The 55,134-nt window shown below is 65.6% G+C and carries 58 protein-coding genes (1 of these 58 running past the window's edge); 34 read left to right on the forward strand and 24 right to left on the reverse strand.

Going from position 1 to position 55,134, the window contains the following annotated elements; translation table 11 throughout:
• Positions 1 to 59: 59 nt before the first annotated feature.
• A complete protein-coding gene (locus QA635_RS06810) occupies positions 60 to 320 on the reverse strand; it encodes a hypothetical protein (RefSeq protein ID WP_137479000.1) in 261 nt (86 codons plus the stop codon).
• 60 nt (positions 321 to 380) lie between these two features.
• The gene (locus QA635_RS06815; protein ID WP_057019035.1) at positions 381 to 851 is read right to left on the reverse strand and encodes a nuclear transport factor 2 family protein; all 471 of its coding nucleotides are present in this window, start codon (positions 849 to 851) and stop codon (positions 381 to 383) included.
• A gap of 312 nt (positions 852 to 1,163) precedes the next feature.
• Here QA635_RS06815 and QA635_RS06820 point away from each other — a divergent pair, with 312 nt between their 5' ends.
• The 4 genes from QA635_RS06820 (at position 1,164) to QA635_RS06835 (ending at position 4,221) form a co-directional block, all read left to right on the forward strand.
• Positions 1,164 to 2,282 carry an alpha/beta fold hydrolase gene (locus QA635_RS06820; protein WP_283068066.1) on the forward strand — a complete coding sequence of 373 codons (1,119 nt, stop codon included), beginning with the start codon at positions 1,164 to 1,166 and terminating at the stop codon, positions 2,280 to 2,282.
• A gap of 411 nt (positions 2,283 to 2,693) precedes the next feature.
• Positions 2,694 to 2,927 carry a hypothetical protein gene (locus QA635_RS06825; protein WP_283068067.1) on the forward strand — a complete coding sequence of 78 codons (234 nt, stop codon included), beginning with the start codon at positions 2,694 to 2,696 and terminating at the stop codon, positions 2,925 to 2,927.
• Between the two features lie 113 nt (positions 2,928 to 3,040).
• On the forward strand, positions 3,041 to 3,235 hold the full coding sequence (locus QA635_RS06830; protein WP_038387371.1) for a hypothetical protein: 195 nt from the start codon (positions 3,041 to 3,043) through the stop codon (positions 3,233 to 3,235).
• A 485-nt stretch (positions 3,236 to 3,720) separates the two neighbouring features.
• Positions 3,721 to 4,221, forward strand: a complete 501-nt coding sequence (locus QA635_RS06835) for a GNAT family N-acetyltransferase (RefSeq protein WP_283068070.1) — start codon at positions 3,721 to 3,723, stop codon at positions 4,219 to 4,221.
• A 27-nt stretch (positions 4,222 to 4,248) separates the two neighbouring features.
• Here the strand turns inward: QA635_RS06835 and QA635_RS06840 are convergent, their stop codons facing one another.
• From QA635_RS06840 to QA635_RS06865, 6 genes are all read right to left on the reverse strand, one after another.
• The gene (locus tag QA635_RS06840; RefSeq protein WP_283068073.1) at positions 4,249 to 4,665 is read right to left on the reverse strand and encodes a pyridoxamine 5'-phosphate oxidase family protein; all 417 of its coding nucleotides are present in this window, start codon (positions 4,663 to 4,665) and stop codon (positions 4,249 to 4,251) included.
• Positions 4,666 to 4,668: 3 nt separating this feature from the next.
• Positions 4,669 to 7,581 (reverse strand): excinuclease ABC subunit UvrB, encoded by a 2,913-nt coding sequence (gene uvrB / locus QA635_RS06845; protein ID WP_283068076.1) that lies wholly within the window; start codon positions 7,579 to 7,581, stop codon positions 4,669 to 4,671.
• A 113-nt stretch (positions 7,582 to 7,694) separates the two neighbouring features.
• The gene (locus tag QA635_RS06850; protein ID WP_425249136.1) at positions 7,695 to 7,898 is read right to left on the reverse strand and encodes a hypothetical protein; all 204 of its coding nucleotides are present in this window, start codon (positions 7,896 to 7,898) and stop codon (positions 7,695 to 7,697) included.
• Positions 7,895 to 8,182 carry a hypothetical protein gene (locus tag QA635_RS06855; protein WP_253606860.1) on the reverse strand — a complete coding sequence of 96 codons (288 nt, stop codon included), beginning with the start codon at positions 8,180 to 8,182 and terminating at the stop codon, positions 7,895 to 7,897. The genes QA635_RS06850 and QA635_RS06855 overlap by 4 nt, the downstream gene beginning before the upstream one ends.
• A gap of 57 nt (positions 8,183 to 8,239) precedes the next feature.
• On the reverse strand, positions 8,240 to 9,460 hold the full coding sequence (locus QA635_RS06860) for an NAD(P)-binding domain-containing protein (protein ID WP_283068078.1): 1,221 nt from the start codon (positions 9,458 to 9,460) through the stop codon (positions 8,240 to 8,242).
• A complete protein-coding gene (locus tag QA635_RS06865; protein ID WP_283068079.1) occupies positions 9,453 to 10,355 on the reverse strand; it encodes a LysR substrate-binding domain-containing protein in 903 nt (300 codons plus the stop codon). Before QA635_RS06865 ends, QA635_RS06860 begins: the two co-directional genes overlap by 8 nt.
• A gap of 112 nt (positions 10,356 to 10,467) precedes the next feature.
• Between QA635_RS06865 and QA635_RS06870 the strand changes: the two genes are divergently transcribed.
• Positions 10,468 to 10,701, forward strand: coding sequence for a hypothetical protein (locus QA635_RS06870; RefSeq protein WP_225164666.1), 234 nt, complete (start codon positions 10,468 to 10,470; stop codon positions 10,699 to 10,701).
• Positions 10,702 to 10,783: 82 nt separating this feature from the next.
• Here the strand turns inward: QA635_RS06870 and QA635_RS06875 are convergent, their stop codons facing one another.
• From QA635_RS06875 to QA635_RS06885, 3 genes are read right to left on the reverse strand one after another with little or no spacing between them, the layout of a single operon-like run.
• Positions 10,784 to 11,461 (reverse strand): SCO family protein, encoded by a 678-nt coding sequence (locus QA635_RS06875; RefSeq protein WP_283068080.1) that lies wholly within the window; start codon positions 11,459 to 11,461, stop codon positions 10,784 to 10,786.
• Entirely contained in the window at positions 11,458 to 12,573 is a 1,116-nt protein-coding gene (locus QA635_RS06880) for an MBL fold metallo-hydrolase (RefSeq protein ID WP_283068081.1), read from the reverse strand. Before QA635_RS06880 ends, QA635_RS06875 begins: the two co-directional genes overlap by 4 nt.
• 48 nt (positions 12,574 to 12,621) lie before the next feature.
• Positions 12,622 to 12,801 carry a hypothetical protein gene (locus QA635_RS06885; protein WP_283068082.1) on the reverse strand — a complete coding sequence of 60 codons (180 nt, stop codon included), beginning with the start codon at positions 12,799 to 12,801 and terminating at the stop codon, positions 12,622 to 12,624.
• Here QA635_RS06885 and QA635_RS06890 point away from each other — a divergent pair.
• Positions 12,800 to 13,507, forward strand: a complete 708-nt coding sequence (locus tag QA635_RS06890; protein WP_092085122.1) for a glutathione binding-like protein — start codon at positions 12,800 to 12,802, stop codon at positions 13,505 to 13,507. The genes QA635_RS06885 and QA635_RS06890 overlap by 2 nt on opposite strands.
• A 117-nt stretch (positions 13,508 to 13,624) precedes the next feature.
• Here QA635_RS06890 and QA635_RS06895 read toward each other — a convergent pair whose 3' ends face one another.
• Complete coding sequence (locus QA635_RS06895) at positions 13,625 to 14,416, reverse strand: crotonase/enoyl-CoA hydratase family protein (RefSeq protein ID WP_283068083.1); 792 nt, start codon at positions 14,414 to 14,416, stop codon at positions 13,625 to 13,627.
• A 93-nt stretch (positions 14,417 to 14,509) separates the two neighbouring features.
• On the opposite strand from QA635_RS06895, the gene QA635_RS06900 reads away from it, so the two are divergent.
• Complete coding sequence (locus QA635_RS06900; RefSeq protein WP_283068084.1) at positions 14,510 to 15,106, forward strand: TetR/AcrR family transcriptional regulator; 597 nt, start codon at positions 14,510 to 14,512, stop codon at positions 15,104 to 15,106.
• 332 nt (positions 15,107 to 15,438) lie between these two features.
• Here QA635_RS06900 and QA635_RS06905 read toward each other — a convergent pair whose 3' ends face one another.
• Entirely contained in the window at positions 15,439 to 16,113 is a 675-nt protein-coding gene (locus QA635_RS06905) for an HAD family hydrolase (protein WP_283068085.1), read from the reverse strand.
• 315 nt (positions 16,114 to 16,428) lie between these two features.
• On the opposite strand from QA635_RS06905, the gene QA635_RS06915 reads away from it, so the two are divergent.
• Complete coding sequence (locus tag QA635_RS06915; protein WP_283068087.1) at positions 16,429 to 18,012, forward strand: DUF1800 domain-containing protein; 1,584 nt, start codon at positions 16,429 to 16,431, stop codon at positions 18,010 to 18,012.
• The gene (locus QA635_RS06920; protein ID WP_283068088.1) at positions 18,009 to 19,238 is read left to right on the forward strand and encodes a DUF1501 domain-containing protein; all 1,230 of its coding nucleotides are present in this window, start codon (positions 18,009 to 18,011) and stop codon (positions 19,236 to 19,238) included. Before QA635_RS06915 ends, QA635_RS06920 begins: the two co-directional genes overlap by 4 nt.
• A 149-nt stretch (positions 19,239 to 19,387) precedes the next feature.
• Here the strand turns inward: QA635_RS06920 and QA635_RS06925 are convergent, their stop codons facing one another.
• From QA635_RS06925 to QA635_RS06935, 3 genes are all read right to left on the reverse strand, one after another.
• Positions 19,388 to 20,347 (reverse strand): aldo/keto reductase, encoded by a 960-nt coding sequence (locus QA635_RS06925; protein ID WP_283068089.1) that lies wholly within the window; start codon positions 20,345 to 20,347, stop codon positions 19,388 to 19,390.
• Positions 20,348 to 20,618: 271 nt separating this feature from the next.
• On the reverse strand, positions 20,619 to 21,080 hold the full coding sequence (locus QA635_RS06930) for a GNAT family N-acetyltransferase (RefSeq protein ID WP_283068090.1): 462 nt from the start codon (positions 21,078 to 21,080) through the stop codon (positions 20,619 to 20,621).
• Positions 21,081 to 21,183: 103 nt separating this feature from the next.
• The gene (locus tag QA635_RS06935; protein ID WP_076829885.1) at positions 21,184 to 21,999 is read right to left on the reverse strand and encodes a PAS domain-containing protein; all 816 of its coding nucleotides are present in this window, start codon (positions 21,997 to 21,999) and stop codon (positions 21,184 to 21,186) included.
• A gap of 212 nt (positions 22,000 to 22,211) precedes the next feature.
• Here QA635_RS06935 and QA635_RS06940 point away from each other — a divergent pair, with 212 nt between their 5' ends.
• Entirely contained in the window at positions 22,212 to 22,565 is a 354-nt protein-coding gene (locus QA635_RS06940) for a DMT family protein (protein WP_076829887.1), read from the forward strand.
• Between the two features lie 190 nt (positions 22,566 to 22,755).
• Here QA635_RS06940 and QA635_RS06945 read toward each other — a convergent pair whose 3' ends face one another.
• The 3 genes from QA635_RS06945 to QA635_RS06955 all read right to left on the reverse strand — a co-directional run bounded on the left by QA635_RS06945 (position 22,756) and on the right by QA635_RS06955 (position 23,983).
• Positions 22,756 to 22,911 carry a hypothetical protein gene (locus tag QA635_RS06945; RefSeq protein ID WP_168859260.1) on the reverse strand — a complete coding sequence of 52 codons (156 nt, stop codon included), beginning with the start codon at positions 22,909 to 22,911 and terminating at the stop codon, positions 22,756 to 22,758.
• A 61-nt stretch (positions 22,912 to 22,972) separates the two neighbouring features.
• Positions 22,973 to 23,149, reverse strand: a complete 177-nt coding sequence (locus QA635_RS06950) for a hypothetical protein (RefSeq protein WP_168859259.1) — start codon at positions 23,147 to 23,149, stop codon at positions 22,973 to 22,975.
• Between the two features lie 180 nt (positions 23,150 to 23,329).
• Complete coding sequence (locus QA635_RS06955) at positions 23,330 to 23,983, reverse strand: glutathione S-transferase family protein (RefSeq protein WP_057015955.1); 654 nt, start codon at positions 23,981 to 23,983, stop codon at positions 23,330 to 23,332.
• A gap of 93 nt (positions 23,984 to 24,076) precedes the next feature.
• Between QA635_RS06955 and QA635_RS06960 the strand changes: the two genes are divergently transcribed.
• The 4 genes from QA635_RS06960 (at position 24,077) to QA635_RS06975 (ending at position 27,319) form a co-directional block, all read left to right on the forward strand.
• Complete coding sequence (locus QA635_RS06960) at positions 24,077 to 24,268, forward strand: hypothetical protein (protein ID WP_283068091.1); 192 nt, start codon at positions 24,077 to 24,079, stop codon at positions 24,266 to 24,268.
• Between the two features lie 343 nt (positions 24,269 to 24,611).
• Entirely contained in the window at positions 24,612 to 25,814 is a 1,203-nt protein-coding gene (locus tag QA635_RS06965) for a pyridoxal phosphate-dependent aminotransferase (protein ID WP_028340563.1), read from the forward strand.
• 243 nt (positions 25,815 to 26,057) lie between these two features.
• A complete protein-coding gene (locus QA635_RS06970) occupies positions 26,058 to 26,579 on the forward strand; it encodes a DUF992 domain-containing protein (protein ID WP_057015953.1) in 522 nt (173 codons plus the stop codon).
• A 257-nt stretch (positions 26,580 to 26,836) separates the two neighbouring features.
• Positions 26,837 to 27,319, forward strand: a complete 483-nt coding sequence (locus QA635_RS06975; RefSeq protein WP_283068092.1) for a DUF992 domain-containing protein — start codon at positions 26,837 to 26,839, stop codon at positions 27,317 to 27,319.
• Here the strand turns inward: QA635_RS06975 and QA635_RS06980 are convergent.
• Positions 27,316 to 28,248, reverse strand: a complete 933-nt coding sequence (locus QA635_RS06980) for an alpha/beta fold hydrolase (RefSeq protein ID WP_283068093.1) — start codon at positions 28,246 to 28,248, stop codon at positions 27,316 to 27,318. The two genes, QA635_RS06975 and QA635_RS06980, sit on opposite strands and share 4 nt — an antisense overlap.
• A gap of 124 nt (positions 28,249 to 28,372) precedes the next feature.
• On the opposite strand from QA635_RS06980, the gene QA635_RS06985 reads away from it, so the two are divergent.
• The 6 genes from QA635_RS06985 to QA635_RS07010 all read left to right on the forward strand — a co-directional run bounded on the left by QA635_RS06985 (position 28,373) and on the right by QA635_RS07010 (position 34,716).
• Positions 28,373 to 29,287, forward strand: coding sequence for a LysR substrate-binding domain-containing protein (locus tag QA635_RS06985; protein WP_283068094.1), 915 nt, complete (start codon positions 28,373 to 28,375; stop codon positions 29,285 to 29,287).
• Positions 29,288 to 29,446: 159 nt separating this feature from the next.
• Positions 29,447 to 31,495 carry an elongation factor G gene (locus tag QA635_RS06990; RefSeq protein ID WP_283068095.1) on the forward strand — a complete coding sequence of 683 codons (2,049 nt, stop codon included), beginning with the start codon at positions 29,447 to 29,449 and terminating at the stop codon, positions 31,493 to 31,495.
• Positions 31,496 to 31,636: 141 nt separating this feature from the next.
• Complete coding sequence (locus QA635_RS06995; RefSeq protein ID WP_283068096.1) at positions 31,637 to 32,278, forward strand: YoaK family protein; 642 nt, start codon at positions 31,637 to 31,639, stop codon at positions 32,276 to 32,278.
• Between the two features lie 31 nt (positions 32,279 to 32,309).
• Complete coding sequence (locus QA635_RS07000) at positions 32,310 to 33,152, forward strand: shikimate dehydrogenase (RefSeq protein WP_283068097.1); 843 nt, start codon at positions 32,310 to 32,312, stop codon at positions 33,150 to 33,152.
• 116 nt (positions 33,153 to 33,268) lie between these two features.
• Complete coding sequence (locus QA635_RS07005) at positions 33,269 to 33,847, forward strand: hypothetical protein (RefSeq protein WP_283071490.1); 579 nt, start codon at positions 33,269 to 33,271, stop codon at positions 33,845 to 33,847.
• Positions 33,848 to 34,107: 260 nt separating this feature from the next.
• Positions 34,108 to 34,716 (forward strand): single stranded DNA-binding domain-containing protein, encoded by a 609-nt coding sequence (locus QA635_RS07010; RefSeq protein ID WP_283068098.1) that lies wholly within the window; start codon positions 34,108 to 34,110, stop codon positions 34,714 to 34,716.
• Positions 34,717 to 34,889: 173 nt separating this feature from the next.
• Here QA635_RS07010 and QA635_RS07015 read toward each other — a convergent pair whose 3' ends face one another.
• Complete coding sequence (locus QA635_RS07015; protein WP_028340554.1) at positions 34,890 to 36,026, reverse strand: alpha-hydroxy acid oxidase; 1,137 nt, start codon at positions 36,024 to 36,026, stop codon at positions 34,890 to 34,892.
• A gap of 141 nt (positions 36,027 to 36,167) precedes the next feature.
• On the opposite strand from QA635_RS07015, the gene QA635_RS07020 reads away from it, so the two are divergent.
• From QA635_RS07020 to QA635_RS07070, 11 genes are all read left to right on the forward strand, one after another.
• Positions 36,168 to 36,347 carry a hypothetical protein gene (locus QA635_RS07020; RefSeq protein ID WP_253606882.1) on the forward strand — a complete coding sequence of 60 codons (180 nt, stop codon included), beginning with the start codon at positions 36,168 to 36,170 and terminating at the stop codon, positions 36,345 to 36,347.
• A 216-nt stretch (positions 36,348 to 36,563) separates the two neighbouring features.
• Positions 36,564 to 37,910 carry a phosphoglucosamine mutase gene (gene glmM, locus QA635_RS07025; RefSeq protein WP_016846677.1) on the forward strand — a complete coding sequence of 449 codons (1,347 nt, stop codon included), beginning with the start codon at positions 36,564 to 36,566 and terminating at the stop codon, positions 37,908 to 37,910.
• A gap of 312 nt (positions 37,911 to 38,222) precedes the next feature.
• Entirely contained in the window at positions 38,223 to 39,473 is a 1,251-nt protein-coding gene (locus QA635_RS07030) for an MFS transporter (protein ID WP_283068099.1), read from the forward strand.
• A gap of 301 nt (positions 39,474 to 39,774) precedes the next feature.
• Positions 39,775 to 40,623 carry an outer membrane protein gene (locus QA635_RS07035; RefSeq protein ID WP_283068100.1) on the forward strand — a complete coding sequence of 283 codons (849 nt, stop codon included), beginning with the start codon at positions 39,775 to 39,777 and terminating at the stop codon, positions 40,621 to 40,623.
• Between the two features lie 201 nt (positions 40,624 to 40,824).
• On the forward strand, positions 40,825 to 41,709 hold the full coding sequence (locus QA635_RS07040; RefSeq protein ID WP_229190707.1) for an outer membrane protein: 885 nt from the start codon (positions 40,825 to 40,827) through the stop codon (positions 41,707 to 41,709).
• A gap of 81 nt (positions 41,710 to 41,790) precedes the next feature.
• Positions 41,791 to 42,381, forward strand: coding sequence for a glutathione S-transferase family protein (locus QA635_RS07045; RefSeq protein ID WP_283068101.1), 591 nt, complete (start codon positions 41,791 to 41,793; stop codon positions 42,379 to 42,381).
• A gap of 18 nt (positions 42,382 to 42,399) precedes the next feature.
• On the forward strand, positions 42,400 to 42,870 hold the full coding sequence (locus QA635_RS07050) for a GNAT family N-acetyltransferase (protein WP_283068102.1): 471 nt from the start codon (positions 42,400 to 42,402) through the stop codon (positions 42,868 to 42,870).
• A gap of 168 nt (positions 42,871 to 43,038) precedes the next feature.
• On the forward strand, positions 43,039 to 43,251 hold the full coding sequence (locus QA635_RS07055; protein WP_283068103.1) for a hypothetical protein: 213 nt from the start codon (positions 43,039 to 43,041) through the stop codon (positions 43,249 to 43,251).
• 78 nt (positions 43,252 to 43,329) lie between these two features.
• Complete coding sequence (locus QA635_RS07060; protein ID WP_283068104.1) at positions 43,330 to 44,502, forward strand: phosphoserine transaminase; 1,173 nt, start codon at positions 43,330 to 43,332, stop codon at positions 44,500 to 44,502.
• A 209-nt stretch (positions 44,503 to 44,711) separates the two neighbouring features.
• Entirely contained in the window at positions 44,712 to 46,301 is a 1,590-nt protein-coding gene (gene serA, locus QA635_RS07065) for a phosphoglycerate dehydrogenase (protein WP_050382772.1), read from the forward strand.
• 275 nt (positions 46,302 to 46,576) lie between these two features.
• Positions 46,577 to 47,749 carry a thiolase family protein gene (locus QA635_RS07070; RefSeq protein WP_057017940.1) on the forward strand — a complete coding sequence of 391 codons (1,173 nt, stop codon included), beginning with the start codon at positions 46,577 to 46,579 and terminating at the stop codon, positions 47,747 to 47,749.
• Between the two features lie 73 nt (positions 47,750 to 47,822).
• Here the strand turns inward: QA635_RS07070 and QA635_RS07075 are convergent, their stop codons facing one another.
• Positions 47,823 to 48,281 (reverse strand): MarR family winged helix-turn-helix transcriptional regulator, encoded by a 459-nt coding sequence (locus QA635_RS07075; protein WP_283068105.1) that lies wholly within the window; start codon positions 48,279 to 48,281, stop codon positions 47,823 to 47,825.
• Positions 48,282 to 48,363: 82 nt separating this feature from the next.
• On the opposite strand from QA635_RS07075, the gene QA635_RS07080 reads away from it, so the two are divergent.
• The 3 genes from QA635_RS07080 to QA635_RS07090 all read left to right on the forward strand — a co-directional run bounded on the left by QA635_RS07080 (position 48,364) and on the right by QA635_RS07090 (position 52,655).
• Entirely contained in the window at positions 48,364 to 49,797 is a 1,434-nt protein-coding gene (locus QA635_RS07080) for an MFS transporter (protein ID WP_283068106.1), read from the forward strand.
• Positions 49,798 to 49,975: 178 nt separating this feature from the next.
• Positions 49,976 to 51,649, forward strand: coding sequence for a mucoidy inhibitor MuiA family protein (locus QA635_RS07085; protein WP_283068107.1), 1,674 nt, complete (start codon positions 49,976 to 49,978; stop codon positions 51,647 to 51,649).
• 169 nt (positions 51,650 to 51,818) lie between these two features.
• Entirely contained in the window at positions 51,819 to 52,655 is an 837-nt protein-coding gene (locus QA635_RS07090) for an enoyl-CoA hydratase-related protein (protein ID WP_253606887.1), read from the forward strand.
• Between the two features lie 378 nt (positions 52,656 to 53,033).
• Here QA635_RS07090 and QA635_RS07095 read toward each other — a convergent pair whose 3' ends face one another.
• On the reverse strand, positions 53,034 to 54,386 hold the full coding sequence (locus QA635_RS07095) for an esterase-like activity of phytase family protein (RefSeq protein ID WP_283068108.1): 1,353 nt from the start codon (positions 54,384 to 54,386) through the stop codon (positions 53,034 to 53,036).
• A gap of 108 nt (positions 54,387 to 54,494) precedes the next feature.
• Positions 54,495 to 55,134, reverse strand: the 3' portion of a protein-coding gene (locus QA635_RS07100) for a heme ABC transporter ATP-binding protein (protein WP_283068109.1). The gene runs 164 nt beyond the window's last position; the window shows 640 of its 804 coding nt (coding positions 165-804); the start codon falls outside the window, past its right edge; its stop codon occupies positions 54,495 to 54,497.

Raw genomic sequence — 55,134 nt, forward strand, 5'->3', positions numbered from 1 at the left:
CCACCTCGCACCACGTGGGGAGAGCAGGCCTCGCGCGAAAACGCTCCGGTCGCCGCAATTCAGCGGTCGCGCTGCCGCACCGGTTGCCGCTCGATCACGATCTCGGCGTCGCGGATCGCCACCACCGCGAACAGCAGCGCGCCGCCGATGCCGCCGATCGCGGCGCCGAGCGGCATGAAGGTGAAAAACACCAGCGTTCCGCTGTCGATACCAGAGGTTCTGGCCAATCCGATCCAGCTAAGCCCGGCTCCGATGCCGAAGGCGGCGCCGCCAAGGGCGCCCAGCGCCAGGCCAAGCACAGCGAGCAATGCGACTTTCATGGTGATTTCAGCCCCGACCGCAACAAGCCCGGTAATAAGTCAGCGCCGGACCGTCGAGGTTCAACGCCGGCGTTGCGAATTTGCCTGCACGATGTCGTCGTGCCCGGTCAGCGCCGCCGCGACGTCGCGCTCCAGCACCTGCTGGACGAGGTCGAAGGTGTCGATGATCTCGCGGATCTCGGTGATCTTGCCGTCGCGCAGCGTGTAGAACACCGCGACGTCGAACTGCACCACGCGGGCGTTGTTGCGCTTGCGGAAGAACACGCGCAGCTGCGCGGCGACCCTGTCGCCCTGGGTCACCACGATCGGCGCCTCGTAGCGCATGTCCGAATAGCGCTCGTGGATCGTGGTCCACATCTGGCGCAGCGCGGCCTTGCCGCGGTGCTGGCCCATATGCGGGAGAATGTCGATCGGGGCGTTGGCGAGAAACGCGACGTCGTCGCTGCAGCGATCGAGCGCGCCCTCGATGCCGCCGGCATAATAAACGTCGAGGAAGTTCAAGACGCGCTGCCGGTTCAAATCCTCGCCCATGATCGACTCCGCCGGTCCGACTCGCTCTGGCCCGGCATTGTGAACCGGAGCATTCCACAATCAAACAACATATGTTTGACGCGCGAGACGCGATTAGGTTCGGCAACCAGCGCGTGCATTGTGGCACAAAATGCATGCGGCGCGCCGGTTCGCGCGATGCGACGACGGGCGGCTGTCGCGGTGCAGGCGGCGGTTTATTCCGCGCCTGCGCCGTTTAAATCTTCGCGCCCGCGGCCTTGCCGCGGCGCCGCCGGCCCGTATGCTTCGCGGCGGAAGGCGGCCGAACAGAGCCGCCCCGATGGGGAGAGACCAATGAAGCGCATCACCCACTTCGCCGCGATCCTGTCGCTGCTGGCATGCCCGGCGATCCCGCCCGCCTTCGCACACACGCCGCAGCAGCCTGCCCACCAGCTCTACAACGAAGGCGACCTGAAGCTCGAGAGCGGCGAGGCGATCAAGGATTTCTCGATCTCCTACGTCACCCACGGCACGCTGAACGCGAAGAAGTCGAACGCCATCCTGATGGTGACCGCGATCTCGGGCAATCATCACCGGCTTGATTTCATGATCGGCCCCGGCAAGGCACTCGACCCCGACAAGTATTTCATCGTCTGCACCGATGCGATCGGCAACGGACTGACCACGTCGCCGAGCAATTCGAAGGCGCAGCCGCGGATGCTGTTCCCGAAATTCGCGATCCGCGACATGGTGGAATCGCAGTACCGGCTGATGAAGGAGAAGCTCGGCATCGACCATGTCGTCGCCGTGGTCGGCCCCTCGATGGGCGGCATGCAGGCGCTGCAATGGGGCGTCAGCCATCCGGACTTCATGGACGCGCTGGTTGCGATGGTGCCGCTCGCGAAGACGCCGGCCTGGTCGGTCGCGGTGATGGAGGCCTCGCGCAAGGCGATCATGAACGATCCGGCGTGGAAGGACGGCAATTACGAGGCGCCGCCGGAGAAGGGCCTCAAGCTGTTCCGCGATATCGTCGCGCTGCTCGCGGCGCGCACGCCCGATATGTATGCGGCGCAGTTCAAGTCCGGCCCCGACGTGCTGCCCTGGATGGCCGAGCAGGAGACCGCGCTGTGGAAGCTGTTCGACGCCAACGACTGGATCTACCAGAGCTGGGCCTATGACCGGCACGATGTCGGCACCACGGCCGGGTTCGGCGGCGACACAGCGAAGGCGCTGGCGTCGATCAAGGCGAAGACGCTGATCCTCACCGGCACCAAGGACCTGCTCAACCCCGAATTCGAGCCAAACCAGATGGGCCAGAACATCGGAGGCGTGACCATCAAGACGATCAGCCCGGGCACCGTGACCGGCCACGCCTCGGCCGGCGGTTTCTTCCCGGCGGATGTCGAGTTTCTCAACCGCGAAACTGGCGTGTTCCTCGACGGCGTGACCGACGGCGGCAAGAAACTGAACTGATCGGCTGAGCCGGCCGCGCCTCGCAGCCGTGCGGCGGCAGCTGTCCGCGAGTTAATGAAACCTCCGCCCGCGCGCCCGGTTGGTTCGGCGTGGGCGACGCATCCGCGATCAGGAGTTCCTTATGAGAAACACCATGCCGCTTGCCGTCGCCGCCCTGGTTGTCTCCAAATAGATCATGCGAGCGCGCACCGCGCGACGGTGAGCCGGCGTCGACATCGGCCACGAGGCCTTGAGCTCCTCCGGGGCCGGCCGGTGAAATCGCGCCGGCTCGCTGTCGCGGTGCGTTCGACAACAGCCAATCCGACGACGCCGCCTTGCCGGCGGAGGGGTCGATGGTGAACCGCTTCGTCTTCCCGGAACTGGCCGTGCCGCTTCGCCGTTGATGCGGCAGCATTGCATTGGAGCCGTATCATGAAATCGATTGTTCTCGCGTCCGTCATTGCCGTCAGCGGGTTTGCCTTGGCGTCACCTGCCGACGCCAAGGGTTGCATCAAGGGTGCGATCGTCGGCGGCGTCGCCGGTCATTATGCCGGCCATCACGGCATGCTCGGCGCCGCCGCCGGGTGCCTCTACGGCCGCCATCATGCCAAACAGCAGCGCCAGCAGCAGCCGCAGTCACAGCCCGCGCCGCAGGAGAAGCTGTAGGGTCGGTTGTGAAGCCACGTTCCGGGAACGTGAAAGCCACGTTCCTGGAACGAAGTCTCGTTCCGGGAACGCCGCCCGCACCGGCCGCGTTGTCTCCATGCGTAACGGAGACGATGATGACGAAACCAAAGACAAAGACCATCCAGCCCGTTCCCGACGACAACAAGAGCCACAAGGGCCCCGGCAGCACCCCCAGCGTTCCCATCGACACCACCAAGGGCCATCGCGACGACGAGAAGCACAACATCCGCGAGCAGGCCGCGCACGGCAATCTGATCCAGAACACCAGCAACAAGCGGTCGGGGTAGGGCGGCCACACTCTCGGTGTCGTCCTGGCGAAAGCCAGGACCCATTACCCCAAATGCGAATTGTTGCGCGACACTGGGGCCGCGGTCCTGCCGACAACCAAAGCCGGTGGTAATGGGTCCTGGCTTTCGCCAGGACGACGGTGAGGGTGGTTCTCGATTCAAGATGTCAAACAGCGCCGAGTCATCACCCGTATACGGGTGATCCAGTATTCTAGAGACATCCGTGCGTGAGCCGAGAGGCCGCGGCGCCTTCCGGACGTCGTCCCTGCGAAAGCAGGGACCCATACCCCTCAGTAACTGTAGTGAACGGGACTCGTCGTTCCACCGTCGTTCACGATAATCGTCCGTGGTTATGGGTCCCTCGCAGGGACGACAGCGAATATGTGGTTCGGCCGGTGCGTCATACCTCCGCATTCTCGCGACATGATCTGCCCGAGCTTTGCGCTTCCCTTGCGCGCCGTTGCCGATCGGTCTTATCTGCGAGCATGCAGATCAGGGACGAACGCCCCGAAGACGCCGCCGCGATCAGCCGCATCACGGCGGCCGCCTTCGCGACAGCGCCGCACAGCAGCGGCACCGAGGCCCGCATCGTCGAGGCGCTGCGCCAGGCTGACGCGCTGACGATTTCTCTGGTCGCTGTATCCGACGACGGCAGCATCTTCGGCCACGTCGCGTTCTCGCCGGTCCGGATCGAAGGTGTAGTAGGACGTTGGTATGGCCTTGGCCCGGTCTCGGTCGCACCCGACCTGCAACGGCAGGGCACCGGCGGCGCGCTGATCCGCGCGGGACTTGCTCGCCTCGCGGCGATGAATGTCGACGGCTGCGTCTTGCTCGGCGATCCCGCCTATTACGGACGCTTCGGCTTCGTGAGCGATCCCGCGCTGACCTATGGCGGCGAGCCCAGCCCGTACTTTCAGCGGCTGGTGTTGAAGGGTCAGCCGCCGAAGGGGGATGTGAAGTACCATGCGGTTTTCGATGTGACGTGATCAGGTACCGCCTCAAGACGACGTGACTTACGGCAGCATCATTTCCTCGATCCGCACCGGGACCGCGCCGAAATCGCTGAACCGGGCCCAGTTCGGCCGTATCCGCACATAGCCGATGTTCGGCCATGTCTCGCGCTCCAGCCCGTCGGGCCACGCCGCGAAATACACCTGCTTGCAGGCGATGAGCTCCGCGCCGCTCGGGAAGTCCGCGACGCCCTCGACCTGCGCGGTCTGCTCGGCGTCCCAGCCGATCACCAGCGCCGCGCGCGGATCGGCGCGGAGGTTCTGGTATTTGCGCGAGGTGGTCAGCGTGTCGAAGATGATCTCAAGATTGTCGCTGACCGCGATCCCGACGACCGCCGCCTGGGGCGCGCCGTTGTGAACCGTGCTGACCACCGCGAGCCGATGCATCCGCAGGAAGGCGAGCAGCTCGGCGCCCGTCATGATCTACCTCTTCTTCCACCCGCCGCGCTTGCCCGGCGCACCACCGCTCGAGCGCGGCGACGGGCCGAACTCCGGACCCGACTGCCGCGAGTCGGTCGGCTGGATGATGCGGCTGGTGGTGCCGAACGGTTTTGCCGGCAGCGCGCCGCTGGGGCGGAAGGGCAGCGATTCCGGGCCGTGCATCTCGTCGAGATCGGGCTTGTGGATGCGTGAGCCGGACTTGCCGCCGCGGCTTGCCTTGAGCGAGGTCTGCGCCGACTTGTTCTTCAATGCGCTGGCCGGCAGGTTGGCGGCATCGCCGTATTTTCGGGTGCCGGCATAGGCGCCGGCCTGCTTCTGCACGTTGCGCTGCTTGGCGGTGGGGTCGTCGACCACGGCCATCTCGGTGGCGCGCAGCCGTTTGACCTCGTCACGCAGGCGGGCGGCTTCCTCGAAGTTCAAATCGGCCGCGGCCTCGCGCATCCGTGTTTCGAGGTCGCTCAGCACGGCCTCGAAATTATGCCCGATCGAGATCACCTCGTCGGCCATGCCGCCGTCGCCGATCTCCACCAGCACGTGGTCGCGCTCGTAGACGGAGTTGAGGATGTCGCCGATCGACTTCTTCACGCTCTCCGGCGTGATGCCGTTGGCCTCGTTGTACTCGACCTGCTTCTCGCGGCGCCGCGTGGTCTCGGCCATCGCGCGCTCCATCGAGCCGGTCATGCTGTCGGCATAGAGGATCACCTTGCCGTCGACGTTGCGCGCGGCGCGGCCGATGGTCTGGATCAGCGAGGTCTCGCTGCGCAGAAAGCCTTCCTTGTCGGCATCGAGGATCGCGACCAGCGCGCATTCGGGAATGTCGAGGCCCTCGCGCAACAGGTTGATGCCGACCAGCGCGTCGAACGCGCCGAGGCGGAGATCGCGGATGATCTCAATGCGCTCGATGGTGTCGATGTCCGAGTGCATGTAGCGGACGCGGATGCCCTGCTCATGCAGATATTCGGTGAGGTCCTCCGCCATGCGCTTGGTGAGCACCGTGATCAGCGAGCGATAGCCGGCTGCCGCCGTCGCGCGCACCTCGCCGACGAGATCGTCGACCTGGGTGCGGGCAGGGCGGATGTCGACTGGCGGATCAATCAGCCCGGTCGGACGGATCACCTGCTCGACGAACACGCCGCCGCTTTCGTTCAGCTCCCAGCCGCTCGGCGTCGCCGACACCGCCACCGTCTGCGGTCGCATCATGTCCCACTCCTCGAAGCGGAGCGGCCGGTTGTCCATGCAGGAGGGCAGGCGGAAGCCGTATTCGGCGAGCGTCGCCTTGCGGCGGAAGTCGCCGCGGAACATGGCGCCGATCTGCGGCACGGTGACGTGGCTCTCGTCGGCGAAGATCAGCGCGTTGTCCGGTACATATTCGAACAGCGTCGGCGGCGGTTCGCCGGGGCGGCGCCCGGTGAGATAGCGCGAATAGTTCTCGATGCCGGCGCAGCTTCCGGTCGCCTCCATCATCTCGAGATCGAAGGTGGTGCGCTGCTCGAGTCGCTGTGCCTCCAAGAGGCGGCCCTGGTCGTTGAGCTGGTTGAGGCGCATCTTCAATTCTGATTTGATCGACTTGATCGCCTGCACCAGCGTCGGGCGCGGCGTCACATAGTGCGAGTTGGCGTACATCTTGATGAATTCGAGCTCGTCCTGCTTGTGGCCGGTGAGCGGATCGAACTCCTCGATGGTTTCGATGGTGTCGCCGAACAGGTTCACCCGCCAGGCGCGGTCCTCATAGTGCGCCGGGAAGATGTCGATGACGTCGCCGCGGACGCGAAAGGTGCCGCGGGTGAAGTCGGCCTGGGTGCGCTTGTACTGGAGAGCAACGAGGTCGGCGATGAGCTGCCGCTGATCGATGCGCTCGCCCTTCTTCAAGGCGAAGGTCATCGCGGTGTAGGTCTCGACCGAGCCGATACCGTAGATGCAGGACACGGAAGCGACGATGATGACGTCGTCGCGCTCGAGCAGCGCGCGCGTTGCCGAGTGGCGCATGCGGTCGATCTGCTCGTTGATCGAGGAATCCTTCTCGATATAGGTGTCGGTGCGCGGGACGTAGGCTTCCGGCTGGTAGTAGTCGTAATAGCTGACGAAATATTCGACGGCGTTGTCGGGGAAGAAGTTCTTGAACTCGCCATAGAGCTGGGCGGCCAGCGTCTTGTTCGGCGCCAGGATCAACGCGGGGCGCTGCGTCGCCTCGATCACCTTGGCCATGGTGTAGGTCTTGCCCGACCCGGTGACGCCGAGCAGCACCTGGGTGCGGTCGTTGCGGTCGATGCCCTCGACCAGCTCGGCGATCGCGGTCGGCTGGTCGCCCTTCGGTTGGTAGTCGGACTTGATCTCGAAGCGCACGCCGCCTTCGGATTTCTCAGGGCGCGGTGGGCGGTGCGGGGTCCACACCCGCATCGAGCCGTCGTCCTTGCGGAATTCCGGGCGGCCGTCGCGGATCAGGTTCTCCAGCGCGTCGGCGGTCGCCTTGACGCCGAGCGCCTCCATCTTGCTGCGCGGCGGCCGTGCCAGGGCCTCCTCGTCATCCTCGGCGGTCGGCAGGCCGAGCTGCCGCGCCAGTTCCGGATCGAGCGTCGGAATGGTGGCCGAGGTGCCGTAATTGGCCTGCGGGGCCTCCTCGAGCCCGGAAGCATCGCGCTTCGCGACGCCGTCGCTGGTCTCGCGCGTCGACGCCCGCGCGCGATGCGCGGCGGCCTCGCCGCCGGCGCGGCGGTCCCAGGAATTGTCCGGCGGCGGCTGCAGGCCGGTGCCCGAACCCATGCCGGCATCGCCGCGGTTGATCGCCGGATTGAGCAATTCGGCAAGCGCGGGCCCGATCGGGAGGACCTCGGGCCGGTGTGCTTTGGATTTGGGGGTTTTGCCGGGCTTTTTCGGAGTGTTCGGTGTCTTCGCCATGCCCCGAATATGGGACGAGTCCGGCAGCGAGAAAAGGGTAAACGGCGGCCGGATAGCTGCGCGGGCGAGGTTGCTGACAGCAGGGTGTCAGCAGGGGCGCGCGGTCGCGGAGTTCAGGCCCGCGGCAGGTCGACGATGTCGAGATGGATCCCGCCGCAGCCGTCGCAGCGCATGGTCCAGTATTCGGCGGCGCGGCCGGGGATCACGCGCAGCAGCGAAAGCGATGCGGCGCATTCCGGGCAGCTGGTGCGGACCTGCGCCGGCCAGACCGGATCCGGCTCGCATTGCGGGACGGCAACCACGACGTTGCCGGTCACGCCGACGCTTCGGCCGCCGGCATTGTCATGCCATAGCGTTGCGGGAACCGGTCGATAGCCCGCTTCGCGTCGGCGATCGCCGCATCCGGATCGGACCACGCAAAGCCGATGTCGAGCGTCGGAAACAGCATGCCATCGATGACGACCGGCCTTTGATCGACCCGTTGAACCCTGGCGTGCCATTGCCCCTTCCCCACTTCGAACGACTTGATCTCAAAACCGCTGTAAATCATGTGCGACCTCGAAACGCCCTTCTCATAGGAAGCACGAGCGCGTTGCGCCAAATGTGAAGCAGTTCACAACTCGCCGGGTTTATTTCCGCGCAGCAAAGGAACCCGGAGCTAGCGGCGGCTCGCGATGTGGTCGGCGAGCACGGCGGCATCGTCGCCGACGCCCGACAGGAACGAGGATTTCATCTTCGACAGCCATTGCAGGCCGAGGAAATAGAGGCCCGGCACGTCGGAGACGCCGTGGCGATGTCGCGGGGCCCCGTCGGCATCCAGCAGCGGTATGTCGATCCAGTTCAGATCGAGGCCGTAGCCGGTGGCCCAGATCACGCTCCTGATCCGCGCGGCGCGCAGGTCGATCGCATTGAGCGGCGCGGTGAGGCACGGCGGATCGGGCAGGCGGAGGCGCGCCAAGGGATCTTCGGGATGATCGAGGCCGCGCGCCGCGACGAAGTCGTCGACGATCCCGAGGAACGTCGCGTAATAGGCGTCGCCATTGGCGATGTTGGCGGCGAGATCGGGCGCGATCTCGAGCACGCCGTCGCGCGCCGCCGTCACGCGGCCGAGCAGGGTCACGCCGCCGGCGGCGAAGCGGCGGAAATCGACAGTGTGGCCGCCATGGGCGCCGGAAATCACCGGCAGCAGCCGCGACGGGCCGCGCTGCTCGACCGGCGTCCGGTCGATGCCCATTTCGGCCAGCCACCAGATCAGGTCGCGGCCGCGATAGCGGCGCGGCAGGCGGTTGTGACGTCCGATCGAGAGGAAGACATCGCGGCCGGCGAGCATCAGCTCTTCGGCTATCTGCGCGCCCGAGGCGCCGGCACCGACCACCAGCACCGCGCCGTCAGGCAATTGCGCCGGATTTTTGTAGCCGGCGGCATCGACCTGGAACAGGCCGGGGTGATCGCGCAGCAGGTCCGGCCGCAGCGGCCGTTGGTAGGGGCCCGTGGCCATGACAACACTGCGGGCGACGATGCTGCCGCCGGCAAATTCGGCGAGGAAACCGCCGGCGTCGCGGCGCAGCTTCGTGACCGCGACACCGCAGCGGATCGGCGGCGCGACGAACGCGGCGTAGTTCTCAATGAAGGCGATGATGGCAGCGGTGTCCGAGAAGCCGTCGGGATCGCTGTGCGGAAACGCGAAATCCGGTAGCCGCACCGACCAGTTCGGAAACTGGAACATGAGGCCGTCCCAGCGTTCGCTGCGCCAGCGCTCGGCGATGCGCCCCCGCTCCAGCACCAAATGGGCGATGCCGCGCTGCTTCAGCCGGTGACTCATGGTGAGCCCGGCCTGGCCGCCGCCGATCACCAGCGTATCGACGGTCTCGTCAGGCACTGCGCGATCCCTTGCGGCGGGTGGCAGGCTCCGCCGCGGCGCGGATGATCCAGCGCCGGAACGCGGCGAAATCGCGCTGCTCGGCGTGGAAGCCGCGATAGACCAGATACCAGCGCATGCCCTTGGGCACGCTGAGCGCAAACGGCGCCACCAGCCGGCCGGCAGCGAGATCGTCGTCGATATAGGGCCGAATGCCCATCGCGATACCGAGCCCGTCGCTAGCTGCCTGCAGCGCCTGGCCGTAGAACTGGAATTCCGGCCCGCGCGCGGTCAGGCGCGGCACGCCCGCCGCCTTCAGCCAGGACGGCCAGTCGTCGGGCGAATGCGCGACGCGGATCAGGCTCGGGCCCTTGAGGTCGGCGGGGCGCTTCAGGGTGTTGGCGAGCCGCGCCGTGCACACCGGCATCAGGTCGGCGGCAAACAGCGGCTCGGCGACGAGGCCTGGCCACTGGCCGTCGCCGAGCTGGATGCCGCAGCTCCAGTCGTCGGCGAACGGCACCGCCATGCCGCCGGTCGTGATCCGCACCTCGATGTCGGGCTCCGCTTTGCGGAACTCGGCAAGGTGCGGGATCATCCATTTCAGCGCAAAGGTCGGTCCGACGCCGACGGTCAGCACCCGCGCGCTCGCGGATGCCGTGACCTGCGCGGTGAGGCTCGCCAGCGCGTCGAAGATCGGCGTCAGCCCGCCCTGATAGGCGCGGCCCGCCGGCGTGGTGACGAGGCGGTTGGCCTTGCGCTCGAAAAGCGCGACGCCGAGCCGCTCCTCCAAAAGGTGCACCATCCGGCTGATCGCGGCGGCCGAGACATTGAGCTCGCTGCCCGCCGCCGCGAAGCTGCCGGTCCGCGCCGCGGCTTCGAACGCCTTGATGCCGTTGAGAAAGAGCAGCCGCCGCATGAACCCTCAGGAAAACTGATGCAAGGTCAAGATAACTCAGTTTGCCGGAAGAGGCCAAGCGGCGCAGAAATACCGGAGACAGTGAATCCCTGCTGACCCCGGCGAGGACCACATGACAGAGACCACAGACGCCCTGGTGCTCGATCTCGTGGAATGGGTGGCGCGCGAGCCGCGGCCTTATGCCGAGGTGCTCGAGGTCTGGCGCACCTCATGCCCGCGGCTGACGATCTGGGAGGACGCCGTCGATCGCGGCTACGTCGCGCGCCGTCCCTCGGTCGAGGGCATACGGGTAATGGTGACGGAAAGCGGCGAGACATTCTTGCGCGCGCACGGGCGGATGCATTGAGGCCGACCGCTGCCGTCATTGTCACCTCTCCCATCGGGGAGAGGTGCACCGATCGCGTTGCTGGAATTGCCAATCGCTGATGTCAGCGTCCCGGTTCGGCGAGCCGTGGCCGGATGATCTCGATCATCCGGTCGGCCGACGTCCCCGGCGGAAAGAAGCCGAGATAATTGCCCTCGCGGTCCATCAAATAGATGTAGGCGGTGTGATCGACGGTGTAGTCGCCGGCATCCTTCAGCGGCACCCGCGCGAAGTAGACCTTGTAGGCGTCAGCGAGCTTGCGGATCGCATCCAGCTTGCCGGTCAGTCCGATCAGGCGCGGGTGGAACATCGGCACGTAGTCTGCGAGATGCGCCGCGGTGTCGCGCTCGGGATCGACCGTGATGAAGATCGGTTGCACCTGGTCGCCGTCGCGGCCGAGCTTGTCGAGCGCCAGGGCGATCGCCTGCAGATCGGTAGGGCAGATGTCGGGGCAGGTGGTGAAGCCGAAATAGATCAGCATCAGCTTGCCGCGAAACTCCTTGTCGGTGCGTTCATGGCCGGCCTGATCGGTCAGCGCGAACGGGCCGCCGACCGGCTCCCTGTTCCACATCAGGATGTCCATGATCTCGGCGGCCGAGCGCGCCGATTGCGGCGGCGCATCGGCGGCCAGCACCGGCGCCAGCGTCAGCCACAGGCCGACGCCGGCGAATGCCAGGCCCGCGCCAGCGAATGCCAGGCCCGCGCCAGCGAATGCAATGACGCGCGGGATCGGCGCGATCATATGCCGAAGGAGAGGCGGCTGCCCGTCGTCGTGACCAGCACCTTGTCGCCCATCTGCGCGGTCGCCTCCTGCACGAAGTTGAGCCCGGAGCAATGCATCGGGATCAGCACGTCGGGGTCGAGCTTCTTGATCTCGGCGACCACCTCGGTGAGGTAATCCTTCGGCGCCGGCCCGAGATGGAAGCCGCCGACGATGGCGTGAACCTTCTGGATGCCGGAGACCTCCTGTGCCTGCTTCACCGAATTGACGATGCCGACATGGCCGCAGGACGAGATCACGACGAGGCCGAAATCCCGCACGTTGAAGCAGGTGGCGTGCTCATGGATGTGCTCGTCGGGCACGATCTTGCCGTCCATCTCGGCCGGCAGATAGTGACTGGCATTGCAGCCGAGCCCGTCCTTGATGCCGAACTCGACCCAGGTCTGCGGCAGCACACGCTCGATGCTGCGGCGGGTGATCTTGCCGGTGGTGAAGGCATGGCCCGCGATCACGGTCGGGGTCTCGCACAGCACCGTGGTGACGCGCTGCGCGGCGAGCTGGCGGCGATCGAGCGTGCCGAAATCGTTGAACTGGCCCTTGGTCGGTGTTGCGCTGACGCGGTGGCAGAAATTGTCCTCGCCGCCGGCATAGAGCTTCACGTCGGCCGGTAGCTTGTCGCGGAACTTGTCGAGGAAGCCGTTGAGGCCGCCGAAATGATCGTAATGCCCGTGGCTCACGATCAGGCCGTCGAGCATCGCTGGATCGACGCCGACCAGCGCCATGTTGTTGAGCAGCACCTCCGGCGTGTAGCCGTAGTCGAGCATCAGCGTGCGCTGCGCGCCCTTGGCCTCCGACTCCAGCCACAGCGACAGGCCCCATTCATTGTGCAGCGACTTCTGGTAGTCGGCGGAGCGCGGCGGCGGCGCGATGGTGACGCCGCCCGACTGCTTCGGCTTGAAGAACAAATCGAAGCTGGAATCGACCAGCACGCGGATCGAGAGCTTGTCGACGGTCGGCACCTCGATCGGTGCGGCGCTCGCGATCTCGACGCAGGAGAAGGCGCCCGCGGCTGCGGCGCCGGCGAGCGCCGCCGAACCTTTCAGGAAATCACGTCGTGCCAAATCCCGTGTCATCGCAATCCCCCGTGTTTTGAAAACCTTTCAATACCAAACACGTTGAGCCTAGGAGCAATCGGGACGCGGCTCAATCGGGTACTTGCGCTGCTTGCAGATCACATTCGCGCGCGGTGCAATGCGCGCGCCATTGACTTGGCTGCGGTTATGCGTCCAACTCCATGCATTCGCATCTTTCTCGCCGATGCGCGGCATCGGCGGTCCCTGGCAATGCAGGATCACGCCCATGATCGATCTCCACTACTGGTCCACGCCGAACGGTCACAAGGTAACGATGTTCCTTGAGGAGACCGGATTGGAGTACAGGATTTTCCCGGTGAACATCGGCAAAGGCGATCAGTTCAAGCCGGATTTTTTGCAGATCGCGCCGAACAACCGCATCCCCGCAATTCTCGATCACGCGCCGAAGGGCGGCGGCAAGCCGCTACAGCTGTTCGAGTCCGGCGCGATCCTGCTCTATCTCGCCGAGAAGACCGGACAATTCCTGCCGGCCGATATCCATGGCCGCTATGACGCGATCCAGTGGACGTTCTGGCAGATGGGCGGGCTCGGGCCGATGGCGGGGCAGAACCACCATTTCCGCAACTACGCCGTCGAGAAGCTGCCTTACGCGATCGACCGCTATGTCAACGAGACCAACCGGCTCTACGGCGTGCTCAACAAGCGGCTCGCCGACCGCGAATTCGTCGCCGGCGACTATTCGATCGCCGACATGGCGAGCTATCCGTGGGTCGTGCCCTACAAGAACCAGGGCCAGGAGATCGACGATTTCCCGCATTTGAAGCGCTGGTTGGAGACGATCGGCAAGCGCCCGGCGACCGAGCGCGCCTATGCCAAGGCGAAGGAGGTCAATCCGAATTTCGGCCAGCCCGCGATCCGCACCGAGGAAGAGCGCAAGCTGCTGTTCGGGCAGACCGCGGCGGTGGTGCGGTAGGGCGAACTCCTCCGTCATTGCGAGGAGCGAAGCGACGAAGCAATCCATCTTTCCGCGTATGCGGGTCGATGGATTGCTTCGTTCGCTCGCAATGACGGATGTAGCACTTGCGGGTTTTCAAGCCCCGACATACCTCGCCGGCCGCCGTTCCTTCCACGCCGCGAGCCCCTCGGCGAGATCGCGGCCCGGCACCAGCGCGGCGAACTGCTCGCTCTCGACCAAAAGGCCCTCGGCAATCGGCATGTTGAGCCCGCGCGTCACCGCGGTGATGGTGCCGGCGACGGATCCGGGCGAATGCCTGGTGATCCGGCCGGCGAGTTCGCGCGTGGCGGTCAGCAGCTGATCGTGCGGCACGACCTGATTGACCAGCCCGATCTCGCGCGCATGCTCGGGCGGGAACGGATCGCCCGTCAGCAGCAATTCAAGTCCGCGCTTGCGTCCCGCCAGCCGTGGCAGTCGCTGCGTGCCGCCGAAGGTCGGCGGCATGCCGAGCTTGATCTCGGGCTTTGCAAATTGCGCGCGGTCGCTGGCGACAGCGAGATGCACCGCCTCGGTGATCTCGCAGCCGCCGCCGAAGGCGAGCCCGTTGATCGCGGCGATCACGGGCTTCTTGAATGCCTCCAGCCGCGCGGTCATGGCCTGGCCGCGGCGGACGAAGTCGCGCACCGCGACGGCGGAGCCCTGCTTCACGCTCTCGGAAAACTCCTTGATGTCGGCGCCGGCCGAGAAGGCGCGCTCGCCGGCCCCGGTCAGGATCACGGCGCGCACCTCAGCGTCGCCCTCGATGCGGTCGAGCGCGGCCATCAGCTGATCGATCAGCGCGTAGTTCAGCGCGTTGAGCTGCTCCGGACGGTTCAGGGTGATCAGGGCGATCCCGTCGGTGATCTCGAGCAGGATGGGGGCGGGCATGATGCAGTCTCCGACATGGCTGTTTCGTGTCAGCGCTGAATGTAGGGCCAGCTGCAATTTGTGTATATTCACTGGTTAGTATACATACGCAGAATGCCCAGACCTTCCGAGCCCACCCGCGAGCGCATCGTCCAGGCGGCGAGCGCGCTGTTCTACAATGAAGGCATCCGCCGCGTCAGCGTCGACGAGGTTGCGGCCAAGGCCGGCCTCACCAAGCGCACGCTGTACTATCACTTCAAGAGCAAGGACGATCTGGTCGCTGCCTATCTCGCCGCGCGCGACCAGCCCAATCTCGCGCTGTTCCGAAGGTGGTTCGCGGAGGCCGAGGGTGGCCTGGCGGTGAAGGTCGAGGCGATCTTCAAGAACCTCGCGCGCTCGGCGCGACATCCGAAGTGGAAGGGCTGCGGCTTCCTGCGCACCTCCGCCGAACTCGCCAACATGCCCGGGCATCCCGCGATCAGGATCGGCGCCGCGCACAAGAAGAAGTTCGAGGACTGGCTGCGCGCGACCTTCGCGGACGAGGGGATCGCCGATCCGTTCAAGCTGGCGCGGCAGATCCTCTTGCTACTGGATGGATCGTTCGCCGTGGTGCTGCTGCACCGTGACGCCAGCTATATGGAAACGGCCGGCGAGGCCGCGCGCACGCTGATTGCGACGGCGCTGGCGAGACCGCGGCGTAAGCGGGGTTAGGACATGACGAGAGTAGGTGGAATGGTAGTCGCGAAGGCGATGCGCTCCCTCTCCCGCTTGCGGGCAGGGCAATCGCATATGGCCGTTTGAGGCGATCGGAGTTCCCACAAACTCGTCATGCCGGGACAAGCCCGGCCATGACGGCGCGGAAGAATCGGTTCATTCCATATGCGATAGCCCTACGCTTGCGGGGGAGGGCTGGGGTGGGGCTCTCTCCACGAGTCACATCGTGGAGAGAGCCCCCACCCGTATCGCATCTTCGATGCGATACGACCTCCCCCGCAAGCGGGAGAGGTGCAGCAGCCTGCGGCGAGACCTTCTCGCAATGACGATTAAAGCGCGCCGCGCTCCTGCAGCAGCGCCAGCACCGCGTTGAGGTCCGGCAGCACGGCCGCGCATTTTGCACGGGTCGCTTCGGTCGGCGGCGCCATGTCCGGCACCATCAGCGTGATGGCGCCGGCGGCGTGGGCGGCGGCGACGCCGTGGTTGGAATCCTCCACCGCGATGCAGGCTGCCGGCGTCACGCCAAGTCGCGCGGCGGCCTTGAGATAGAGCGCCGGGTCCGGCTTGCCGTGTGTCACGTCGTCAAGCGTCAGCAGCGTCTCGAAGCGGTCGCGGATGCCGGCAAGCGTCAGGTTGCGTTCAGCAGAGCGGCGCGACGACGAGGTGACGATCGCCATCGGGCGCTCCGCGGCGGCGATGGCGTCGAGCAGATCGAGCGTGCCTGATTTGAGCGGCAGGCCCGGCCGCATCATCCGATCGCGATGTTCGAGAAACGCTTGGTTGACGTCCGCGAGCGGAAACGCCGCGCCGTAATGGTCGCGCAGCATCGCCTCGCAGACCGGGCCGGGAAGGCCGACCATGGAATGGCACAGCGCGACGACGTCGTCGGTGTAGCCGCACGCGTTCAGCGCCGCGACCAGGCTGTCGAAGTAGACCTTCTCGGTGTCGAGCAGCGTGCCGTCCATGTCGAGCAGGACGGCGTCGACGGTCCAGCGTGCCTTCACGTTGCGCTCACCGCTGCTTGCTGTTCCGCGAGCTTCCGCAAGCATGCGGGGCACAGGCAGTCGCCGCCGTCGGTCGGCATCGGCAGGCGGAAGCTCTCGTCGGAACACCAGCACGACCCCGTGAGCGAGCAGGAAAATTCGCTGCCGCATGCCGTGCAGGCAAGCCGGCGCGGAGATACTGGTTGGGAACGATCGTGTGACGAGAGGTCCATTCTAACCGCGATTTAATGCGCGAATTAATCTCGGGTTCATCCCGGACCGCGCTATGATGCCAGGCAACTGATATAGCCGGGATAGGCCGTTAAGGGAATTCTGATGGCCCGTGATTCGCAAGCCGCGCTGGTTGCCCTCAACCGGTTTGGATTCGGCGCCCGCGGCGGGGCGTCCGGCGACTTCATCAACGCGGCCTCCGATCCGCGCGGTTTCGTGCTGGCGGAACTGGCGCGTCCGAACGGCGCGCTGCTCGAAGTGCCGGGCCTGCTCTCGACACCCGAACTCGGCAAGCAGGTGTTCGATTATCAGTTCGAGATCGAGCAGGCGCGCGATGCTGCGAAGGCCGCGCAGCAGGGCGCGAGCGAGACATCGCCGCAGGGGCCGAACACGAAGTCGCCGCAGCGGCGCAATCTGTCGCTGTCCACTGCCGCCAAGGAGATCGCCGGAAAAGATCCGACAATGCAGGCGCAGGGCGCCGATGGCGCCAACGCGGCGATGACGCCGTCGGCTCCGATGCAGCCTCCGACGATCCAGACGGTGGCTGGTCCGCCCAAGCCGCCGGCGCAACCACTCAACATCATCCAGAAGACATTCCGTGCCGAGGCGCTGGCGCGCCTGCAGCGCGGCGTGGTCGCCGATTGCGGCTTCGTCGAGCGGCTCGTGGTGTTCTGGTCCAACCACTTCTGCATCTCCGCCAACAAGGGCGCGCTGGCGCGGATGTGGGCCGGCTCGTTCGAGCGCGAGGCGATCCGTCCGCATGTGCTCGGCCGTTTCCCGGACATGCTGAAGGCCGTCGAGCAGCATCCGGCGATGCTGTTCTTTCTCGACAACCAGCAATCGCTCGGCCCGGAGTCGCGCGCCGGCATCAACCGCAATCGCGGCCTGAACGAGAACCTCGCGCGCGAGATCATGGAGCTGCATACGCTCGGCGTTGGCGGCGGCTACACCCAGGACGACGTGACCTCGCTGGCGCGCGTCATCACCGGCTGGACCTTTGCCGGCCGTCGTGGCCAGCTCGGCACGCCCGGCAGCTTCGTGTTCAACGCCAATGCGCACCAGCCCGGACCGCAGCGGGTGCTCGGCAAGACCTACGCGCAAGCGGGCGTCGCACAGGGCGAGGCGGTGCTGTCGGACATCGCGCGGCACCCCTCGACCGCAAAATTCATCGCGACCAAGTTCGCGCGCCACTTCGTCGCTGACGATCCGCCGCCGGCGCTGGTGGCGAGGCTGCAGGATACGTTCACGAAAACAGACGGCGATCTCAGGGCGCTGGCCACCGCGCTGGTTCAGTCCAGCGAGGCCTGGCAGGCGCCGCTGACAAAGATGCGTTCGCCTTACGAATTCCTGGTCGCCTCCGGCCGCCTGCTGGCGCGCAATCCCGAGGATCCGGGCCGCTATCTCAACGGCCTCAATGTGCTCGGCCAGCCGCTGTGGTCGCCGGCCGGGCCGAACGGATTTCCGGACACCGCCGCGGCCTGGGCCGCACCTGAAGGCGTCAAGCTCAGGCTCGACATTTCGGCGCAGCTTGCCGCCCAGCTCGCCGACCGGTTCGACCCGCGCGACCTGCTCGAACTCATTGCCGCCGATGCGGCCTCGCCCGAGACGCGGCGCACCATCGAGCGTGCGGAATCGCGGCAGCAGGCGCTGGCGCTGCTGTTGATGTCGCCCGAGTTCCAGAGGAGATGACGATGGAATGCTCCGAGAGCCTGATGCGGCAGGCGACGTCGCGGCGCGCGCTGCTGCTCGGCGGCGCCTCCTTTGCGGCCTGGGCCTATTTGCCGAAATTCGCGCGCGCCGCCGATGGCCGCGATCCGCGCTTCGTCACCATCATCCTGCGCGGCGCGCTCGACGGCCTTGCCACGGTCGCCCCGGTCGGCGACCCTGATTATGCCGGCCTGCATGGCGCGATCGCGCTGCGCCCCGATGGCCCGAACGCGGCGGTGATGCTGGATCAGTTCTTCGGCCTGCATCCGGCGATGCCGGAATTTTCGCGGATGTATCGCGCCAAGCAGGCTGCGGTGGTTCATGCGGTCGCGACCTCCTATCGCGATCGCTCGCATTTCGATGGCCAGGACGTGCTGGAAAGCGGCTTCCCCGGTCCGGGCCGCGTGCAGTCCGGCTGGCTCAACCGCGCGCTCGAAGCCTTGCCGAAAGGCGAGCGGGTGACGAGCGCGCTTGCGGTCGGCCCGACCACGCCGCTGGTGCTGCGCGGCGCCGCGCCGACCGTCGGCTGGGCCCCGACCGCGCTGCCGCAAGCCGCCGACGACACCGCGATGCGGCTGCTCGATCTCTATCAGCACCGCGATCCGGCGTTGGCGAGCGCGCTGACGCAAGGCTTGCAGCTCGAGAAGCAGGCGCAGGGCGATGAGATGAAGCCGAAGCCCGGGGCGGGCGGCGTGGCGGCAATGCGCCTCGTGGCGCGCGGCGCCGCGAAACTGATGGCGGCCGATGACGGCCCGCGGATCGGCGCGCTCGCCTTCGACGGCTGGGACACCCACGCCAATGAAGGCGGGCCGGTCGGCCGCCTCGCGCAGCTGCTCGGCGGCCTCGACGGCGCGCTGGCGGAATTCCAGAGCGGCCTCGGCGCGCGCTGGCGCGACACCGTGATCGTGGTCGCCACCGAGTTCGGCCGCACCGCGCGCATCAACGGCACCGAGGGCACCGACCACGGCACCGGCACCATCGCGCTGCTCGCCGGCGGCGCGGTGAATGGCGGCCGCATGATCACCGACTGGCCCGGCCTCAAGCCCGCCAATCTCTATCAGGCCCGCGACCTCGCCCCGACCACCGACCTGCGCGCCGTGATCAAGGGCGTGCTGCACGACCAGTTCGGCCTCGGCGAGCGCGTGCTGGCCGATGCCGTGTTTCCGGACAGCGCCCCGGTAAAGCCGATGAAGGGGCTGGTGGCTTGACGGCCAGCCTCAATCACGCTGTCGTCCCGGCGAAGGCCGGGACCCATTACCACTGCTGGTGATTGTTGGGGCGCGCTGGAGCCACAGCGTGGCGTAACCACGCGCATTTGTGGTTATGGGTCCCGGCTTTCGCCGGGACGACGCTGTGGTTACACGACCGCAAGTGTCACCCCCTTCGTGATCCCATCGATCTCCGCCATCTCCTCCGCGGAGAGCTTCCAGCTGATCGCCTTGACGTTCTGCTCGATCTGCTCGGGACGCGTCGCCCCGGCAATGACGCTTGCGACTTGCGGGCGGGCGGCGAGCCAGGAGAAGGCGAGCTCGAGCATGGAGTGGCCGCGCTCCCTGGCAAACGCCTGCAGCTTCTCGACGATGTCCTCGTTACGCGGCGTGACGTAGCGATCCTTCAACGCCGGCGCCTTGGCGAAGCGGGTATCGGCGGGTGCAGCGGCGCCGCGCTGGTACTTGCCGGTCAACAGGCCGCTGGCGAGCGGGAAGAACGGCAAGAGGCCAAGATTGTATGCTTGCGCCGCCGGCAGCAGATCCTCTTCGATGCCGCGCACCAGGAGGCTGTATTCGTCCTGGCAGGACACGAAGCGGTTCACGTTCATCTGGCGCGCGACGTACTCGGCTTCGGCGATCCGCCAGGCGGGGAAGTTGGAGTTGCCGATGTAGCGCACCTTGCCCTGGCGGACGAGATCGTCGAGCGCGCGCAGCGTCTCGTCGATCGGGGTGAGCGGATCGTAGTCGTGCTGCTGGTAGAGATCGATGTAGTCGGTCTTCAGGCGGCTGAGGCTCGCTTCGACCGCCGACATGAGGTAGCGCCGCGAGGCGCCCTGCTTGGTGCCGTCGGTCGCCATCGGCTTGGAGAATTTGGTGGCGAGCACGATGTCCTTGCGGCGGTCGCCCAGCACGGTGCCGAGTACGGTCTCCGAGCCGCCCATGCCGGCATAGATGTCGGCGGTGTCGAACAGCGTGATGCCGAGATCGATCGCCTTGTGGATCACCTTGCGCGAGGTCTCGAGGTCGGTGCGCTGGCCGAAATTGTTGCAGCCGAGGCCGACCGCGGACACGCGCAGCCCGGAGCCGCCGAGATTACGAATTTCCATGAGACAATCCTGTGGGATAGGCGAGGGGTGCCGCGTATTGTGACAAGCACACTAGGGCCCGGCAAGGTGCCGTCCTACCGCCGATCACGCATGACGATGTCGCAAAATGAGATGCCGCAAAAAAAGCGGTCCCGGTCAGACGCGGCGACTGACGGGGACCGCTTGGCGAAGATCTGAGACGGGGGGCCTGATCTGCGCGAGCGGAAGCCTAGCCGGGCTTTGTAACGTGCCGGTGACACCTCTGTTCAATCCACAGGCCGCGAAGATTCGCTCAGACAATCTTGCGATAGATGACGAAGCCCGGCTTGTCCGCGACCTTGTCATAAAGCTGCATCGCGGTGTGGTTGGTCTCATGCGTCTGCCAGTAGACGCGCGGCGATCCCGCGAGCCTGGCCTGCGCGTAAACCCCGTTGATCAACGCGCGGCCAACGCCCTTGCCGCGTGCGGCTTCGCTGGTGAACAGATCCTGCAAATAGCAGGTTGGCGCGATCGCCGTGGTCGAGCGGTGAAACAGGTAATGCGTCAGCCCGAGCAATCTGCCGCCGGCGTCGGCGACCAGCGCGTGCACCGGCTCATAGGCATCGAAGAAGCGTTCCCACGTCATCGCGGTGATCTCGGGCGCGAGCGCGGTCGGCCCGGATCGCTCATAGAAGGCATTGTAGCCGTCCCACAGAGGAAGCCACTGGGCGTAGTCGTTGCGGGTGACGAAGCGGATGGTGACGTCGTCGGCCATGGAGGATTCCTGGATGGTCCTGCGTTGCGGGCGATGTCTCCGCACCGCTCGCAAGGTTCTACCGTCGCTATCTCGCAGGATCAATTGCGGACGAGGTCGCGCCTCACTCGGCGGCGCGCAGCAGCCGCGCCAGACGGCGCTCGCGCCCGGCGCGCTGGGCCCGATATTCATCGGCCTTCGCGGGATCGTCGGTGTGCCGCACGAGGTCGGTGACCGGCGTGTAGCTCAGCATGCGGCCGCCGTCCGGCAGTGCGGTGCAGCTGAAGCGCAGCACCTGGCCGTCGGCGAGGTTGAGATTGATCGGCGTGGAGTCGCCGGCGCGCATCATCGCGATGCGCTCGGCGATGAATGCGCTCAGCTCGTCTTCCGGCAGTTCATAGGCGCCGGTGTCGCGGCCGTGATACATCAGCGCGACGAAGGGCGGCTTGCTCTCGGCCTGCGCATCCGACAGCGCGAAATAGTCGCGGAAGGCGCGGTTGATGAATTCGGCGCGGGTGTCGGCGTCGAGCAGCACGATGCCGATGTCGACCTGGTCGAGCGCGGCGGCGAGCCGCTCCGCGGTGGCGTGATGCTGCTGGTCCGCGGCAAAGGCGTCGATCCATTTCTGCCGCAGCATTCCGGTGATCACGGCGGTGCCGGCCGCGGTCGCCGCCAGCATCAGCATCCGCGCGACGTCGGCGGTGTCGTAACCGGGCAGCGCGCGATGATTGAGGAAGAACAGCGCCGAGGCGGCCACCGCGATCGCGGCGGAGATCAGCCCGGAGGTGATGCCGCTGATCGAGCTCGCAAGCGCCACGATGCAGACGAACAGCGGCGCGGGATTGGGGACGGCGACAACGAGGCGATCGAGCAGGAAGGCGGCGGATGCCGTGATCGCCGTCAGGGCCGGACCTGAAATTGCACGCCAGTCGAACCGCATGCGCGTTCTCGCTATCTATCAAACGAACGATAAAGCCGCAGTTTGACGACAGGGCCGCAACCGCGCCGGCATTTCCGTCCCGACCGTTAAGCGGGCGTTGCGGGGGCCGAACCAGCTTTCGCTGCTTTCAAATCAAATGATATGCAGATCGGCACGGAACCCGGTTCCGTGCCTGCGGGTTACCGCGTGCTTTGCTTGCAAGAGGACATTCGATGCCCGCCATTTCGCCGTCGCTGCTGCCGATCCTGATGCTGTTCGCCTCGAACGTCTTCATGACCTTCGCCTGGTACGGCCATCTCAAGTTCAAGGATCACTCGCTCCCCATCGTCATCATGGTGAGCTGGGGCATCGCCTTCTTCGAGTACTGGCTGGCAGTGCCGGCCAATCGCTGGGGCAGCGCGGTCTACTCGGCGGCGCAGCTCAAGACCATGCAGGAGGTGATCACGCTGGTCGTGTTCGCCGCCTTCTCGGTGTTGTACCTCAAGGAGCCGCTGGGCTGGAATCACGCGCTCGGATTTGCCTTCATCGCCGCCGGCGCGTTTCTGATCTTCCACAAATGGGGCTAATGCTTCACCTCGCCCCGCGTGCGGGGAGAGGTCGGAACGCATCGTTAGATGCGTTCCGGGTGAGGGGGACTCTCCGCAAATGCAGCTATCTCCGAATACGCGGAAAGAGCCCCTCACCCCAACCCTCTCCCCGTAAGAACGGGGCGAGGGAGCACACTGCCGCCGCGGTTCGACCTGATCTCATCGCGCTTTAGTGGTGCGGGGCCGGCTTGGCGGTCGGCGTCGTGACATGCGCGGGGCGTGCGCGGTCTTCGCCTTGCGTGCCGGTCACGATCAGGAGCGATGCCGCCAGCAGGATCGCCGCCGACAGCGTCACGGTCACCAGTCCGACGGGGGTCTTCATCATGTCGCGCCGCTGTCTCTCCCGCGCCTTGCCGCGGATCAGGTGCCAACCGGAAATTGCTTGATTACGCCGGGATCGCCGTTGCCATGGTGATGTTGCTCGACAGCACCGTCACGGCGACGACCAGGCACAACGTCAGCGCGCCGAGCGCGAGCGACGCGGCGATCGCGTTCGTCAGCCGGGATGATGCCACCGGGGCAGGGCGGCCATCGAAGCCTGCCGTGCCGGACCACCGTTTCATGGTCTAAATCCCTCAGGCCGCGAGCGAATCACTCGCGACATCCGCGCGAATCTGCCGGTTGTCACCGGCAACATTGCGGCGGCGGCGCCGTCCAAAAATGGCTAAAATACGGCGGTGGCGCGAGTTTTGCCCGTTATTTGGGCAGTTTCCCCGTTATTCCCCGGATTCACACCCAGCCGTTCAGACGCCGGCCGCGAGGCGAGGCTCAGGTTCGGCCTCGGTACCAGGCTGCCAGTCCATCGAGACAAATCCGGGGGTCTGCTCGACCCGCTTGAGCCAGGCGCGGATCGACGGAAAGGTCGCCAGGTCGAAGTCGCAGCGGTCGGCGACGTGGGTGTAGCCGTAGAGGGCGATGTCGGCGACGGTGAGCTGTCCGGCGGCGAAATAGGCGTGCTCCTTGAGGTGATTTTCCATCACCTGCAGCGCCGCATAGCCGCGCTCCATCCAGTCTTCCAGCGCGTGCGTCTGCAGGTCGCGTCCGCCCTTGACCAGCGACAGCCAGAAATAGGCGGCGCCGATATTCGGCTCCAGCGCGTGCTGCTCGAAGAACATCCATTGCAGCGCCTCGGCGCGCTCGATCCGCGACTCCGGCGCCAGCGGCGTGCCGATCGCGACGTACCAGAGGATGGCATTGGACTCGGCGAGATGGCGGCCCTCGGCGACCTCGAGCAGCGGCACCTGGCCGCTCGGATTCTTGGCCAGGAATTCCGGCGTGCGGCTCTCGCCGCGCAGGATGTCGATCTCGATCGCCTCGTACGGCGTGTTCAGCACCGCAAGCGCCAGCCGGACCTTGTAGCTGTTGCCGGAGCGCTGCATCGAATAGAGCTTGTACATTGCGTCGTGGTTCACTCGGTCAGGGAGACGGTACGCTTAAAAATTGCGCGGCCTGTCACACCGCAACGCCGCTAAACAATGATGCCGACGGGGATGCGTCGCAAGCCCTGCAGTGTGGAAAAAGTCGAAACGTCTACTGCACTGCACACGTGCAGAACGATTCCATCAACACGGCAGAACAACTCGGATCACGCCTGCGCGACGCTCTGCACGGTGCCGGTCGATGGCAAGGCCGATATCAAGGTCGGCACCATGGCCGGCGCGCTGCAACCCCACAAACCTTAACGCGCCATCCTTGGCGGCACGACGCGCCGGTCTGCGTTGACGACCTGCCGTTAGCGCTGTCGGGCAGGTGCCGCGCGGCATTGTCCTCGGAGCAATCCGCGCTGGCGCATGCCGCCGAAGGCCCTGCCGGCAAGGCCGGAGCTATGGTCGCCGGCCTTGCCGGATATGAGTCATCCGGCGCCGGAACTTGCGGAAAATTGCGCGCGCCGCGAGCCATGCGCGAAAGTTTTCGTGCTTTACCGCCAAGCTTCTTGCGGTGCAGCGGCGACAGGCCTAGGGTGCCGCGATCCCATTCAAATCAAGTCGTGGCCCTACGGCTCACGACGTTTGCCAGGAGATGATAATGGCCTTCCTGTCCGCTGCGCTCGACCGTGTGAAGCCGTCCGCGACGATCGCGGTCACGGACAAAGCACGCGCGCTGAAAGCCGCGGGCCGCAACGTCATCGGCCTCGGCGCCGGCGAGCCTGACTTCGACACGCCCGCCAACATCAAGCTCGCAGCGATCCACGCGATCGAGGCCGGCAAGACCAAGTACACCGATGTCGGCGGCATTCCGGAGCTCAAGGAAGCCATCATCAACAAGTTCGCGCGCGAGAACGGCCTGACCTACAAGCCGAACCAGGTCATCGTCGGCACCGGCGGCAAGCAGGTGCTCTACAACGCGCTGATGGCGACCATCAATCCGGGCGATGAGGTGATCATCCCGGCGCCGTACTGGGTCAGCTATCCCGAGATGGTGGCGCTCGCCGGCGGCGAGTCGGTGCCGGTGGTGTGCCCGGCCTCGACCGGCTTCAAGCTGCGTCCGGAAGATCTCGAGAAGGCGATCACGCCGAAGACCAAGTGGGTGATCCTGTGCTCGCCGTCGAACCCGACCGGCTCGGCCTATACGAAGAGCGAGCTCAAGGCGATCACCGACGTGCTGGTCAAGCATCCGCATGTCTGGGTGATGACCGACGACATGTACGAGCACCTCGTCTATGACGACTTCGTCTTCACCACGGCGGCGCAGGTCGAGCCGAGCCTGTACGATCGCACGCTGACCGTGAACGGCGTGTCGAAGGCCTATTGCATGACCGGCTGGCGCATCGGCTATGCCGGCGGTCCGGCGCAACTGATCAAGGCGATGGCGACGATCCAGTCGCAGTCGACCTCGAACCCGTCGTCGATCGCGCAGTGGGCGTCGGTCGAGGCGCTCAACGGTCCGCAGGACTTCATCGCCGCGAACAACAAGGTGTTCAAGGAGCGTCGCGACCTCGTGGTGTCGATGCTCAACCAGGCGAGCGGCATCGAATGCCCGCGGCCGGAGGGCGCGTTCTACGTCTATCCGTCCTGCGCCGGCACGATCGGCAAGAAGGCACCGTCGGGCAAGCTGATCGACAACGACGAGGCGTTCGTCACCGAATTGCTCGAGAGCGAAGGCGTCGCCGTGGTGCAGGGATCGGCATTCGGGCTCGGACCCGCGTTCCGCATCTCCTACGCCACCAAGACTTCCGATCTCGAGGATGCCTGCAAGCGCATCCAGCGCTTCTGCGGTAATCTGCGGTAGTTCGATCCGAAATCAAGAAACGCTCCCGCACCTGGTGCGGGAGCGTTTTTGTTTGTGTGCTGAAATCGCGCCGGTAGATTCGACGAGTCAAATCACATCCTGCTCACCTCACGCGCGTGTGTGCGAACATCGATGCCACACGCGGGAAGTTTTTACGGCGTCTTTGCGCGCTGCCTTGTTTTGGACACGAGCCTTCCTTCCTGTCCGCCGCTCAAATTCAGTTCACCTTGCGGAGACAGTTCAATGCGACTTTCGACCCTCACCCTTGCAGCGCTTGCGTTGCTGGCGCCGTTCGCCACCGCCAACGCGGCGCCTCAGGTTCAAGCCGGGGTCCTGCAATGCCAGGGCGGCGAGAATGTCGGCTTCGTTGTCGGCTCTGTCGCGCGCCTCGAATGCGTGTTTCAGAGCGGCGGCCGTCGGCCCGAGCCCTATGTTGCGACCGTGAAGCGGATCGGCGTTGACCTCGGCGTCACCGCGACGACCCAGCTCGCCTGGGCCGTGAGCGCGCCGACCACCCAGCTCCCGCGCGGTGCGCTGGCCGGCAGCTACGGCGGCGTCGGCGTCAACGCCTCGGTCGGCCTCGGTGCCGGCGGTAACTTCCTGTTCGGCGGCCCGAACAATGCCTACGCACTGCAGCCGGTCAGCGTGCAGGGCCAGACCGGCCTCAACGTTGCGGCCGGCATCGCCGGCATCGATCTCGAGCCGGTCGCCTACGGCGGTCCGCGCCGTCATCATCGTCACCACCGTCATCATCACCACCACTAAGTTGTTGGTGTCTCATCAAGAGGCCTGCGAAAGCGGGCCTCTTTTTTTGTTGTCTGTTGTTTGCTGTCCGTTGCTCGATCAATCGGCAGACCCCGAGGAACATAGCAGCGCCGCAACATCTCCTGACAATCGGTGGCCGGGCACCGCAAATTCTGGCTGGGCGTTCGATGTTGTGGCATAGGATGCGAACGGCGCCGCACACACGGCGCCGTTCTGTTCTCTGCTCGCGTCATGCCTCTCAGCCGGAGACTCCCACCATGCGTCGCTTCACTCTCCTCGCGGGTGCTGCCATTGCCACGCTGACCGCAATCGTTGGCGCCAGCGCCCAACAGCCGATCCAGCGCGTGCAGGTCGGCGTCCTTGAATGCCGCGGCGGCGCGAGCGTCGGCTTCATCGTCGGTTCCGTGACCCATCTCGGTTGCGTGCTGCGCGCCAATGGCCTGCCTGAGGATCGCTACATCGCGACCATCCAGAAGGTCGGCATCGATCTCGGCATCACCCAGGAATCGGCGCTGGCCTGGGGCGTCTATGCGCCGGTGGAGCGGCTCGGGCCGGGTGCGCTCTCCGGCAACTATGCCGGCGCGCAGGGCAGCGCGACGCTCGGTGTCGGCGTCGGCGGCAACGTGCTGGTCGGCGGCTCCGACAACACCATCGCCCTGCAGCCGCTCAGCGTGCAGGGCCAGGTCGGCATCAACGTCGCCGCCGGCCTCGAAAGCCTGGAACTGCGTCCGGGCCGCTAACGCGCGCCCGTGCGGTTGATCAGCTTGCCGAAGAAGCCGCTTGCTTCTTCGGCAACGATCCCGGGCGCCTCGGCGTGAACATAGTGCCCGCTCTCGACGAACCTGATCGAAGGTTCGCTCCAATAGTCTTTCAACCTGTCCGACCATTCGGGCGCGATCAACGGATCGCGGCGGCCCCAGAGAAAGCGCGACGGCACGTCGATGCGCGGCTGCGCCGGCAGCTTGCCTTCCAGCCAGAGCCGGCGCTTGGGCGCGGACGAGAGATACCAGTCGAAGCCGCCCTGGATGTTGCCCGGCTTCATGAAGTTGTCGACATAGGCTTCCAGCAGATCGCCGAACACCGCGGGATCGTCGCCCGACCAGTGGTCGAGGAAATGCCGGAAGTAGAGCCGGCATGACTCGCGCGAGCTTCCGACCAATTGCGCGGCCCATGGCAGCTGCTGGAAGTATTGATACCAGACCTCGATCAGGTGGCCGGGCTGGCCGTAGCGATGGCCGAGGCCCGGATAGGGCGTGCAGAGATAGAGCGTGCCGGTCAGCCGCTGCGGATGTCGATGCGACATCGCCTGCATGACATAGGCGCCGAGATCGCCGCCGATGACGCCGAAGCGCTGATAGTCGAGCGCGTCCATCACAGCAAACATATCCAGCGCGTGGCGCTCCGCGGTGGCGGACGCATCGGGCCCCGGTGTCGGCTTGCCGGTGTCGCCGCAGCCGCGCAAGTCGGGCGCGATCAGTTCGAAGCTGTCGCCGAGGCGCAGCATCAGCGGGCGCCACACCAGCCAGAACTCCGGCCAGCCGTGAAGCAGGAGCAGCGGCGGCCCTTTGCCGAAGCGCGCGGCGTTGACGCGCAGGCCGCCGATATCGATCTTCTGTTGTGTGATGCCTGCCGCGGCTGCTTCCGCGAAGGCTTTTTCCAGCGACGTCATGGGGACTCCCTGTGCTTTGTCGCAGGCTGTCCGCGTTCGCGCATCCGGTCCAATACTCGTTCGATACGGTTGCAGAGCTATTGCGTATGACTGACGGTACCCCCCGCCGTGCTATACCGACGGCATGGAATTGCGACATCTCAGATATTTCGTGGCGCTCGGCGAGGAATTGAACTTCACCCGCGCGGCCGAGCGGCTGCACATCGCGCAACCGCCGCTGAGCCAGCAGATCCGTCAGCTCGAGGACGAACTCGGCGTGACGTTGCTGCAGCGGAATAGCCGTCCTGTCAGGCTCACCGAGGCGGGCGAGCTGCTGCTTGCGCGCGCCCGCTCCCTGCTCGCAAATTTCGAGGCCGCGGTTGCGGACACGCGGCGCGTCGGGCGCGGCCAGGCCGGCAAGCTCGCGATCGGATTCGTCGGCTCCGCGATGTTCGCCGGTCTGCCCGATATCATAGGCAGTTATCGCGACGCCTGTCCCGACGTCGAGCTCGTGCTTGACGAGATGCTGGCGGCCGAGATTGCCGAAGCGCTGCGGCGACGCCGGATCGATGTCGGCTTCGCACGCCCGGCGCTATTGCCGGAGGCGGGTCTTGCCCAGCGCCTGATCCTGGAGGAGCCCTATGTCGCGGCGTTGCCGCGCGCGCATCCGCTTGCCGAGAGGGACGACATTGCGCTTGCCGAATTGTCCGATGATGCCTTCGTGCTCTATCCGGCGCGGCCGGCGCCATCGGTCACCGGCCTGATCGTCGCCGCGTGCCAGGCCGCCGGATTCACGCCGCGACTCGCGCAGGAGGTGCTGCATCTGCAAACCGCGATTGGCCTGATCGCCGCCGGCGTCGGTGTATCGCTCGTCCCGAAGGCCGCGGCACGCGCGCAGACCGGTCGCCGCGTGGCGTATGTCCGCTTGGCCGCGCCGGCGGTGGCGGCGCCGCTCACGATTGCGTGGCGTGAAGAAGATGTCTCGCCCGCCGTGCAGCGTCTGCTCGACCTCGCGACTCGCTGGCGCGAGATTTCTCCGGGACTTGCGCGAAGGAACTGACGCAGCGGATGCAATTGTCCGGACGATGGCTCGGAATTGCAAGCTTACGCGACGCCGCACCGCAGCGACGTTTTCCCGCTTGCCAAATGTCAAACGCAGGCAGAGCATAAACGGTCGCCGACCCAATCATGGGCCGAGCTCCAAAACGAGGAGGCGGCAATGGGACAAGACGTCAGAAGTCCCCGAGGTCCACGGTGCATCGCATTGGTGGGCCCTTTCCAAAGCGGTAAAACCACACTTCTGGAAGCGATCCTGGCGCGCACTGGCGCCATTAAGAATGCCGGCAGCGTAGATGCCGGAACCTCCGTCGGCGATGCCAGCCCCGAGGCGCGTCAGCACAAGATGGGCGTAGGCCTGACCGCCGCCACCACCACCTTTATGGGGGACAGCTACACCTTTATCGATTGTCCCGGCTCGGTCGAATTCGCGCACGATATGCGTGCAGCGTTGCCGGCGGTCGATGCCGCGGTCGTGGTCTGCGAAGCCGACGAGAAAAAGCTGCCGCAGCTGCAGATCATCCTGCGCGAGCTCGAGGAGCTCGGAATTCCCCGTTTTCTGTTCCTGAACAAGATCGACCGCGCCAACAAGCGCGTCCGCGAGACGCTTGCGACCCTGCAGCCGGCCTCGCGCGTGCCGCTGGTGCTGCGCCAGATCCCGATCTGGAACGGCGATCTGATCGAAGGCTTTGTCGATCTCGCGCTGGAGCGCGCGTTCGTCTATCGCGAGCACAAGCCGTCGGAGGTGATGGCGCTCGAGGGCGGCAATCTCGATCGCGAGAAGGAAGCTCGCTTCTCGATGCTGGAGAAGCTTGCCGACCACGACGACGCGCTGATGGAGCAGTTGCTGGAGGATATCCAGCCGCCGCGCGATGCCGTGTTCGACGATCTCGCCCGCGAACTGCGCGAAGGGCAGATCTGTCCGGTGCTGCTCGGCGCTGCGAGCCGCGAGAACGGCGTGCTGCGCCTGATGAAGGCGCTGCGCCATGAGGCGCCCGGCGTCGCCGAGAGCGCCAATCGGCTCGGCATCAAGGATCAGAAGGATGCGCTGGCCTACGTGTTCAAGACCGTGCACTTGCAGCACGGCGGCAAGCTGTCGCTGGCGCGCGTGCTTGCGGGCCGGCTCGACGACGGCGCGACGCTGCAATCCTCAAGCGGCGAGAGCGGACGCGTCTCAGGCATCCTCGCGGTCTCGGGCGGGCATGACAGCAAGCGGCCGCAGGCCGAGGCCGGCGACACCGTCGCGCTCGGCAAGCTCGATGCGATCAAGACCGGCGATACGGTCTCGAGCGGCAAGACGGCGCCGGCCTCGCTGGTCAAGGTCGAGCCGGCCGCGGCCGTGCTGTCGATCTCGATTGCCGCGACCGACCGCAAGGACGATGTCAAGCTCGGCCAGGCGCTGCTGCGGCTGAACGAGGAAGATCCCTCACTGACGATGATCCAGAACCCGCGCACCCACGACACCGTGCTGTGGGGGCAGGGCGAGATGCATCTGCGCGTGGCGCAGGAGCGGCTGAAGGACCGCTACGGCGTCAACGTCAAATCGCATCCGCCGGCGATCGGCTACCAGGAAACCATCCGCAAGCCGATCACCCAGCGCGGCCGGCACAAGAAGCAGTCCGGCGGCCACGGCCAGTTCGGTGACGTCGTGCTCGACATCAAGCCGAAGCCGCGCGGGTCAGGCTTTGAATTCCACGAGAAGGTGGTCGGCGGCGCGGTGCCGCGCAACTATATCGGCGCGGTGGAAGAGGGCGTCGTCGACGCGCTGGCGCGCGGCCCGCTCGGCTTCCCCGTGATCGACGTCGACGTCACGCTGACCGACGGCTCCTATCACAGCGTCGACTCGTCCGATCTCGCGTTCCGTACCGCGGCGCGGATCGGGGTCAGTGAGGGGTTGCCGCAGTGCCAGCCGGTGCTGCTGGAGCCGATCCATATGGTCGAGATCGTCTGCCCGACCGACGCCACCGCCAAGATCAACGCGATCCTGTCGGCGCGCCGCGGTCAGATCCTCGGGTTCGACACCCGCGACGGCTGGATCGGCTGGGATTGCGTCCGCGCCACGATGCCGGAATCGGAGATCGGCGACTTGATCGTCGAACTGCGCTCCGCCACCGCCGGCGCCGGCACCTTCACCCGCCAGTTCGACCGCATGGCCGAAGTGACGGGCCGCGCCGCCGACCAGATCATCGCCGCGCATCGCGACGCGGCGTGATTTCGCACCGTCATTCCGGGATGGTCCGAAGGACCAGACCCGGAATCTCGAGATTCCGGGTTCGATGCTGTCGCATCGTCCCGGAATGACGGGCCAAGATAGCGCCCGTGATTCCCTTCCTATGACGCAGTTTCCACCGTCATGCTTGAATCCCGCCGTAACCTGGCGCTGGCCTGCGCGCTCAGCGCAATGGCCGGCTATGTCGACGGCATCGGCTATCTGCATCTCGGCGGGCTGTTCGTCTCCTTCATGAGCGGCAACTCGACGCGGCTTGGCGTGACGCTGGCCGAGGGGCATTGGCAGCATGCCCTGGAAGCGCTGGAGCTGATCGTGCTGTTCGTCGCCGGCGCCGCAGCCGGCAGCCTGATCGTGCTCAGCGCGCTGGCCCATCGCCAGCCCCTGCTCCTGCTCATCGAGGCGTGGCTGCTCACGGCGGCGGCGGTGGCCTATGCCTATGGCCTGTCGAACGCCGCGGTCGCCGCCATCGTGCTGGCGATGGGGCTCGAGAACGCCGTATTCCAGCTCGAAGGCGGGGCCGGGCTCGGCCTCACCTATGTCACCGGGGCGCTGGTGAAGGCCGGCCAGCTGATCGCCGCCGCGCTCACCGGCGGTGCGGGCTGGGCCTGGCTGCCGAACCTGCTGTTGTGGGCGGCGCTGGTCGCGGGCGCGCTCGCCGGCGGGCTGGCCTATGGCTGGATCAACCTCGCGGCGATCTGGTTCGCCGCAGCCGCCGCGTTCGCCCTCAGCGCGCTGGTTGCCACAACCGCGAAGTGGACGCATTGACAGCGCGCCCGCCTTGGCCGATGTCACCATCATGACGTCCTCAAGCAAAACCCGCGCCGCGTGCCTGATCGGCTGGCCCGCCGCGCATTCCCGCTCGCCGTTGATCCATCATTACTGGCTGCGCACGCTCGGCATCGAGGGCGGCTATGTGATCGAGGCGGTGCCGCCGGAGGACTTCAAGGATTTCCTGTTCCGCCTGTCGCTGCGCGGCTTCGTCGGCGCCAACGTCACCATTCCGCACAAGGAGCGCGCGCTGGCGCTGTCGGCACCGGACGAGCGCGCCCGTGCCGTCGGCGCCGCCAACACGCTGTGGTTCGCCGATGGCGAGCTGCGCTCGACCAACACCGATGTCGAAGGCTTCATCAACAATCTCGACGCCTGCGCGCCCGGCTGGGACAAGACCGCGGACGCGCTGGTGCTCGGCGCCGGTGGCGCGGCACGTGCGGTGGTGTTCGGCCTGATCGAGCGCGGCATCGCGCGCGTGCATCTGGTCAACCGCACCATCGACCGTGCCCGTGCGCTGGCCGGGCAATTCGGCGCGCGGGTTCATCCTGCGACCTGGGACAAGGTTGATGAGCTGCTGCCGCGCGCAGGGCTGCTGGTGAACGCCACGTCGCTCGGCCAGCATGGCCAGCCCGCGCTCGAGGTCGATGTGGGGTTGCTGCCGCAAAATGCGGTTGTTTCCGATATTGTCTATGTGCCGCTGGTGACGCCGCTGCTCGCGGCGGCGGAGGCGCGTGGCCTGAAGACCGCTGACGGGCTCGGCATGCTGCTGCATCAGGCGGTGCGCGGTTTTGAATTGTGGTTCGGCCAACGCCCGCAAGTTACAGCGGAACTGCGTGGGCTGGTCGAAGCCGATCTCACAAAGACTTGAGGCCTGGAATAGCGTCTCTGGCACGGTGTCTCGTGTTAGTCCCCCCGCGTTCCCTCCCGGAGATCACCATGCCTGCCAGCCGTTCCCATCTCATTCGTCCGTGCATCGCGCTCGCGATGGTGACGGCATCCACGCTTTATGCGCTTGCGCAGCAGCCGCCGACGCCGACGCGGGTGCGTGGAACCGTCGAGAGCGTCGATGGCGATACGCTCGCGGTGAAGTCGCGCAGCGGCGAGGACGTCAAGCTGCACATGGCAGGCAACATGGTGGTGCTCGGTCTCACCAAGATCGCGCTGTCCGACATCAAGGTCGGTTCCTTCATCGGCACGACCACCGTGCCCGGCCCCGACGGCACGCCGAAGGCGGTCGAGGTGCACGTCTTCCCGGAGAACATGCGCGGCACCGGCGAAGGCTCGCGGCCCTACGATCTGAAGCCGAACAGCAGCATGACCAATGCGACCGTCGCGCAATCCGTCGTCAGCAATGACGGCCACACATTGCTGGTCAAATACAAGGACGGCGAGAAGAAGGTGGAGGTCGCACCCGATACGCCGGTCGTGACCTATGTTCCCGGCGACAAGGCGGACCTGAAGGCCGGCGCCAAGGTCATCGCTTTCATGAAGAAACTGCCGGACGGCTCGCTCGAAACCGATCGCGTCAGCGTCGGCCGTGACGGGCTTACGCCGCCGATGTGACGCGCAGCGCGTAGCCCGGATGGAGCGGAGCGAAATCCGGGAATCTTCCCAGGAAGGCGGTCCCCGGATTGCGCTCCGCTCCATCCGGGCTACGGCAGAACATGCAAACGCATCACCTGTCCGTTATCGCAGTAACGGCCCCCTCATCCGGTCCGTAGTTGTTGAACGGTCACCTTTCCCGCGAACGGGAGGTAGCCGCACGGAATACCTTCAACTCCCCGGTGTTCCCTGATTCGCCAGCCCAACCCATGAGGGACACCATGCCGAAATCGACGCTGTTCGCCGCATTGCTTCTTGTTGCCTTTGCCTCGGCTGCATCCGCGCAGCAGCCGCCGGCGGTGCGCATCCGCGGCACCATCGAGGCCGTCGACGGCGCCATGCTGTCGATCAAGTCGCGCGACGGCGCCGACATGAAGGTGCGGACCACCGACAACGTCGCGGTGTTCGGCGTCGCCAAGACCGATCTGTCGGAGATCAAGTCCGGTTCCTATATCGGCGTTACCGCGATGCCCGAGCCCGACGGAACGCAGAAGGCGATCGCGGTTCACATCTTCCCGGAGAACCAGCGCGGCGCCGCCGAAGGCTTCCGCCCGTGGGACCTGCGCGCCAACTCGACCATGACCAACGCCACCGTCGCCGAGACCGTGAAGGGCACCGACGGCCAGAACATCACGGTGAAGTACAAGGACGGCGAGAAGAAAGTCGTGGTGCCGCCGGGCACCCCGGTCGTCACCTTCGTCGCCGGCGACAAGTCGGAGCTGAAGCCGGGCGCCAAGATCATCATCTTCGGCGCGCTGAAGAAGGATGACGGCACGCTGGAAGCCAACCGCGTTAATGTCGGCCGCGACGGGATTGCGCCGCCGATGTGAGGCGAAGCGCACCTCTCTCAACACGTCGTCCCGGCGAACGCCGGGACCCATAACCACCGATGGTGGTTTGTTGAGAGGGCTGGGGCCACAGCCGTGTTCTAGTTTCGTACGGCTGTGGTTATGGGTCCCGGCTTTCGCCGGGACGACGCTTGTGGACGGGATGGCGCCGGCGGCTAGACCGCCAGCACGTGATCGTCGATCTCGGCGATGGTGTTGACGCCGCACAGCCCCATCGTGGTGGTGAGCTCCTTGCCCAGGATATCGATCGCCTTGGCGACGCCTTCCTGGCCGCCGGCGCCGAGGCCATAGGCATAGGCGCGGCCGATCATGCAGGACTTCGCGCCGAGCGCGAGCGCCCGCATCACGTCCATGCCGGTGCGGATGCCGCCGTCGAACATGATCTCGAGCTTCGAGCCGACCTCATCGACGATCTCCGGCAGCACCTCGATCGAGGACGGCGCGCCGTCGAGCTGGCGGCCGCCATGGTTGGAGACCACGATCGCCTGCGCGCCGGTCTTGGCGGCAAGCTCGGCGTCCTCGACGTCGAGGATGCCTTTAAGGATCAGCTTGCCCGGCCAGATGCTGCGGATCCAGTCGATGTCCTTCCAGCTCAGCGAGGTGTCGAACTGCGAGGCGGTCCATTCCGACAGTTTCGTCAGATCCTCGGTGCCTTTGACGTGGCCGGCAATGTTGCCGAAGGTTCGGCGCTTGCCTTGCAGCACGCCGGACACCCAGGCGGGCTTGGTCGCGAAGTCGATCAGCTTCGACAGCGACCATTCCGGCGGCACCGTCATGCCGTTCTTGATGTCCTGGTGGCGCTGGCCGATCACCTGCAGGTCGACGGTCAACACCAGCGCCGAGCATTTCGCGGCGATCGCGCGCTCGATCAGCGACTTGATGAAGCCGCGGTCCTTCATGACGTAGAGCTGGAACCAGAACGGCTTGTCGACGGCGGCCGCGATGTCCTCGATCGAGCAGATCGACATCGTGCTCTGGGTGAAGGGAATGCCGGCCGCCTGCGCGGCGCGGCAGGCATAGATCTCGCCGTCGCCATGCTGCATGCCGAGCAGGCCGACCGGCGCCAGGATCAGCGGCATCGCGGCCGGCTCGCCGAGGATCGTGGTCGCCAGGGTGCGCTTGGACACATCGACCAGGATGCGCTGGCGGAACTTGATCTGCTGCAGATCTTCCGAATTCGCGCGCAGCGTATCCTCGGTGTAGGAGCCGCGGTCCGCATAATCGAAAAACGCCTTCGGCACCCGGCGCTTGTGCAGCTGGCGCAGATCTTCGATGCAGGTAATGTGCTTCATGGACGGTCCCGGCCCTTCTTCTGTGTCGCAAGTTCGATGTCGCGAGCCTTGTTTAGGCAGCAAGTCTTGCGGGTGTTCGATCTTGCCGTCATCTAGCATGGATGGGGGAGCTGCCAAATCGAAGACGGATGGGAGAGCGCGATGACCCAATCAGGCTCCAAACCGAAAGCAAAAGCAGACGAGAACGCCGAGAAGCGCCGGCTCGACGAGGCCCTGGAGGAGGGGCTGGAGGAGACGTTTCCCGGTTCCGACCCCGTCAATGTCACTCAGCCGGCCCCTACCAAGGGCGACCAGCACGTCAAGCGCACCGGCAAAGGGTAGGGGACGACGTTCGTTCCCCAGGTTGCCGAAAGAGTAATAATGTTATATCTTTCAGTGCCTTAATGTAGAGGCACGGGGTTTAGCCCCGGTAATGATTCATCATATTTTTTGAAGTCCTTTTAGCGCCTGGCAGTCTATAAGGCCGATGCACGCTAGACTGGTAGGCGTTCAGGACTCTCTCGCCGGGTGGTTCGAGAGGTCCGTGTTGGGGGTTACATGAGCCGCAAATATTTCGGGACCGATGGAATTCGGGGCCGTGCCAATGGGCTGATCACGCCGGAGCTCGCGCTCAAGGTGGGGCAGGCCGCAGGGTTGGTGTTTCAGCGTGGCGATCATCGCCATCGCGTCGTGATCGGCAAGGACACGCGGCTGTCCGGCTACATGATCGAATACGCGATGGTCGCGGGCTTCACCTCGGTCGGTATGGACGTGCTGCTGGTCGGCCCGATGCCGACCCCGGCGATCGCGATGCTCACCAAGTCGATGCGCGCCGATCTCGGTGTCATGATCTCGGCGTCGCATAATCTTTTTGAAGACAACGGCATCAAGCTGTTCGGCCCGCAGGGCTTCAAGCTGTCCGACGATGTCGAGAAGCAGATCGAGCAGCTGCTCGACGAATCGCTCGACCGCCGCCTGGCGCAGAGCGCGAGCCTCGGCCGCGCCCGCCGCATCGACGGCGTCCATGACCGCTACATCGAATTCGCCAAGCGCACGCTGCCGCGCGATCTCTCGCTCGACGGCCTGCGCGTCGTGGTCGATTGCGCCAATGGCGCCGCCTACAAGGTGGTGCCGGAAGCGCTGTGGGAGCTCGGTGCCGACGTGGTGCCGATCGGGGTCGAACCCGACGGCTTCAACATCAACAAGGAATGCGGCTCCACCTCGCCGGAAGCGCTATCGCGGAAGGTGCGCGAGATGCGCGCCGACATCGGCATCGCGCTCGACGGCGATGCCGATCGCGTCATCCTGGTCGACGAGCGCGGCCACATCGTCGACGGCGACCAGCTGCTCGCGGTGATCGCGCAGAGCTGGAAGGAGGAGGGGCGCCTCGCCAAGCCCGGCATCGTCACGACCGTGATGTCCAATCTCGGGCTGGAGCGCTTCCTGCAGGGCCTCGGGCTGCAGATGGTCCGCACGCCGGTCGGCGACCGCTATGTGCTCGAGCAGATGCTGAGCGGCGGCTACAATCTCGGCGGCGAGCCGTCGGGCCATATCATCATGTCGGACTATTCGACCACCGGCGACGGTTTCGTCGCGGCGCTGCAGGTGCTGGCGGTGGTGCAGAAGCTGCGCCGCCCGGTGTCGGAGATCTGCCGGCGTTTCGACCCGTTGCCGCAAATCCTGAAGAACGTGCGCTACCGCAGCGGCAAGCCGCTCGACGACGCCGAGGTCAAGTCCGCGATCACCGACGGCGAGAAGCGCCTCAACGGCCATGGCCGTCTGTTGATCCGCCCCTCCGGCACCGAGCCGGTGATCCGCGTCATGGGCGAGGGCGACGATCGTATCCTGGTGGAAGAGGTCGTCGACAACATCGTCAGCGCACTCGGCCACGCCGCCGCGGCTTAAGCTCCGTCCGGCCTCGTCAGCTCGTGATCCGTCATCCTGAGGAGCGCGCCCTTGCGCGCGTCTCGAAGGATGCTCGGCCCGTTGTCGCAATGTGGCGAGCGCCGGGCCGTCGACCCTTCGAGACGCGCGGAGCCTGTCATCGGGCCGCGCTTTGCGCGGACCCGTTGGCGCTCCTCAGGGTGACGGGGATAGAGTTGGGCCGCCGGCTGACCCCACAGCGCATCGCTGCCATCGGCTAACGCAACTGGTTTGCCTCACCTCCGCGTCGTACGACACGGAGGTATTTTTGCGAATCTGTCCGGGAATGCTGCATTGAACAAACCCGTCGTGAGCAAACAGGCGCTGGGCGAGCCGGTGCCGGTGCCGGAGCTGACGGCCGTGAAGGTCACCGCAGCTGCGGGGCCGGCCTATGTCGTGCTTGCCGGCATCAGCTTCTCGCACTTCCTCAACGACACGATGCAGTCGCTGATCGCCTCGGTCTATCCGATCCTGAAGGACAATTACGCGCTCGACTTCGCGCAGATCGGCATGATCACGCTGGCGTTCCAGTTCACGGCGTCGCTGCTGCAGCCGCTGGTCGGGCATTTCACCGACAAGAAGGCGCAGCCGTTCTCGCTTGCGATCGGCATGGGCTTCACCTTCTTCGGGCTGCTGCTGCTCAGCGTTGCGCACGCCTATGGGGTGATCCTGATCGCGGCTTCGCTGGTCGGCCTCGGCTCCGCGGTGTTCCACCCGGAATCGTCGCGCATCGCGCGGCTGGCGTCAGGCGGACGTTACGGTTTCGCGCAATCGGTGTTCCAGCTCGGCGGCAGTTTCGGCACCTCGATGGGACCGGTGCTCGCAGCACTGATCGTGGTGCCGTTCGGCCAGCCCTCGATCGCCTGGTTCTCCTCGATCGCGTTCCTTGCCATCGTGATCCTCTGGCGCATCGGCGTCTGGTACAAGCCGCAGATATCGGGCAAGAAGGCGGCCGCCGTCGCGCGGCATCCCGACCATCCGGATCAGCGGCGCGTGAGGATCGCGCTCACCGTGCTGGTCGCGCTGCTGTTCTCCAAGCAGCTCTATGTCTCGAGCCTGTCGAGCTACTACATCTTCTATCTAATCGATCGGTTCGGCGTCTCGACGCAGGCGGCGCAGCTCTATCTGTTCATCTTCCTTGCCGCCAACGCCGCGGGCGCGTTCATCGGCGGCCCGCTCGGCGACCGCTTCGGCCGCAAATACGTGATCTGGTTCTCGATCCTCGGCGCGCTGCCGTTCACGCTGGCGCTGCCCTATGCCGGCCTGTTCGCCAGCGCCGTGCTGACGGTCGTGATCGGTTTGATCATCTCGTCGGCGACGTCGGCGATCATCGTGTTCGCGCAGGAATTGATGCCGCATCGCTTCGGCATGATCTCCGGCGTGTTCTTCGGCGTCGCGTTCGGGATCGGCGGTCTCGGCGCCGCCGTGCTCGGCAAGCTCGCCGACCACACCTCGATCGCCTTCGTCTATCAGCTGTGCTCCTTCCTGCCGGCGATCGGCCTGCTCGCGGTGTTCCTACCAAAGATGCCGAAGGCCGTGCGCTGAACGCTCGGCCGCGGACGCGGCGTCCGCATTAAGCATTCGCTAACACACGCGGCTCGCATGCCCTGCGAACGGCGCGGATGCGTCAACGCTTCATTAGCACTTGTGGCGGGATCGCGATGTTTCGTCCCTAACCTGCGTCATTTATGGACCCATAAGCGACAGCCGCAGATTAAGGTGAGAGAAAATCAACCTTAAAAATTAGGGTTAAGTGCCGCTTAAACATTTCCTGCCATCGTCCGGGCCGTGAGTTTCAGACGTGGGGCTTTCGTGTCGCCTCACTTGGCCCAAAAGGACGAAGCCAATGCGTAGCGTAAAGACCCTGATTGCCGCCGGTGCGGCATCTCTGTTGTCCTCGGCGGCGTTCGCCGCCGACATGCCCATCATGCCGCCGCCTCCGATGGCGTATGCTCCTCCGCCGGTCCAGGACTTCGGCGGCTGGTATCTGCGCGGCGACATCGGCATGACCAACACCCAGGCCAAGCTGCACGTCAACGCCTACGACACACTGCCGGCCGGCACCGCCTTCAACCAGTATGGCCACGGCTTCGACGGCGGCGTGCTCTACGGCATCGGCGTCGGCTATCAGTTCAACAACTGGTTCCGTGCCGACATCACCGGTGAGTATCGCTCGAAGGTGAGCTTCAACGGCACCGATTTCTTCACGTTCCCCGGGCCCAGCCCGCTGAGCGACGCCTATCATGGCGGCATCCAGAGCTGGGTTGGCCTCGTCAACGTCTACGCTGATCTCGGCACCTGGGGCTGCTTGACCCCGTTCATCGGTGCCGGTGTCGGTGCCGCGACAATCAAGACCTCGGCCTTCTCCGACGTCGCGACGTTCCCGAGCGGGTCGGGCCTCACCAGCTCCTTCATCGCCGATGGCGCCACCAAGACCAACTTCGCCTGGGCGCTGCATGCCGGTGTCGCCTACAAGGTCACCAACAACTTCACGGTTGAACTGGCCTATCGCTACCTCGACATGGGCACTGCCGCCCACGGCCAAGGTCACTTCTTCGACGGCACGCCGGCCGGTCCCTCGAGCTTCCAGTACCGCGACATCACCTCGCAGGACGTGAAGCTCGGCGTGCGCTTCAACTTGCCGTGCTGCGACGTGCCGCCGCCGCCTCCGCCGCCGCTGATCCGCAAGGGTTAATTTCGGGCCTTCACGGTTAACGATTGCAACGGCGCGGGACCATCCCGCGCCGTTTTTCTTTGCCGCGTCATGTCGCGAACTTGCCGCGTCATGTCGCGCACTTCTGCAACTTGCGTGCTCGAAAACGGGCGGCGACAACGATTGGTTAAGGTTAACAGGCGATGATCAACGCGAAATCGGTGCGGTGGATGGAGCGTTGCAATGCGTAGGTTGGTGCTGGCGGCGATGATGATTGGAACGGTGACCGGCGCGCAGGCTGCCGACCTGCCGGACTTTCCGATCCTGCGCGGCTCCTATGTCGATGCACCGAGCAGGAGCGGGAACTGGGAAGGATGGTACGTCGGCGGCCAGATCGGCTATTCCTCCGGCGACATCGATTTCAGCCACGCGCCAAGCGCGATGACCTCCTTCATGCTGCGCGAGAGCGTTCTGGCCGACCCGGTTTCGGGTTGGGCCCTGCTGCCGAAGAACCATGCGCAGAGCAACGGATTCGGCGCGTTCGTCGGCCGCAACTGGCAATGGGACGACGTCGTGCTCGGCGTCGAGGCCAACTACAATTACCTGAACGGCCTCGAAAGTTCGGCGGGCGACTCGATGACGCGGCAGATCGTGAATCCCAAGGGCGAGACTCCTCCGAGCGGGCACACCTACACCTACAACACTACGTTGTCGGGCAGCGCCGCCTTACAGGTCAAGGACGTCACGACCTTCCGTGGACGCGCCGGATGGGCGGCAGGCAACTTCCTGCCTTACATGTTCGGCGGTGTTGCGGTGGGACGCATGTCCGTGTCGCGTTCGGCGACGGTGTCGTTTGACAAGTACGATGCCTGGGCCGAGACCCAGACGGTCGGCAACAACACCGTTACAATTCAGCATAACGACTACCTGGGCTCAGGCAGCGCCGCCCAGACGGAGCAGCGGGTGAACAACTATGCGGTCGGCTGGACCGCGGGCCTCGGGCTTGAATATTGCGTGGTCGGCGGGTTGTTCCTCCGCGGCGAGTGGGAATATGTGCGCTTCGCGGCGGTCAAGAATATCGCCGTCGACATGAACAGCTTCCGGGTCGGCGCCGGCTACAAGTTCTGATCGCCGCTGCCGCAGCCGGCGACGGTTGACAGACCGGGGAGCGACTGCTGCTCTGTCGCCACACGGTCGGAGCGCGATCACATGAAAATCTACGGCGACGCCAATTCAGGCAACTGCCTGAAGGTGAAATGGGTGTGCGACAGGCTGGCGCTGCCGTACACATGGGTCGAGATCGACACCATGAAAGGCGGCAGCCGGACCGCGGAATTCCTCAAGCGAAACGGCTGGGGCCAGGTGCCGACGGTGGAGCTGGATGACGGCCGCACGCTGGCCCAATCCAACGCCATCATCCGCTATCTCGCGCGCGGCAGCGACCTGATCCCGAGCGATCCCTATCGCGCGGCGCAGATGGATGCCTGGATGTTCTGGGAGCAGAACAGCCATGAGCCTTATGTGGCCGTCTGCCGCTTTCAGGCCGTGTATCTCGGTAAGGCCATCTCGGAGATCGATCCGAATCTCATCAAGCGCGGCTATGTCGCGCTCGATCATCTGGAGCGGCATCTGGCGGGGACGCAATTTTTGGTCGGAGACGCGTTCTCGCTCGCCGACGTCTCGCTGCTCGCCTATACGCGTGTCGCGGAGGATGGCGGCCTCGAGCTCGCGCGCTATCCCGTGGTTCGTCGCTGGATCGCCGACGCCGAGCGCGTGCTCGCGCTGCCGCCGGTCCGCTGACCTCGGGTGAATGCCGCCATGACTGAAGCTTCATCCATCACGATCCGCCGCGCCCGCCGCGAAGACGTCGCCGTCATCGTCGGCATGCTTGCGGACGATCCGCTCGGCAGTGCGCGCGAGCGGATCGAGGATCCGTTGCCGCAAAGCTATTACGAGGCCTTCGCGCGGGTCGAGCGCGATCCCAATTTGCAGCTCGTCGTCGCCGTCGATGGAGAGGGCGTCGTCGTCGGCTGTCTGCAGCTTGCGGTTCTGCCGGGCATCAGCTCGCAGGGCGGCTCGCGCGGCCTGCTCGAGGATGTTCGTGTCGCAAAGCATCGCCGCAGCCGCGGCATCGGCGAGAAGCTCGTGCAGTGGGCAGTCACGGAGGCGCGCGCGCGAGGCTGCATGCTCGTCGAGTTGCTGACGCATCAGACGCGGGTCGATGCGCAGCGCTTCTATGAACGGCTCGGGTTCGCGCGCAGCCATGTCGGGATGACGATTCGCTTTTGAATCGCGTGCAATAAGTTGTGCCATCTACCCGCCAATACCTGAAGCAGCGGATAGTCTGCGATCCGGTTAACAGCCAATAAACTAAGCCGGTCTCCGTGATTTTACGGACCGGAACGAGTCCGGTATGTCGGACGTCTCCCACGGGGCGGCGGGCAACTGGGGATTGGAATGTCGGATTATTCGATCGTGCGGGTCGGCAACGAATACATCGTGCAGGCCGGCGAAAAGCGCATTCTGAAAGTATCGAGCCGGCGCAGGGCGGTTAAGATCATGACTCTGGCGGCAGATTTGCTCGATCAGGAGACGATCCAGCAGATCGAGGATGCCCCATCAATCAGCCGTGATGCCCGGATTGTTCCAGACGAGTCTGAACTTTCTTGACGTTTGGGTACCTTTCCACTATCCCCGACCGCGGGAAACCTCTCCCCACCGAGAGGCAGCTATCTGGAAGGGTAGACTATGACTGCAGCGAAGCCCGCTTCGCGGCCCGAAGTGCCGCATTTTTCCTCCGGCCCCTGTGCCAAGCGCCCCGGCTGGAACCCCAACAATCTCAAGGACGCCGCCCTCGGCCGCTCGCATCGTGCGAAAGTCGGCAAGGCCAAGCTCAAGCTCGCGATCGACTTGACGCGCGAGGTGCTTGAGGTGCCCGCCGATTACAAGATCGGCATCGTGCCGGCGTCGGACACCGGCGCGGTCGAGATGGCGCTGTGGTCGCTGCTCGGCGCGCGGCCCGTCACCACGCTCGCCTGGGAATCCTTCGGCGAGGGTTGGGTCAGCGATATCGTCAAGGAATTGAAGCTGAAGGACGTCACCAAGCTCAACGCGGCTTATGGTGAAATCCCCGATCTCTCCAAGGTCGATCCGAAGTCGGATATCGTCTTCACCTGGAACGGCACCACCTCGGGTGTGCGCGTGCCGAACGCTGACTGGATCAGCGCGGATCGCGAAGGCCTGACGATTTGCGACGCGACGTCGGCCGCCTTCGCGCAGCCGCTCGATTTCGCCAAGCTCGATGTCGTCACCTTCTCCTGGCAGAAGGCGCTCGGCGGTGAAGCCGCGCACGGGATGCTGATCCTGTCGCCGCGTGCGGTGGAACGGCTCGAGACCTACAAGCCGGCTTGGCCGCTGCCGAAGATCTTCCGCCTCACCAAGGGCGGCAAGCTCAACCAGGGCATCTTCGAGGGCGAGACCATCAACACGCCGTCGATGCTCTGCGTCGAGGACTATCTCGATGCGTTGAACTGGGCGAAGTCGATCGGCGGCCTGAAGGCGCTGATCGCCCGCGCCGATGCCAACACCAAGGCGCTCGCCGACTGGAAGGCGAAGACGCCTTGGATCGACTTCCTGGCCAAGGATCCCGCGATCCGCTCCAACACCTCGGTGTGCCTCAAGTTCACCGATCCCGCGATCACCTCGCTTCCATCAGACGCACAGGCCGACTTCTGCAAGAAGCTGGTCGCGCTGGTGGAGAAGGAGAACGCTGGCTTCGACTTCGCGTATTACCGCGACGCGCCGGCCGGTTTGCGGATCTGGTGCGGCGCCACCGTCGAGGCAAAGGACGTCGAGCTGCTGACGCAGTGGATCGACTGGGCGTTTGCCGAGACCAAGGCAGCGTTGCCCAAGGCGGCTTAAGTTTTCTCTTGTCACCTCTCCCCGTTCTTATGGGGAGAGGTCGGATCGCGCAGCGATCCGGGTGAGGGGCCCTTTCGGCTTGTTCCTCGCTCGTGGCTGCCCTCACCCCAACCCTCTCCCCGCAAGAGCGGGGAGAGGGAGAAGTGATCAGAGACTTCACCAGATCGGTCCAGGAGACCCGCCCGCGGCAGGGCAAAGGAACAATCGAGATGACAAAACCCAAAGTTCTGATTTCCGACGCGCTGTCTCCCGCCGCCGTCCAGATCTTCAAGGATCGCGGCGTCGAGGTCGACTTCCAGCCCAACCTCGGCAAGGACAAGGAAAAGCTCGCCGAGATCATCGGCAATTACGACGGCCTCGCGATCCGCTCGGCCACCAAGGCGACCGCCAAGCTCATCGAGAAGGCGACCAGGCTCAAGGTGATCGGCCGCGCCGGCATCGGCGTCGACAATGTCGAGATCCCGGCCGCGACCGCCAAGGGTATCATCGTGATGAATACGCCGTTCGGCAATTCGATCACGACCGCCGAGCACGCGATCACGCTGATGCTGGCGCTGGCGCGCGAGATCCCGCAGGCCGACGCCTCGACCCAGGCCGGCAAGTGGGAGAAGAACCGCTTCATGGGCGTCGAAATCACCGCCAAGACCCTCGGCGTGATCGGCTGCGGCAATATCGGCACGATCGTCGCCGACCGCGCGCTCGGCCTGCGCATGAAGGTGATCGCGTTCGATCCGTTCCTGTCGCCGGAGCGCGCCAAGGACATCGGCGTCGAGAAGGTCGAGCTCGACGATCTCTTGAAGCGCGCCGACTTCATCACGCTGCACACGCCGCTGACCGAGAAGACCCGCAACGTGATCGATGCGGCCGCGATCGCCAAGATGAAGAAGGGCGTGCGCATCATCAACTGTGCGCGTGGCGGCCTGGTCGACGAGCAGGCGCTGGTCGACGCGCTGAATTCCAAGCATGTCGCGGGCGCCGCCTTCGACGTGTTCGTCGAGGAGCCGGCGACCTCGAACGTGCTGTTCGGCCATCCCAACGTGATCTGCACCCCGCATCTCGGCGCCTCCACCACCGAGGCGCAAGAAAACGTCGCGTTGCAGGTCGCCGAGCAGATGTCGGACTATTTGTTGTCGGGCGCCATTTCCAACGCGGTCAACTTCCCCTCGATCACCGCGGAAGAGGCGCCGAAGCTGAGGCCGTTCATCGAGCTCGCCGAGAAGCTCGGCTCGTTCGCCGGCCAGCTCACCGAGAGCGGCATCCTCAAGACAGAGATCACCTATGAGGGCCACGTCGCCGAGATGAAGATCAAGGCGATCACCTCGGCGGTGCTGTCGGGCCTGCTGCGGCCGATGCTGGGCGAGGTCAACGTGGTCTCGGCGCCGGTCGTCGCCAAGGAGCGCGGCATGGTGGTGGACGAGGTCGTCCGCGCCGCACAGAGCGACTATGAAAGCCTGATCACGGTCACCGTCACCACCGAGCGTCAGGAGCGTTCGGTGTCCGGCACCGTTTACGCCGACGGCAAGCCGCGCCTCGTCGACATCAAGGGCATCCGCGTCGATGCCGAGTTCGGCAAGTCGATGATCTACGTGACCAACGAGGACAAGCCGGGCTTCATCGGCGCGTTCGCGAGCCTCTTGGGTGATGCGAAAATCAATATCGCGACCTTCCATCTCGGCCGCGTCAAGCAGGGCGGCGACGCCATTGCGCTGGTCGAGGTCGACGGCGCGGTGCCGGCGGAGCTGCTCGCCAAGGTACAGACGCTGCCGCAGGTGAAGCAGGCCAAGGCACTGACGTTCTGAGGCACTGACGTTCTGAGCCGCCGACGTTTCAAGGCGCCGATGTCTTAAACGTTGTTTGAGCGGTTCTCGTCGTCCGGGACGCGCCCGGACGTGACGAACAAAGATACCGCTCAAGCATATCCAAATTCCGATCTGCGGAACATGACGCCGTCTCCGGTCCCGGAGGCGGCGTTTGTTGTTCCGGGACGTCCGGTATTGCTGTTGCGCCCGACGAAAAATGTGTACGAACGGGCCACGACGCGCCACAATGACCGTCATCTCAGAGGGAGAAAACAATGCGTGAAGCCGTAATCGTTTCCTACGCGCGCACCGGCCTGGCGAAGTCCGGCCGTGGCGGATTCAACATTACCCCGCCGATGTCGCTCGCCGCGCACGCCATCAAGCACGCGGTCGACCGCGCCGGCGTCGACAAGGAATATGTCGAGGATTGCTATCTCGGCAATTGCGCGCATGGCGCGCCGAACATCGGCCGCCAGGCGGCGCTGCTCGCCGGCCTGCCGAAGTCGACCGCGGGCGTCTCGGTGAACCGCTTCTGCTCGTCGGGCCTGCAGACCATCGCGATGGCCGCCAACTCGATCCGTTCCGACGGCTCCGATTGCATCGTCGCCGGCGGCGTCGAGAGCATCTCGATTCCCGGCGGCGGCTCGCCGAAGGAATCGATCGATCCCGAGTTGCTCAAGACCGCGCCCGACATCTTCATGGCGATGATCGATACCGCCGACATCGTGGCCGAGCGCTACAAGCTCAGCCGCGAATACCAGGACGAGTATTCGCTGGAGTCGCAGCGCCGCATGGCCGCCGCGCAGCAGGCCAACAAGTTCAAGGACGAAATCGTCCCGATGAAGACCAAGATGAAGGTGGTCGACAAGGCGACCAAGGCCGAGTCGATCGTCGACTACGTGGTCGATCGCGACGAGTGCAACCGCCCCGAGACCACGCTGGAGGGCCTCGCCAAGCTCGAGCCGGTCAAGGGCCCGGGCAAGTTCATCACCGCCGGCAATGCCAGCCAGCTCTCCGACGGCGCCGCCGCCGTGGTGCTGATGGAGGCCAAGGACGCCGAGAAGCGCGGCCTCAATCCGCTCGGCCGCTTCGTGGCCTGGGCCTCGGCCGGCTGCGAGCCCGACGAGATGGGCATCGGTCCGGTGTTTGCGGTGCCGAAGCTGCTCAAGCGCCACGGCCTGAAGGTCGACGACATCGATCTCTGGGAGCTCAACGAGGCGTTCGCCAGCCAGTGCCTCTATTCGCGCGACCAGCTCGGCATCGATCCCGAGAAGTACAACGTCAATGGCGGCTCGATCGCGATCGGCCATCCCTTCGGCATGACCGGCGCCCGGCTCACCGGCCACCTGCTGCAGGAAGGCCGTCGCCGCAAGGCCAAGTGGGGCGTCGTGACCATGTGCATCGGCGGCGGCCAGGGCGGCGCCGGCCTGTTCGAAATCTACAGCTAAGCGCGATCGACACTGATCGTGTGCGAATGAGCGGCCCGGCGGTAACGCCGGGCCGCTTTTCTTTTGGAGCCGGCTAGCTCGCCGGTGAGGTGAGCGCGCGCTCGTCAAACTCGAGCGAGGCAATCAGTTCGAGCGTCTGCCTGAGATCGGCGGCCTGCCTTGCGCCAAAGGCGGTCTCGAAACGCTCCTGCGCCTTGAGCCACGCGGCCTGTGAGTCCTCGAGCCTGGCTTCGCCGCGCTTGGTGAGCCGCACCAGCCGGCTGCGGCGGTCGTTCTTGTCGACGGTGATGGTCAACAGACCGTCGCGCTCGAGCGGCTTGAGGTTGTGGTTGAGCGCGGTGCGGTCGAGCACCAGGGCTGCGGCAAGCTCGCCCATCGTCGGCGCGCCCGACCGCCTGACATAGACCAGAATCGCCCGTTGCGTGCCGCGCAGGCCGGATGTCGCAAGGACCTGATCGTAGAGCTGCGACACCCGCCGCGTCGCCTTGCGCAACGCCGTGAGATTACACCGGCTGGATTCCGCTTTCGTCATCGCTGCCTCCGATGGACTTGACAGATACATGCATATGCACCTAATGGCAATAGATGCATATGCACGTATTTTGGAGGGTGCGATGTCGGAGGTAGAGGCGGAGACCATCGATCTGGTCGTCGAACCTGATGCGCGGCCGCGGTCCGGCGTCGCCACCGCAACCCCGCGCCAGGTGCTTGCGATCGTGTCGGTCGGAATTTGCCTCGCCAATCTCGATTTGTTCATCGTCAATGTCGGGCTGCCGAACATCGCGCAGGAATTTCGCGGCGCCTCGCTTGAGGATCTGTCCTGGATCCTCAATGCCTACGCCATTGCCTACGCGGCGTTGCTGGTGTTCTTCGGACGGCTCGCCGAACGCCACAGCCGCAATCTCAGCTTCCTGCTCGGCGTCGCGCTGTTCACGGCCGCGTCAGCGGCATGTGCGCTGGCCTCCAGTGTCGAGTTCCTGGTCGTCTCGCGCGTGGCGCAAGCGGCCGGTGCGGCATTGATGACGCCAACCTCGATCGGCCTGCTGCTGGCGTCGTTTCCGCCCGAGCAACGCGCCGGGGCGGTGCGCACCTGGACGGCGATCGGCGGCCTTGCCGCCGCACTGGGCCCGCTCGCGGGAGGCGTGCTGGTCACCTTCGACTGGCGCTGGATCTTCATCGTCAATGTCCCGATCGGCGTCGTCGCGCTGATCGTCGGCTGGCTGAAATTGCCCGAAGTGCCCGGTCACGACGTGCCGCGTCCGAGTTCATGGGCGGCGCTGTTGGTGACCTCCGGTATCGGTACGCTGACATTTGCGATCGTGAAGGCGAACGATTGGGGATGGAGTTCGCGCGGCGTCGTGCTCGGCTTTGCCGTCGCGACCGTCTCGCTCGCCGCCTTCGCGTGGCATTGCCTCAGATCGAGGAATCCCTTCGTCGATCCTGCGCTGTTCGCGGTCAGGCCGTTCACCGGCGCGTCGTTGGTGATGGCGCCTTATTCGGCGGCCTTCGGCGCCATGCTGCTGTCCTGCGCCTTGTGGGAGCAGACGGTATGGGGCTGGTCGGCGTTGAAGACCGGCCTTGCGATCGCTCCCGGCCCGCTGATGGTGCCGATCACCTCGCTGCTGTTTGCCGGCCGGCTGATTGCGCGGTTTGGTGCCGCGGCCGTCGTCTCCGCCGGAATCCTGCTGTTCGCGGCCGGCCTCGCGATCTGGGCGACGCTGCTCGGGGCCGAACCCAATGCGCCTGCCGTCGTCGCGGGCGTGATGCTGATCGGTATCGGCGTCGGGCTGACCTTTCCGACCCTGATGGGCGTCGGCGCCGGCGCGCTGCCTCCATCGTCGTTTGCCACCGGCTCCGGCGTCATCAACATGATCCGGCAGGCGGCACTGGCGATCGGCGTCGCGATCTTCGTCGCGATCCTTGCAACGCCGGTTTCGATGACCGAGCGGATCGCGGCGTTTCAGCGCGGCTGGTGGATCATGATCGCGATCACCCTGGCCGGCTTCGTGCCGAATTATCTGTTCATTCGGCGCAAGGCAGATCGCTAGCGCCGAAAGACATCGCCGCGCCATGCGGCGGCCGCGGCGACGCCATCGTCGCGCCGCAGGGAAGCCTCTATCGAACCAGTTCCTTCCTCGCCGCGTCTCACCACGAGAAACGACGCGCCCTCGAGCCCGGCGCGCCGTTCGTCTCGCGCGCGATGCGGCGTTTTTCCGGAGGGATGTCATGTGTAGAATTGCGAATTATCTTGTGACCACCAGCCTGGTGCTGGCGGGTGCGCTGGTTGCCGGGCCGCTGCAAGCGGCCAATCTCGATGCGGCCTCGCAGGTCGATGCCGTGACCGTCTATCCCGATGGCGCGAGCGTCACCCGCGTCATCACGCTGGATCTGCCTGCCGGCGACAACACCCTCATCGCCAGGGATTTCCCGATCGGGCTCGATCCGTCCTCGCTGCGGGTCGAAGGCGAGGGCGGAGCGAAGCTCACGATAGGCGCGATCGACACCAAGCTGCCGGGGCCGCTGCTGCCGCAAAATCTCTCCGAGATCGACAAGCGCATCGAGGCGCTTGACGATCAGCGCGCCGATTTGCAGGGACTGATCAGCGCGGCCGAGGCGCGGCGCAAATTTGCCGAGCGGTTTGCCGAGGCGTCACCCGCGGGCCTCGGCGAAAAGGGCGAGGCGCGTCCGCTCAGCGAGTGGCGCGCGGCGTTCTCGGCGGTGGCGGATGAGGTCGCAACCGCCGACAGCGCGATCCGTGACGCCGAGCGCAAGATCCGCGTGATCGACCGCGATCTTGCGCAGCTCGCAGCCGATCGCACCAGCAAGCCGCCGAGCAAGGTCGAGGTGCGGATCGATGTCGCCTCGCAAGCGGCGACCAAGGCGACCTTGCGGGTCACCTATGCGGTTCCCAACGCGCGCTGGACGCCGCTCTATGACGCCCGGCTCGACACCGGCGCCAAAGACCGCAAGCCCGCGATCGAACTGGTCCGCCGCGCCGAGATCACCCAGTCGACCGGCGAGGACTGGTCGAACGTGGCGCTCGTCGTCTCCACCGTGCGGGTCGCGCGCGGCGGCAATGCGCCCGACCTCCGCTCGCTGATCGTGCAATATCCGCAGCCGCCGCGGCCGCTGGCGAAGCTTTCGGGAGAGGCCAGCATGCGGTCGCGCGAGGCGCTGGCACCCGCGCCGGCCGCCGACGCGGTTCAGCAATTCCGCTTTGGTGGGGGACGCATGGACGAACTGGAAGCCACCGCCGAGGTCGGCGCCTTCCAGGCCACCTTCAAGATTCCCGGCCGCGTCAGCGTTGCCGCCAATGAGGGCGCGAAGAGCCTGCGCATCTCGACGGCGACCATCACCCCCGATCTCGCGGTTCGCGCCGTTCCGGTGATCGACCCGACCGCGTTCCTGGAAGCGAGCTTCGTGCAGGCCGACGATGCGCCGTTGCTGCCGGGGCAAATCTCGATCTACCGCGACGGTATCTTTGTCGGCCGCAGCCGGATGGCCACCGCCGCCAAGGACGAGACCGTGCGGCTCGGTTTCGGCGCCGACGACAAGGTCAAGATCGAGCGCACGGTGGTGAAGCGCAACGAGGGCTCCGCCGGCTTGATCGTGACCACGTCGAAGACCGACGAGCGCGCCTTCAAGACCACGGTGCGCAACGGCCACGACTTCCCGATCAAGGTCGCGATCCAGGATCAGCTCCCGGTCAGCGAGAACGACGATATCGTGGTCGAGATGCTGCCGTCGTCGACGCCGGCGACGACGACCAACCTGCGCGACAAGCGCGGCGTGCTGGAATGGGCGTTCGAGGCCAAGGCCGGCGAAATCCGTGACATCAATTTCGCCTGGCGGATGCGCTGGCCCAAGGACAAGGGCATCGTGATGGTGCCGGCGGGTTAGAGCCCGTGCCGGGGCTCTAGCGTTGTTGCTTGACGCGTTTTCTTCACGCGAACCGGAACCCACTTCGCTTGAAAACGCTATGAGGACCTGCGTCATCTGCCGATGACAACCCTGCCGATCTCGGGCATCACTTTGCCAAAGGCAACAAGGCCTGAGATCGGGAGGATCCATGAGCTACCAGCACATCATCGTCGATGATCCGCGTCCGCGCGTCCGCCGCATCACGCTGAACCGCCCCGAAAAGCGCAACGCGCTGAACAATCGCCTGCGCGGCGAGATCTTCGAGGTGCTGGAGCAGGCCGACCGCGATCCCGAAATTTCGATCTCGATCCTGCGCGGCGCCGGACCCTGCTTCTCGGCGGGCTACGATCTCTCCGCCGACAATCGCGTCGACCAGCCCTATCACTCGGCATCCGGGCCCGGCCAATGGTCGCGCCATGTCGTCGAGGGCTGGTTCTCGATCTGGGATCTCGCAAAGCCCGTGATCGCGCAGGTGCACGGCTATTGCCTCGCCGGCGGCACCGAGCTCGCGACCGCCTGCGACGTGGTCTACGTCGCCGACGACGCCCAGATCGGCTATCCGCCGGTGCGGCTGATGAGCCCGCCCGACATGCAGTATCACCCGTGGTTGGTCGGCATGCGCCGCGCCATGGAATTGATGCTGACGGGCGACGCGATGTCCGGCCGCGAGGCCGCCGAATGGGGCTATGCGACCCGATCGTTTCCGCTCGCCGAGCTGGAGGCGAAGACGCTGGATTTCGCCGAGCGCGCGGCCAAGGTGCCGATCGAGCTGCAACAGCTCAACAAGCGCAGCGTCCACCGCGCGATGGAAATCATGGGTGCCCGCGCCGCGATGCGGGCCGGCACCGAGATCCAGGCACTGGCCTTCACGACCGAGGCCAGCAAGGCCTACATGGCGGGCTTCCGCCGCGACGGCGGCAGCGTGAAGGCCCAGCTCGACCAGCGCGACACGACGTTCGGGGATTACCGGACGAAGAAGGAGTGACGATCACGCAAGCGGCGCGCTGAGCTGTATCACCGTCACCCTGAGGAGGCCGCAAAGCGGCCGTCTCGAAGGCGCGGCCCGGCTGTCTCCGCGCGGCTGCATCGGGGGCCGTGCATCCTTCGAGGCTCGTCCAGCGGCGCAATTGCGCCGCAAGGCTCGCACCTCCAGCGACAAAGGCGAAGCCTTTGCGCGGGGAGGACGGAATGGCTGTCGTGCCGGGATGAGCATCACGCTATCCGCATATTCGCTGTCATGCCCCGCCTTGAGCGGGGCATCCACTACGCCGCGGCTTGTCCGCTAAATTCGGACGTCTCTGCAATACTGGGTCGCCCGGTCGAGCCGGGCGACGACATCGTTGTGATCCGCGAAAGCAGCCCTTCACTTCGCCTTCAGGAAGTCGCCGGCCTCGAGCAGTACGAACTCGTCGTCATCGGCCTTGTTCGGGTCGCGGCTCGAGGAGAACGGCAGGTTGTTGTCGTTGCCGACGATGATGTGGGTCTCGTCGACCCGGTCGACATTCTCGATGGTGAAGAACGGGAAGGTGTAGACGCCGTCGTTGAGCGGCTTGCGGGCCTTCTTGTTGGGATCGCGGATCTTCATCAGGTCGATATAGGCGATCTTGCGCACCGGCTTGCCGACATTGGCATCCGACAGCTCGATCTTGTAGACGCGCTTGAACTTGGCGAGGTCAGGGAAACAGTTCTCGCCGCGCTGGCCTTGCGGGCAGGCCTTGTCGGCGGTGCCTTCGCCATTGTCGCGCTCGATCACGAGGCCCTGAGCCGGATCGATCATGTTGAAGTCGCCGATCGCATTGCCGTTCTGCTCGAACACATACTGCCAGTAGCGTCCGGTGAACTTCTCCGCCGCGACGTCGAATTCCAGGATGCGCGAGGCTTCCTTGCCGTCGACCTTCTCCCAATCCTTCTTGTCGGCATCCCACAGCGGCCCCTCGAGCAGGCCGTAGAGGAACTTGCCGTCCTTGGAGGACGCAAAACCTTCATAGCCCTTGGAGCGGCGCAGGTTGACGTTGGTGTAGCTGGCGCCGGGCGCGCCGGGCGACTGCACCGCCCAGTGATCCGGCGAACGCACCGGCTTGCCGTCGGCGACGGTCTCGAACACGGCGAGGATCTTGCCGGTCTTGTCGGCCTTGAGGATGTAGGGTCCGAACTCGTCGCCGATCCAGAAAATGTCGTTGATGATCTGGAAGCCCTCGGTGTCGAAATCGGCGCCGGTCAAATAGCGCTTGGCGGTGTCTTCGTGCACGATGCGGAACGGCACCTTCTTGTCGGGATCGTGCAGGAACACGGTCTCCTGACGCTCGATCTTGCCGCTCGCCCAATCGATCTTGTGCCGGTTCAGGTACAGCATCGAGTCCGCCGAGTTGTAGCGCGAGCCCATGCCGTTGTCGGTGATCACCCAGAACGAGCCGTCGGGCATCACCTTGATGCCGGAGTGGCCCTGCAGCGGCTGGCCCTTGAACGGCAGCGACACGCCGGTCGGCCGCTCGTAGGATTTGCCCATCACGGTGCCGATGGCGTCGACGCGCTTGCCGGTGGTGTATTTGCCCGAGGTCTTCAGATCATCAGGGGCGTCGGCGGGGGCGTCGATGAAGCTCTCCGCCGGCATCACGGCGTGTCCCGCCAGCGTCGCCGGGAATTCGCCCTCACCCTGCGCGAACGCCGATGTGGCGAGCAGGATCGAGGCGACGGAGCAGAGCAGGGACAGGCGCATGGTTGATCTCCCAAAGGATAAACGATGCGGTGTTCTCCGAGCCGCCTGTTACAGCCGGCTGACAGTTTTGTGAACCGCGGATGTTGCGGCGGGATAAGGCTTGCGGCGTTACGTCGCCTTGCCCGCCGGCTGCATCGTCTGCGGCAGCAGGAACGGCACGCCACCTCCGGTGTAGGCGATCGCGGCGTCGATCTCGAAGATCTCGCGCAGCGTCTCGGTCTTCATCGCCGCCGTGCGGTCGCCGTCGACGGCAAGCCGGCCGCGGTGCAGCAGCAGGATGCGGTCGGCGAACCGCATCGCGAGGTTGAGGTCGTGCAGGATCGCGATCACGGCGGTGCCGCGGGCGGCGCGCCGCCGCGCCGTTTCGACCAGGTCGATCTGGTGCCGCAGATCGAGGCTCGAGGTCGGCTCGTCCAGCAGCAGCAGTCCCGGTCCATGCAGCGCTTCGCCGCAGGCGAGCTGCACCAGCACGCGGGCGAAATGCGCCCGCTGCTGCTCGCCGCCCGACAGCGTCGGCAATTGCCTGAAACGGAAACGCGCGAGCCCGACCTCGTCGAGCGCCGCCTCGACCAGCGCCCGCGCCACGGCACGCGGGCTTTCGCCGGCGCCCATGCTGACGATTTCCTCGACGGTGAACGGGAAGGTGACGCTGACGTGCTGCGACAGCATCGCGCGGTGCTGCGCCAGCGCGCGTGGTCCGTAAGTTTGCAGGTCGCGCTGCCTCAGCCTGATCGCCCCGCGCGACGGG

The organism is Bradyrhizobium brasilense (genome assembly GCF_029714345.1).
Taxonomy (GTDB): Bacteria; Pseudomonadota; Alphaproteobacteria; order Rhizobiales; family Xanthobacteraceae; genus Bradyrhizobium; species Bradyrhizobium australafricanum.

Coding starts and splice junctions, on each gene's coding strand:
- QA635_RS06975 (WP_283068092.1), top strand. CDS start 26,837: ATGCGTCGCTTCACTCTCCTCGCGGGTGCTGCCATTGCCACGCTGACC.
- QA635_RS07045 (WP_283068101.1), top strand. CDS start 41,791: ATGAAAATCTACGGCGACGCCAATTCAGGCAACTGCCTGAAGGTGAAA.
- QA635_RS07000 (WP_283068097.1), top strand. CDS start 32,310: ATGACGTCCTCAAGCAAAACCCGCGCCGCGTGCCTGATCGGCTGGCCC.
- QA635_RS06995 (WP_283068096.1), top strand. CDS start 31,637: ATGCTTGAATCCCGCCGTAACCTGGCGCTGGCCTGCGCGCTCAGCGCA.
- QA635_RS07035 (WP_283068100.1), top strand. CDS start 39,775: ATGCGTAGCGTAAAGACCCTGATTGCCGCCGGTGCGGCATCTCTGTTG.
- QA635_RS07080 (WP_283068106.1), top strand. CDS start 48,364: ATGTCGGAGGTAGAGGCGGAGACCATCGATCTGGTCGTCGAACCTGAT.
- QA635_RS06885 (WP_283068082.1), bottom strand. CDS start 12,801: ATGGGCGTGATCCTGCATTGCCAGGGACCGCCGATGCCGCGCATCGGC.
- QA635_RS06945 (WP_168859260.1), bottom strand. CDS start 22,911: ATGATGAAGACCCCCGTCGGACTGGTGACCGTGACGCTGTCGGCGGCG.
- serA (WP_050382772.1), top strand. CDS start 44,712: ATGACAAAACCCAAAGTTCTGATTTCCGACGCGCTGTCTCCCGCCGCC.
- QA635_RS06915 (WP_283068087.1), top strand. CDS start 16,429: ATGGCCCGTGATTCGCAAGCCGCGCTGGTTGCCCTCAACCGGTTTGGA.
- QA635_RS06815 (WP_057019035.1), bottom strand. CDS start 851: ATGGGCGAGGATTTGAACCGGCAGCGCGTCTTGAACTTCCTCGACGTT.
- QA635_RS07005 (WP_283071490.1), top strand. CDS start 33,269: ATGGTGACGGCATCCACGCTTTATGCGCTTGCGCAGCAGCCGCCGACG.
- QA635_RS07095 (WP_283068108.1), bottom strand. CDS start 54,386: ATGCGCCTGTCCCTGCTCTGCTCCGTCGCCTCGATCCTGCTCGCCACA.
- QA635_RS06990 (WP_283068095.1), top strand. CDS start 29,447: ATGGGACAAGACGTCAGAAGTCCCCGAGGTCCACGGTGCATCGCATTG.
- uvrB (WP_283068076.1), bottom strand. CDS start 7,581: ATGGCGAAGACACCGAACACTCCGAAAAAGCCCGGCAAAACCCCCAAA.
- QA635_RS07010 (WP_283068098.1), top strand. CDS start 34,108: ATGCCGAAATCGACGCTGTTCGCCGCATTGCTTCTTGTTGCCTTTGCC.
- QA635_RS06825 (WP_283068067.1), top strand. CDS start 2,694: ATGAAATCGATTGTTCTCGCGTCCGTCATTGCCGTCAGCGGGTTTGCC.
- QA635_RS06930 (WP_283068090.1), bottom strand. CDS start 21,080: ATGGCCGACGACGTCACCATCCGCTTCGTCACCCGCAACGACTACGCC.
- QA635_RS06935 (WP_076829885.1), bottom strand. CDS start 21,999: ATGCGGTTCGACTGGCGTGCAATTTCAGGTCCGGCCCTGACGGCGATC.
- QA635_RS06920 (WP_283068088.1), top strand. CDS start 18,009: ATGACGATGGAATGCTCCGAGAGCCTGATGCGGCAGGCGACGTCGCGG.
- QA635_RS06985 (WP_283068094.1), top strand. CDS start 28,373: ATGGAATTGCGACATCTCAGATATTTCGTGGCGCTCGGCGAGGAATTG.
- QA635_RS06940 (WP_076829887.1), top strand. CDS start 22,212: ATGCCCGCCATTTCGCCGTCGCTGCTGCCGATCCTGATGCTGTTCGCC.
- QA635_RS06840 (WP_283068073.1), bottom strand. CDS start 4,665: ATGACGGGCGCCGAGCTGCTCGCCTTCCTGCGGATGCATCGGCTCGCG.
- QA635_RS07020 (WP_253606882.1), top strand. CDS start 36,168: ATGACCCAATCAGGCTCCAAACCGAAAGCAAAAGCAGACGAGAACGCC.
- QA635_RS07055 (WP_283068103.1), top strand. CDS start 43,039: ATGTCGGATTATTCGATCGTGCGGGTCGGCAACGAATACATCGTGCAG.
- QA635_RS07070 (WP_057017940.1), top strand. CDS start 46,577: ATGCGTGAAGCCGTAATCGTTTCCTACGCGCGCACCGGCCTGGCGAAG.
- QA635_RS06895 (WP_283068083.1), bottom strand. CDS start 14,416: ATGCCCGCCCCCATCCTGCTCGAGATCACCGACGGGATCGCCCTGATC.
- QA635_RS07015 (WP_028340554.1), bottom strand. CDS start 36,026: ATGAAGCACATTACCTGCATCGAAGATCTGCGCCAGCTGCACAAGCGC.
- QA635_RS06820 (WP_283068066.1), top strand. CDS start 1,164: ATGAAGCGCATCACCCACTTCGCCGCGATCCTGTCGCTGCTGGCATGC.
- QA635_RS06965 (WP_028340563.1), top strand. CDS start 24,612: ATGGCCTTCCTGTCCGCTGCGCTCGACCGTGTGAAGCCGTCCGCGACG.
- QA635_RS06830 (WP_038387371.1), top strand. CDS start 3,041: ATGATGACGAAACCAAAGACAAAGACCATCCAGCCCGTTCCCGACGAC.
- QA635_RS07050 (WP_283068102.1), top strand. CDS start 42,400: ATGACTGAAGCTTCATCCATCACGATCCGCCGCGCCCGCCGCGAAGAC.
- QA635_RS06880 (WP_283068081.1), bottom strand. CDS start 12,573: ATGACACGGGATTTGGCACGACGTGATTTCCTGAAAGGTTCGGCGGCG.
- QA635_RS06870 (WP_225164666.1), top strand. CDS start 10,468: ATGACAGAGACCACAGACGCCCTGGTGCTCGATCTCGTGGAATGGGTG.
- QA635_RS06955 (WP_057015955.1), bottom strand. CDS start 23,983: ATGTACAAGCTCTATTCGATGCAGCGCTCCGGCAACAGCTACAAGGTC.
- QA635_RS06900 (WP_283068084.1), top strand. CDS start 14,510: ATGCCCAGACCTTCCGAGCCCACCCGCGAGCGCATCGTCCAGGCGGCG.
- QA635_RS06865 (WP_283068079.1), bottom strand. CDS start 10,355: ATGCGGCGGCTGCTCTTTCTCAACGGCATCAAGGCGTTCGAAGCCGCG.
- QA635_RS06875 (WP_283068080.1), bottom strand. CDS start 11,461: ATGATCGCGCCGATCCCGCGCGTCATTGCATTCGCTGGCGCGGGCCTG.
- QA635_RS06950 (WP_168859259.1), bottom strand. CDS start 23,149: ATGAAACGGTGGTCCGGCACGGCAGGCTTCGATGGCCGCCCTGCCCCG.
- QA635_RS06810 (WP_137479000.1), bottom strand. CDS start 320: ATGAAAGTCGCATTGCTCGCTGTGCTTGGCCTGGCGCTGGGCGCCCTT.
- QA635_RS06925 (WP_283068089.1), bottom strand. CDS start 20,347: ATGGAAATTCGTAATCTCGGCGGCTCCGGGCTGCGCGTGTCCGCGGTC.
- QA635_RS07085 (WP_283068107.1), top strand. CDS start 49,976: ATGTGTAGAATTGCGAATTATCTTGTGACCACCAGCCTGGTGCTGGCG.
- QA635_RS06960 (WP_283068091.1), top strand. CDS start 24,077: ATGCGTCGCAAGCCCTGCAGTGTGGAAAAAGTCGAAACGTCTACTGCA.
- QA635_RS07060 (WP_283068104.1), top strand. CDS start 43,330: ATGACTGCAGCGAAGCCCGCTTCGCGGCCCGAAGTGCCGCATTTTTCC.
- glmM (WP_016846677.1), top strand. CDS start 36,564: ATGAGCCGCAAATATTTCGGGACCGATGGAATTCGGGGCCGTGCCAAT.
- QA635_RS06970 (WP_057015953.1), top strand. CDS start 26,058: ATGCGACTTTCGACCCTCACCCTTGCAGCGCTTGCGTTGCTGGCGCCG.
- QA635_RS06835 (WP_283068070.1), top strand. CDS start 3,721: ATGCAGATCAGGGACGAACGCCCCGAAGACGCCGCCGCGATCAGCCGC.
- QA635_RS07040 (WP_229190707.1), top strand. CDS start 40,825: ATGCGTAGGTTGGTGCTGGCGGCGATGATGATTGGAACGGTGACCGGC.
- QA635_RS07090 (WP_253606887.1), top strand. CDS start 51,819: ATGAGCTACCAGCACATCATCGTCGATGATCCGCGTCCGCGCGTCCGC.
- QA635_RS07075 (WP_283068105.1), bottom strand. CDS start 48,281: ATGACGAAAGCGGAATCCAGCCGGTGTAATCTCACGGCGTTGCGCAAG.
- QA635_RS06980 (WP_283068093.1), bottom strand. CDS start 28,248: ATGACGTCGCTGGAAAAAGCCTTCGCGGAAGCAGCCGCGGCAGGCATC.
- QA635_RS06890 (WP_092085122.1), top strand. CDS start 12,800: ATGATCGATCTCCACTACTGGTCCACGCCGAACGGTCACAAGGTAACG.